Genomic DNA, 56,916 nt, shown 5'->3' on the forward strand with positions numbered 1-56,916 from the left:
GATGCCCTGATGGAAGAAGTGGGCGAGCTGCAGGACCGCTTGGAGAGCCGAGATTTCTATACCCTAGATGCCAAGATTGACGAGGTCGCACGGGCTCTAGGTGTCATGGACTACGGGATGGAAAGCGATGTAACGGAGCTATCTGGTGGGCAACGGACTAAGGTTCTCTTAGCCAAGCTGCTTCTGGAAAAACCGGATATCTTGCTCTTGGACGAGCCAACCAACTATCTGGATGCGGAGCACATTGACTGGCTCAAGCGTTATCTACAGAACTATGAAAATGCCTTTGTTCTGATCTCGCATGATATTCCTTTCCTGAATGACGTCATTAATATCGTCTATCATGTGGAAAATCAGCACTTGACTCGTTATTCTGGTGATTATTACCAGTTCTTAGAGGTCTATGAGATGAAAAAATCTCAGCTAGAAGCAGCCTACGAGCGGCAGCAGAAAGAAATTGCGGACCTCAAAGACTTTGTAGCTCGTAATAAAGCCCGCGTAGCGACCCGTAATATGGCCATGTCCCGCCAAAAAAAGCTGGATAAGATGGACATTATTGAGCTGCAGAGTGAGAAGCCAAAGCCTACCTTTGACTTCAAGCCTGCCCGCACACCTGGCCGTTTTATCTTCCAAGCCAAAGATTTGCAGATTGGTTACGACCGACCGCTGACCCAGCCCCTTAACCTGACCTTTGAACGCAATCAGAAGGTGGCTATCATCGGGGCAAACGGAATTGGGAAAACAACCCTGCTCAAGAGCTTGCTAGGGATTATCCCGCCTATCGCAGGTCAAGTCGAGCGCGGGGACTATCTGGAGCTGGGTTATTTCGAGCAGGAAGTCGAAGGCGGCAATCGTCAGACACCGCTGGAAGCAGTCTGGAACGCCTTTCCGGTTCTTAACCAAGCAGAAGTCCGAGCAGCTCTGGCCAGATGTGGCCTGACTTCCAAACATATCGAGAGCCAGATTCAAGTCCTTTCAGGTGGAGAGCAGGCCAAGGTCCGCCTTTGCCTCCTCATGAACCGAGAAAATAATGTTCTGGTGCTGGACGAGCCGACCAACCACCTGGATGTCGATGCCAAGGAGGAACTCAAACGGGCGCTGAAAGAATACAAGGGCAGTATCCTCATGGTCTGTCACGAGCCTGATTTCTATGAAGGCTGGATGGACCAGATCTGGGATTTTAACCAGTTGACTTAAGAGCATTGTTTTTAATCAAATTGTAAGTTAATATTCAAGAAAAATTTCAAGTCTAAAAGGTGCTCAATTTCATTTAGACACCTTGACAAATATGTAAAGAACTGCTAGTATATCCATAAGCAGTTTTTTTTGAAGACTAAACGGAAATTATTATGAAATACCTTATGAAAAAATATGTTAAGTCATTTCTATTTGGGTTGACTTTTATTTTTGTGCTCTCTTCTTCAGCAGTATATGCTGTTACGGAGCTTACTGAAAACACGAATCTATCAACGCTTGATATTTATCAGTTTACCTTGACTCAGGATAATATGGAGGTCCTAAGTCAAGGCGCCTCGGTCGAAAGGGATTTTATCCCAGCTAATGGAAACTGGAAAGAAAGTACGGTCTTCTCGTTAAGAGTAGATAAAAACCAAACTCAGCAAACCTTTAATAGCCCCATTCAATTGCGGTTTAACAATGCAGGTATTGTTAATGGCAAGGCTGTTGATGTTTATGTGACCTTCCATAGTATAGATACTCATCTGGTTCAGAGAAATGCAGACTACCAGGATCCAAATAAGACGCTTGTCCCCTTTCTGACAGTGGATGAAAACTGGGGAAGCAAATCCATCCAGATTATGGACTATATTTGGCCACCGCATCCAACTCTTACTCATGATATGCATGGAGGCTTTGCTCTGGATACGGATGTCACTGCAGAATTGAGATATCAGGACGGAACGCCCACAGATCTAAAGATGGTCATGTTGCCGTCTGATATTGATGTGGTCTATAATGCACTCGGTCGAGAAGAAAATTTTTCAATATATGATAAAGATATAGCATTAAATAAAATCGTAAAAAACACTTCCTATGCCCTTAATGAAACTCTAGTAGACAATAAAACGACATGGCACCCTACAAGGAGTACGCAGGGAGATAGTGATGAACACAATGTTTCAGGATTTGCGGTTCGTTCTGAAACTAACGCCGTTCGATTTGAATTTACAACGACGGCAGGTAGTGGCGGTTTGTTTGGCTTTTATACAGAGGCTCCAAAGGCACCAGTGAAGCAGGCTTCAAAGGATAAGCTTCCTGCCCTTGCTGGAGAATCTCTCAATTATACAGCCAAATTTCCTATGCCAACCCCTGGTAAGGACGTCATTGGTTCTCTATCTTCAATGCAGATGGTTGAAACTTTGGACAATCGTTTGGATTTTCAGAGCTTGACCCTTCAATTGGACGGTCGGACGTTGACCCAAGGTGCTGACTATACACTGGCCAGAGATGGACAAAAGGTAACGGTGGCAATCAATGCCAAGCACCTGACCAGTAGCAATGCTGGGAAAGAATTTACTATTATATACAAGACAAAAACAAACGATAACATTTTACAAAATAGAGCGCCTATTGAAAATAGGGTCACACAAGAAATTGATAATATCCCTGTTTCATCAGAAATCGTTACAACTAATGTGCACTACAAGAAAAGTTACCAATTTGAAAGTGGAACTCAGGATAAATCTCTTCCTCAAAAAGTTTTGAATCTGCTACCGCAAGATCAACATGACCTAGAAAATGGTTCGACGGTTACACCGGATTCCCCCAAAGGGAATAAAAGACTAGTCAGTATTTCAGAAGGAAATTGGGTTTTCCAAAACTATGATAAAGAATCTGACACGATTCAAAATCAAGATGTACTTTTCACTGGAATATGGAATTTTCAAGAATACGAAAAGCCAAGAAAAGAAGTCTTCAATAAAAATAATGAAAATATTGATAACCAAGAAGTCAAGGCCAATGACGTTCTAACCTATAAAATTATCTACAAGAATACCAGCGATAGGGAGTTGGATGTCACCATTACAGATGAACTACCTGAACATACGGACTATGTCAATGGTTCAACTGTATATGATGACTTTGCTAATAGGAGATTAACTTGGAGAAGAAGGCTGGCACCAGAGGAGACAGTAGAAGTGTCCTTTAAAGTCCGAGTGGATCAGGATGTAGATGGGCACATTCTTCAAAGCCCAGCTAGGGTATCAACTGACCTCTTCTCTTTAGAAACAAATAGGACGAGCAATCCGACACCTATAAAAAAATATGTCCTTCCAGAAACAGGTGGGAATGGAACCCTCTTATACCTCTGGGGTGGCTCTGTCATCACATTGGGATCAGCAATTTGGCTGATTGTCCGAAATAAACGATATAGGAAATTTCAATAAAGAAAAAGATAGGAAATCACGAAAGCTTTGAAGAGGAATGGGATACCTCGAAGATCAAGTTTGAGTGAAGAAATAATTAGGAGGTTATTATGAAAAAGATAAAACAGCTGGTTATGGCAGTCTTGGTCTTTGTCTTGACCTTTGCCGACCTACCGGTCGTATCCGCAGACACGACCTATACCATTCAGCTGACTGGGACATCAACAGGACATACTTACGAAGCTCATCCAATTTTTCTTGGAGACCTCGATCCTGCCACGAATACTCTTACCAATATCAGATGGGCTCCGGGGATTTGGGATTCAGGTAAAAAAAGATTTGGAGACGCGGCCGACAAAGCAGCCTCTTTAAGTACCAAAGGGGATGATTCGCAAGAAGCAAAAGAGTTTGCTCAGGAAATTTCCAAGTACCTATCTGGTGGTGGACGAAAAACAGTATCGGGACAAAATGGAACAACGACCATTTCTGGCTTGGCTCCAGGCTACTATTTGATTAAGGAAGTAAATAATACCTTATACAAAAAAAATGAGACATACACTCGTTTTATGCTACAGGTGGCAAGAGATACGACAGTAGCAATCAAGTCTGATGTTCCTAGTCTTACTAAGGTCACCAAGTCAAGTACGACGGGAGAGGAAACGACTATAACGGATTATTCCATCGGTGACATGGTTCCATTCCAACTGACGGCAACACTTCCAAGGAACTTGGATGATTATTCTGAGTATGAGCTATCTTTTAATGATAGTTTAATGCCTGGTTTGACTTATAATAATGATGTGCAAGTTTATCTAAAACGCGGTGATGAAGAAAGCTTGATAACTGACCATTTTAATATTTCTGTAGAATCGTCTCGTAATCTAACCATAGCAACTAGTAATTTGAGACAGGTGCCAAATGTAGATGCTTCTAGTAAGATTGTGGTTCGCTACACTGCTCAACTGAATCAATATGCAACAACACATGCCAGTGCCAATACTAATATGAATGTGGCTAGTCTAAGCTTTTCTAATAACCCTAATACGGCTTTGGCAAAATCAATCGGGACAACACCCCAAAGCAAAGTTCAGATCCATACCTACCAACTTAATGTCTATAAGGTGGATGAAAGAGGAGGAGCTCTTCCAGGAGCAGAGTTTACTCTTTATAAAAAAGTAAACGATCAGTATGTAAAGGTTGGATCTACACAAGAATACAAAAGAAGTAATTTCTCGGGATTTAAAGGACTGGGATCTGGGGATTATAAACTAGTAGAAACAATCACTCCAAAAGGCTACAACGCCATGAAGGATATTGAGTTTAGGCTACGAGCAACCTACGATCCGACATTGCCAATTACCCGAACCGCTATTCAAGCAACTTCAGATAGAGCAACTTTTACTTATGAATTGACAAATGGAATTTTTACTACGAAAATTGTCAATAAAAAAGGAGCTCTTCTGCCAAACACTGGTGGAATCGGAATGACTATCCTTTACCTGAGCGGTACAGGGCTTGTGCTAGGTGCAGGAATCTTATGGATGTTAAAGAAAAGAGTGAATAAAAAATAGGATAAAATCAGAAGAACTGAACGGGAAATCAGTCTCTTCCTCAATTAGGAGATTATGATGAAAAAAATAAAACAACTAGTCATGGCGGTCTTAGCCTTTGTCTTGACTTTTTCCGGCCTACCGGTCGTATCGGCTGATACAACGACCTACACCATCCAACTGACTGGAACGACAGCTGGTCACACTTACGATATTTATCAGATTTTTTCAGGGACTTTAGATGCTAGCAACACCTTAACCAATATCGAGTGGGGCTCGGCAGTTAATCAGGCGAATATTGAATTCTACATGGGGACAGCAAGTGCGAAAGCTGCCAGCCTCAGTGGTAAAGCTAATGACTCTGAAGAAGCAAAGACTTTTTCAAAAGACATCATCCAATACTTAACGTACGGACCTACTAAGGTAGTTTCTAGTGAAGACGGAACAACAACTATTTCTGGCTTAGAGCCGGGTTACTACTTGATTAGAGATAGATATAATTCATTGGCAGGTAAAGAAGGAGAAAGCTATACTCGTTTTATGTTACTAGTTTCAAAGGATACTAATGTAGTCATAAAATCAAGTTCTCCAACCATTACTAAAAAGGTGAAGGCAAGTGACTCCAATACATACTCTTCAGCGACTGACTATGCCATTGGCGACAAGGTTTACTTTGAGCTAACAGCAACTCTGCCGAGCAACTATGCTGACTATTCTTCCTATCAATTGGTCGTCGATGATATCATGGCGCCAGGGTTGACTTATAATTACGATGCTCAGATTATTCTAAAAAACGGCAATGAAGAGACAGATGTTACAAGTAAGTTTCAATCTGGTCTCAATTATGAAGGTGATGGCACTAAACTGACTATTGCTCATTACTATCTAGATCGATTAAGCGATGTGACAATAACAGCTTCTAGTAAGTTTATCATTCGTTACAGTGTGACGCTGGGAGATAAGGCTATCACTGGGGTAGCTGGTAATGAAAACAAAGTGAATTTGACTTATTTAAACGAGCCAAACGAAAAAAATTCTAATTCTACAGCAAAAACACCTGATAGTAAAGCCAAGGTTTACACCTACCAGCTGAAAGTGAATAAGGTAAAGGAAAATCAACAAGCTTTAGCTGGCGCAGGATTTACTCTTTATAAGAAGGTCAATAAACAATACACTGAAATCAAGAAGTTTGAAGCTAGCTCTGAGACCACTTTTGATTTTAAGGGGCTTGATTCTGGTGACTACAAGCTGGTTGAAAGTACAGTTCCTGCAGGATACAATGCTATGAAAGATATCGAGTTTACTATTTCAGGAACAATCGACTCCACAGGAGCCTTGACAAACCTGACAGCAACTTCAGCAAACGCGACATTTGAGACCGATGTCAATACGGGTATTATTACCCTGAAAGTGGTCAATAAGCAAGGAGCCCTTCTGCCAAACACAGGTGGAATCGGAACAACCATTCTCTACCTAGTCGGCACAAGTCTTGTGTTTGGAGCAGGCGTGCTCTTTGTAGTCAAAAAACGTGTTTCAACAAAATAAAAGGAGAACTAGAGGAAGTGATGAACGTTTAATTCATCTCCCTCCTCAAAGGAGATTATAATGAAAAAATTAAAACAACTATTGATGACCGTCTTGGTCTTTATCCTGACTTTTGCGGGGCTACCGGTCGTATCAGCTGATACAACGACCTACACCATCCAACTGACCGGAACGACAACTGGTCACACTTATGAAGTCTATCATATTTTTTCAGGGACTTTAGATGCTAGCAACACCTTGACCAATATCGAGTGGGGACCTGGGGTTACTGGAGCAGGTAGAACTCATTTTGGAGATGCATCTGAAAAAGCAGCTTCTTTAAACGGTAAGCAAAACGACTCTGCGGAGGCTAAAGCCTTTGCCCAAGAATTGAATCAATATTTATCAGGTTCAGGTGTAACAACCGTTAAATCCCAGCAAGGTACGACAACCATTTCAGGACTAAAACCTGGTTACTATCTTATTAAGGATAGTCGGGGATCATTGGATAATAGAAGTGGTCAAGCCTATACTAGATTTATGCTGCAAGTGGCCAAGGATACAACTGTAGCCGTGAAAGCAGATGTTCCAACTCTTACAAAACAAGTTCAAGCTAATGGCTCTCAAAATTATACTGCAGCGACGGAATATAGAATTGGACAAAATATTCCTTTCCAAATTACCGCAACTCTTCCAAGCAACTATGCTGAATTTCCGCAATATGTATTTACAATCAAGGATACGATTCCTGCTGGAATGACCTATAATAATGATGCTCGAGTTTATCTAAAAGAAGGTGGAACTGAAAAAGACATTTCAACATTTTTCCCAATTTCCTATACAGGCAATGTCATTACGATAACTGCTGGTGATCTTAAAGGCAATCAAGAAGTTACAGCATCTAGTAAGATTGTCGTTCGCTACACTGCAAGTTTAAACAATTATCCTATAATGGGTGGGGTAGGAAATCCTAATATAGCTAGCCTGACCTATTCAAATGATCCAAATGGAAATAATTCTTCAACTACTGAAACTCCTGAAACCAAGGCAAATGTCTATACCTACCAGCTGACAGTGAATAAGGTCAAAGAAAACCAAGCAGCTCTTGCTGGTGCAGGATTTACTCTTTATAAGAAGGTTAATAACCAATACACTGAGATTAAAAAGTTTGAAGCTGGATCAAACAGCAGATTTGATTTTATGGGGCTGGATTCGGGTGACTACAAGCTTGTGGAAAGTACAGTTCCAGTGGGCTACAATGCTATGAAAGATGTCGAGTTTACCATTTCAGGTACAATCGACTCCACAGGAGCTTTGACAAATCTGACAGCAACTTCAGCGACCGCGACATTTGATTCTAATGTAAATACTGGTGTAATCACCCTGAAAGTGGTCAATAAGCGAGGTGCTCTTCTGCCAAACACAGGTGGAATTGGAACAACCATTCTTTACCTAATCGGAACAAGCCTAGTTCTTGGTGCTGGAGTTCTATTTATTATCAAGAAACGCGCTGACTCTAGGTAATCTTAGGGAGAAAGGAAGAGGTAGATGAAGTATACTATCTCTTTTCCTTTCTTGTGCGACTGAATAAATGTTATGAAAAAACACCTTATTAATTTTTTACTAATTTTATTTTTAGTCAGTGGGATAGGATTGTTGCTCTACCCTACTGTAAGTGAACTTTGGAACTCTTATCATCAGTCGCAAGCTATTTCAAACTATGAGAATAAAGTAGAAAAGCTTGACACGAGTAAAGCAGATGAGATGAGAGCGGCTGCAGAATTCTATAACCAAACCCTTGAAAAAGGAGTTGTCCCTAACTATCGTCTTTCAGAGGAAGAAAAAAATACTTACAATAGCCTATTAGATGTTACAGGGACTGGCATTATGGCTTATGTGGAAATTCCCACGCTAGGAACCAACCTTCCCATTTACCATGGGACGGATGATGCTATTTTGCAAGTAGCAATTGGACATATTCCAGGAAGTTCACTGCCGGTTGGTGGCCAAGGGACCCACTCAGTCATATCAGGCCACCGAGGTTTGCCTTCAGCTAAGCTGTTTACTGACATTGACAAATTAAAAAACGGCGATCGATTTATGATCCATGTCTTGGGAAAGACTATCACCTATCAAGTGGATCAGACCTTGACAGTTGAGCCTGATGATATTTCTTCCTTGAGCGTTGACCCAGAACAGGATTATTGCACACTAGTTACCTGTACCCCTTACGGAATAAATAGTCACCGCTTGTTGGTTAGAGGTCACCGAGTTCCGAATGAGGAGAAGATTTCCAAATCAAGCAAGAAGAGGACGAACGTGATTCCTTGGCTTTATATAGCTATCATCCTTCTTTTGCTGATCTTTATTTTGATTGTTCTTTACAGCAGGAGTAAGAAAAAAAGAGCTGAGCTACGACGTAAAACAGGTTTGCGCTCAGCTGTTTATCGCAAACGGAACAAAAAGGGACGCCATGCTAAATGAGTAATCGTGATTGGTGAAGGAATTTGAAAGATGATTAGGAAAGAGAAATTTTTTTATCAAAGAAAGGGAAGCTCATTCTTGAAGATAGCTTAAGGATGAGACACCTATTCTTGATATTTTACTCCTACAAAAAATCGACTGAGAGCAGATGTATCTCAGTCGATTTTTAATACTAATAATTCAAAAACTGCTCGATTTCCTGCTTCTCAATCTGTTTACCATGCTGACAGACAGGGCAGGTGAGGTAATGTTTTCTACCGTAAGGAAAGGTTGGAATCCAATAGAGTGTAAACTTTCGGCCGGTTTCAATAATGTCCCAAGGTGCGACGTTGTGGCAGTTGGCACACTCGATATTGCTTTGGGTCTGACCTGAGTTTTTCTGATAACCTTTATATCCCCAGATAATCATATTGATTTCCCTCCTTTATTGGTTGGGCAGCAAGCTTATTTGCTGAAGTCATAGTCCTTGATAATCTCGATTTTTTCAATCTTGATATCTTTTTTAGGCTTGTCATTATCGTCTGTTTCTGCGGCAGCGATTTTGTCCACCACATCCATCCCTTCCAGCACTTGGCCAAAGACGGTATAAGCTCCGCCATCTAAAGTAGGATTTCCACCGTTTTTATAGGCTTCTATGATTTTAGCTGGGAAAGAATCCGTAGACATTTGGCTGGACAGGTCTTTCTTGCTTTGGTTAATGAAGAACTGACTGCCATTGGTATCAGGGCCTGCATTGGCCATGGATAGAGCGCCACGAATATTATAAAGATATGGAGAATACTCATTTTTAAAGCCGTTTCCAGAGTCTTTAGACTTGTCTTTTCCCTTCCAGATAGACTCGCCTCCAGTGCCGTTGCCTTTAGGATCTCCGGTCTGAATCATAAATTCATTGATAACGCGGTGGAATAAAACGCCGTCATAGTAGCCTTCCTTAGCATGGGTCAGGAAGTTTTCAACGGCTAGTGGGGCTTGTTTTGGAAAGAGCTTGATGCGGATATCGCCTTCAGTCGTTACCAACTTGACTTCCGCTTCATCCTCTGCAACTTCTGTAGATAGCTGCGGGAAGTTGGCATTTTCGTTGGTCATGGCATCCTTGAATTGCTCACGGAGTTTGCTGGTTTCCTCTGGATCAGAGCTAGAGCTCACTAGAGAGGAACTGCTGGATGAGTTGGAGGAGCTAGTAGTCTCCTCTTCTTTGCCTTTACCAGAGCAGCCAGCCAAGACAAGTCCTGATAAGAGGCTGATAAGAAGAATTTTTTTCATATAAAACCTTTCTCGCATTAGATTGTAAACTACTGATATTTTACTACAATTAGGCTAGTTTTTCAAACCCTCCTGTGTCAGACAATCCAGAAGCAGATTTTTAAGTCCTGATGGCCGTATGTTTAGGCCGCAAATTGCTTCTATGTCTAACCATTCAGGTTGATAGAGATTCTGGGCATGACTGCGAAGGGCTTCCTCGCCCTGAATCATTGGGGCCGATGTATGGCTGATAGTGGCACGAAAATAGATTTCTAAGCGTTGGCCATTTCTGAAAGTAAAGGTTGGCTGCAGTTGCTTTTCAGACAAGCTCCAACCTAGCTCTTCCTGAATTTCTCGCTGAGCTGCTTGGACTGCAGTCTCACCTGACTCGGCTCCGCCGCCCGGTATCACAAAATACTCTTCTCCATTTTTCCAGCGGTGCATGAGCAGTATTTGCTTGGTTTGGGGATTGAAAAGAATGACTCCGGCTCGCATTATCTTCCTCCTGATATGTTTTTACTGTTAATTAATTAGAATTTCCTTATATTCTAACACAAGAACAAGAGTTTTGCTGGGACTTGTTAAAAGTATGGTAGAGTGAACAAATTCATCTTGATGTAATTAAATTTTATCTGAAGAGAGAGTTTAATAGCAGGCGAACTTGTGCATTGAGAGATGTTATGGTAAAATAAACAGTGTAAAAATAATAAGGAGTGTTTTCCATGGAGAAAAGACTGACAAGAGATGTCAACAACAAAAAAATCGCTGGTGTATGTGCTGGTATCGCAAACTACTTTGATTTAGATCCAACCTTGGTTCGTATTCTTTGTATTGTTTTTTGCTGTGCAGCAGGTACAGGTGTCTTGGCTTACTTGATTGCCTGGGCGGTTATGCCAGAGGCTTAATAAGAATTATGTGATAGTGAAATGAGAACTGGCTAGCCCAGTTCTTTTTGCGTGGATAAATAAGTTTTTTTGTTTCTGATCTAGATAAAAGATTTCTCATCTAAGGCTCAAATATGGTATAATAAGGGTTATGGCAACTAAGAAAAACACGAAAAAAGGCCGGACAACTCGCCGGCCGACAAAAGCAGAATTAGAAAGACAAAAAGCAATAAAGAGAATGATTGCCACCTTTGTGTTGGCTCTTATTCTTTTGTTTGCAGCGATAAAGCTGGGCGCCTTTGGGGTCACCATTTATAATATGATTCGCCTCTTGGTGGGAAGCTTAGCCTATCTGGCTATTCTGGCCAGCTTTGGCTATCTCTTTTTTTTCAAGTGGCTGCACAAGCACGAAGGGACGGTTTCAGGATTTATCAGCCTCTTTTTGGGATTGGAGTTAATTTTCCAAGCTTATTTTGTCAGTGTGTTGAAGCTAGAAGGGGCATCTGTCTTATCCACAACTCTAGGCAGGGTCTTGACTGATCTGACAGCCTTTAAGGTTAGCTCCTTCGCGGGAGGCGGCCTGCTGGGCTCTCTCTTATACGCGCCTATCTCTTTCCTTTTTTCAAATATCGGCTCCTATTTCTTCGGCCTGCTGCTCATTCTTTTGGGCGGTCTGCTTATGAGCCCTTGGTCTATCTATGATATTTCAGAAAAGGCTATGGCTGCTTTTCAAAATTGGAGAGAGAAGCAGGAAGAAAAGCGTCAGCTCCGTTTCCTGGAGCAGGAAGAGAAAGCTGCACAGGCAGCTATGCAAGCCATTGAAGTAGAGCAAGAGGAAGCTGAAGTCGATCCTGAAACAGGAGAGGTTTTAGATGACGAGGACTTGTCAAATACAGCTGTGGACTTTGACGAGGCAGACTATGAGGAAGTGGGAGAGTATGATCCTCATGAGCCTCTGGACTTTGGTCGCGAAGAAGAGATGGACGAGACAGATGTAGACGTTGAAGTGGACTTTACTGCCAAGGAAAGTCTGGACTACAAGCTGCCGACCATCAACCTCTTTGCGCCCGACAAGCCTAAGAATCAGTCCAAAGAAAAACGCATTGTCCGAGACAATATTAAAATTTTGGAAGAGACCTTTGCTAGTTTTGGGATAAAGGCTGCTGTTGAGAGGGCTGAAATCGGACCTTCCGTCACTAAGTACGAGGTCAAGCCAGCTGTTGGTGTTCGGGTCAATCGGATTTCCAATCTGGCTGATGACTTGGCTCTTGCCCTAGCTGCCAAGGATGTACGGATTGAGGCACCAATTCCTGGGAAATCCCTAGTCGGGATTGAAGTACCCAATTCTGAAGTTGCGACCGTGACTTTCCGAGAACTTTGGGAACAGTCGAAGACGGATGCCAGCAAGCTCCTAGAAATCCCACTTGGGAAGGCTGTCAACGGCTCTGTCCGCTCCTTTGACTTGGCTAAGATGCCCCATCTCTTGGTAGCAGGCTCTACTGGCTCTGGTAAATCTGTGGCTGTCAACGGCATTATCGCCAGCATTCTCATGAAGGCCAGACCGGATGAAGTCAAGTTTATGATGGTGGATCCTAAAATGGTGGAGCTGTCTGTTTATAATGACATTCCCCACTTGCTTATCCCAGTCGTAACCAATCCTCGCAAGGCCAGCCGTGCCCTCCAGAAGGTTGTAGACGAGATGGAAAACCGCTATGAACTCTTCTCCAAGGTCGGTGCCCGTAACATTGCTGGCTACAATGCTAAAGTAGCCGAGTACAATGCCCAATCAGAGTACAAGCAAGTTCCCCTGCCTTTAATCGTTGTCATCGTGGACGAGCTGGCTGACCTTATGATGGTGGCCAGCAAGGAAGTGGAAGACGCCATTATTCGGTTGGGACAAAAAGCGCGTGCGGCTGGGATTCACATGATTCTGGCTACCCAGCGACCATCTGTAGATGTTATCTCCGGTCTGATTAAGGCCAATGTACCCTCTCGGATTGCCTTTGCTGTGTCCAGCGGGACAGACAGTCGGACCATTCTGGATGAAAATGGGGCAGAAAAGCTCTTGGGTCGAGGAGACATGCTCTTTAAGCCTATTGATGAAAACCATCCGGTTCGTTTGCAGGGCTCCTTTATCTCAGATGAAGATGTGGAGCGAATTGTTGCCTTTGTCAAGAACCAAGCTGAAGCTGATTATGACGATAGCTTTGATCCTGGTGAAGTATCTGAAAGTGATTTGGATACTGGCGGGGGCGACGATGAAGGTGATCCTCTCTTTGAAGAAGCCAAGGCCTTGGTTATCGAGACTCAGAAAGCCAGCGCATCTATGATTCAACGGCGACTCTCGGTCGGCTTTAATCGGGCCACTCGTCTTATGGAAGAACTCGAAGCGGCTGGCGTTATCGGACCAGCCGAAGGAACAAAGCCAAGAAAAGTTTTGCAGACTAATTGATTCTAATTTCACTAGTCTGCCAGTAAGATAATTATTTGATAAAAACAAATCTGCCAGCAGTCAGCCAGCAGATTTTCTCTACTTATTCCAAGGAAAGGAAAAGAAGGTATGAAACTAGACACCATTCACCATATAGCTATCATCGGTCATGATTATGCCAAGTTCAGGGAGTTTTATGTGGACAAGCTAGGCTTTGAGCAGCTGGATGAGCACCACCGGCCGGACAAGCATGATATTCTCTTTAATGTCCGCAAGGGAAATCTGACTCTGGAAATTTTTATCAAGGAAGAAGCACCCAAGCGGCCAGCCTTGCCTGCTCCAGAACATACTGGTTTGCGGCATCTGGCCTTCCGAGTGACGAATGTCGAAGAAATGCTGGAGGAATTTGATCGTTTGGAGATTCCTCATACCGAGCTACGCTATGACGACTTCGACAGTCGTAAGATGGCTTTCTTCTTTGATCCGGATGGCCTGCCTTTAGAGATTCACGAATAAGACTAGGAGCATCGGAAGGCCCTTTTTTCTCGGTAAAAGAATGACTTGTAAGTCCCGCATATGAAAAACCCATCGGCTATCTAATAACCGATGGGTTTTATTGCTTTACATTGTTACAAAAAGAGTCCTATGACCATGGCTAGGTACATGAAGAAGGTCAAAAGAAATCCAGCCCGCCAGAAGAACTTGAAGAACTTTGGGTAGTAGAAGCTTCGTTTTTTCTTGAGAAAATAGATGGTAATGGCGATAGCGAGAACTGAGAGAGCTAGGGTCAGCTGGGGCAGCAAGCTATGATAGTAGGCCTTGTCTGAAATGATATAAAATTCCACAACAAAAAGCGGAAAAGCCAAGTCCGCAAAGTTTAAACCGTATTTTCTTAATTGAAAAACTCGCACAGTAATAGTGGTTAAAATCAAAGTTAAAAAGATAAATAAAATCGAAGCAATCTTTAATAGTGTCATAAGATTATTTTACCACAAAAAATTCAAAAAAGAAGATAAAATTCCTTGCATTTAACAAAGATTAGTGTATAATGGAAAGGTATGCGAAAAGCATACTTGTGGGAGGTAAAAATCTTTATTTACCGCCAAAACCACAAAGGAGGATTTAAAAATGGCTAAAAAAGTCGAAAAACTTGTAAAATTGCAAATCCCTGCTGGTAAAGCTACTCCAGCTCCACCAGTTGGTCCTGCGCTTGGTCAAGCCGGTATCAACATCATGGGATTCACTAAGGAGTTCAACGCTCGTACAGCTGATCAAGCTGGTATGATTATTCCAGTTGTTATCTCAGTATACGAAGACAAATCTTTCACTTTCGTGACTAAGACTCCGCCAGCTGCTGTTCTTTTGAAGAAAGCTGCAGGTGTTGAAAAAGGTTCAGGTGAACCAAACAAAACGAAAGTTGCAACAGTTACTCGTGCGCAAGTACAAGAAATTGCTGAAACTAAGATGCCAGATTTGAACGCTGCAAACATCGAGTCTGCAATGCGTATGATTGAAGGTACTGCTCGTTCTATGGGATTCACTGTTGTTGACTAATCAATAACGCTCGTCCCATTTGCCCGCACTACACTTGATCAGATTGACGAGTGACGTGGGAGATGAAAATCGATTGAACCACTTACAAGGAGAAAGATAAAATGGCTAAAAAAAGCAAACAACTTCGTGCTGCTCTTGAAAAAATCGACAGCACAAAAGCATACAGCGTAGAAGAAGCTGTAGCACTTGCAAAAGAAACTAACTTTGCAAAATTCGATGCAACTGTAGAAGTTGCTTACAACTTGAACATCGACGTTAAAAAAGCTGACCAACAAATCCGTGGCGCAATGGTATTGCCAAACGGAACTGGTAAAACTTCACGCGTTCTTGTTTTCGCACGTGGAGCAAAAGCTGAAGAAGCGAAAGCTGCTGGTGCAGACTTCGTTGGTGAAGATGACCTCGTTGCAAAAATCAACGACGGTTGGTTGGACTTTGACGTAGTAATCGCTACACCTGACATGATGGCACTTGTAGGTCGCCTTGGACGTGTCCTTGGACCTCGTAACTTGATGCCAAACCCTAAGACTGGTACTGTAACAATGGACGTTGCAAAAGCAGTTGAAGAGTCTAAAGGTGGTAAGATTACTTACCGTGCAGACCGTGCAGGTAACGTACAAGCTATCATTGGTAAAGTTTCATTTGAAGCTGACAAGTTGGTTGAAAACTTCAAAGCTTTCAACGACACAATCCAAAAAGCGAAACCAGCTACTGCTAAAGGTACTTACGTAACGAACTTGACTATCACTACTACACAGGGTGTTGGTATCAAGGTTGACGTAAACTCACTTTAAGAATTAAATTGAACTGCCTCCGGGTAGTTCTTTTTTTGAAATAAAAATGATGATAGCGGTTACAATTGCAAAGAAACATGTTATAATATTATGGAATCAATTTATTTTATAACAAAAGGAGACGGTGTCATGAAAAAAGATCAGAACCAGCTAACCTGGCTGATGGTATCTCTGATTGCTTTTAATATGGTCTGGGGTCTGGGCAATGTGGTTAATAACTACTCCCAGCAGGGTATTTCGGTAATTGTTTCTTGGATTCTTATCCTAGCTATTTACTTTATTCCTTATGCCCTCATCGTGGGGCAGCTAGGATCGACTTTCAAGGAGAGTGGAGGCGGTGTCAGTGACTGGGTGGAGAAAACCTCTACCAAGCGGCTGGCTTATTTTGCGGCCTGGACTTACTGGGTGGTGCATATTCCCTATCTGGCTCAGAAGCCGCAGGGAGTTTTGATTCCGCTGGGCTGGGCTCTTCAGGGGAATGGCGACTTTTTGAGCAGTCTTGATATTCACTGGATTGTTATTCTTAGCTTACTGATTTTCGGTGCCTTTCTCTACTTGTCAACCAAGGGACTGTCCACGCTCAAGGTGATTGGGGGCTTGGCAGGAAGTGCCATGCTCATTATGTCTTTCCTCTTCGTTCTATTAGCGGTCGGGGCGCCTTTTATCAAACCTGATATGCAGTTTGCGACGGCCAATATGGATAAGCTCAGCACATATATTCCTAACTTTGATTTTTCTTATTTCACGACTATCTCCCTCTTGGTCTTTGCAGTCGGCGGGGCTGAGAAAATCTCGCCTTACGTTAATCAAACACGCAATCCAGCCAAGGAATTTCCAAAGGGAATGATTGTCATGGCTGTCATGGTTGGTGCATCTGCTATCCTAGGCTCTCTAGCTATGGGCATGCTTTTTGATGGCAGCAATATTCCTGAGGATCTGATGCGAAACGGCGCTTACCAAGCCTTCCAAAAGCTGGGCAATTACTGGGGTGTGGGAAATGTACTAGTAGTCATCTATGCTTTGACTAATATGGTCGGACAGATTGCTGCACTGGCTTTCTCTATTGACGCACCTCTGCAAATCATGCTCAATAATGCCGATGAAGAGTTTGTCCCAAGCTGGCTGCGCAAGCGGACATCAAAAGGAGTCCTCATTAACGGTTACATCCTGACAGGGATTTTGGTTAGCTTCTTGATTATTCTGCCAATCTTTGGAATCAAAGAAATTGACGGCCTGGTCAAGTGGATGACCAATCTCAACTCCATCGTTATGCCCATGCGGTATCTCTGGGTATTCCTGGCCTACATGATGTTGAACAAGGCTTGGAAGAAGTATAAGGATGCCGAGTACAAGTTTACTAAAAATCCAAAAGTTGGCTTTGCCATCGGAGCTTGGTGCTTCCTCTTTACAGCCTTTGCCTGCATCTTAGGGATGGTTCCGAAAGTGGACTTTGCCAAAGATCCAGCTGGCTGGCAATTCTCTCTCTTGACCAATATCCTGACGCCAATCGTCTTGATCAGTCTGGGTGTTATCCTGCCAATCTTGGCTAAGCGAGAACAGAGACAGTCTCTCAAGTAGTGAGTGGATTATGTGAAAAATGATTGAAGTTATTACTTCCCAGTCCTATCTTATGATGGGGCTGGTTTTTCTGTGAAATGAGCTTGTCTGCTCTGCTATTTTACAAAAAGGAAAAAAGAAAAATTTCAGTGATTTAACTATATAAAAATCACAAAATGTGGTAAAATAGTACAGATAAAATAAGGAGTAAAAAAATGGTAGAACCTAAGTATAAGCGTATTTTGATTAAGTTGTCAGGTGAAGCTCTTGCCGGTGAAAAAGGCGTTGGTATTGATATTCAAACCGTTCAGAAGATGGCGGAAGAAATCAAAGAAGTTCATGATTTGGGAGTTCAGATCGCTCTGGTTATCGGAGGTGGAAACCTTTGGCGGGGTGAGCCGGCAGCAGAAGCGGGCATGGATCGTGTTCAGGCCGATTATACTGGTATGTTGGGCACTGTCATGAATGCGCTGGTAATGGCGGATTCGCTCCAGCAGGTAGGTGTTGATACTCGTGTGCAGACTGCGATTGCTATGCAGCAGGTAGCTGAACCTTACATCCGAGGTCGGGCCCTTCGTCATCTGGAAAAAGGCCGTATCGTCATTTTCGGTGCAGGTATTGGTTCTCCTTATTTTTCAACCGATACAACCGCTGCCTTGCGATCAGCTGAGATTGAAGCAGATGCGATTCTCATGGCTAAAAATGGCGTGGACGGTGTATATAATGCCGATCCTAAGAAAGACAAGACCGCCGTTAAGTTTGATGAGCTGACTCACCGAGATGTCATCAGCAAGGGACTGCGGATTATGGACTCAACGGCTTCGACCTTGTCTATGGACAATGACATTGACTTGGTTGTCTTTAACATGAATGAGCCGGGCAATATCAAACGCGTTGTTATCGGTGAGCAAATCGGAACAACAGTATCAAATAATTTATAAGAACGGAGATTAGAAACTCATGGCAAATGCAATTGTAGAAAAAGCAAAAGAAAGAATGACCCACTCGCACCAAAGTCTGGCTCGTGAATTTGGCAGCATTCGTGCAGGCCGCGCCAATGCCAGCCTTTTGGACCGCATCCATGTGGAGTACTATGGAGTAGAAACTCCGCTCAACCAAATCGCCTCTATTACGATTCCAGAAGCGCGTGTTCTTTTGGTGACCCCTTTTGACAAGTCTTCTATCAAGGACATTGAGCGTGCGCTTAATGCTTCTGACCTCGGAATTACGCCAGCTAGCGATGGCTCTGTGATTCGTCTGGTCATTCCAGCTCTGACAGAGGAAACCCGTCGTGACTTAGCTAAAGAAGTGAAAAAGGTTGGTGAAAATGCTAAAGTTGCCATCCGTAACATTCGCCGCGATGCTATGGACGAAGCTAAGAAGCAGGAAAAAGCCAAAGAAATCACTGAAGATGAATTGAAGACCTTGGAAAAGGATATTCAAAAAGTAACGGACGATGCTGTCAAACATATTGATGAAATGACAGCAAACAAAGAAAAAGAACTTTTAGAAGTTTAACATTTTTATCAGAATCAAAACTCAGTTGGCTTTGGCTGACTGAGTTGTTTTAACATCAAAAATCCTTGCCCGGTTTGAAGAAGCAAGGTAGAAAATAGGTCTATATGAATACAAATCTTGCTAGCTTCATCGTGGGTATCATCACGGATGAAAATGATCGCTTTTACTTTGTTCAAAAGGATGGTCAGGTTTACGCTCTTTCTAAGGAAGAGGGGGCGCATGAGCTGGGTCAGTCTGTCAAAGGCTTTGCCTACAGCGATATGAAGCAGAAGCTTCGTTTGACAACTCTCGAAGTTACAGCAACCCAAGAGCAGTTTGGTTGGGGAACAGTAACGGAGGTTCGCAAGGATCTAGGCGTCTTTGTCGATACCGGTCTGCCTGATAAGCAAATCGTCGTGTCACTTGACATCTTGCCAGAAATCAAGGAACTCTGGCCTAAGAAGGGTGATCGCCTTTATATCCGTCTAGATGTGGACAAGAAAGACCGCATCTGGGGCCAACTGGCTTATCAGGAGGATTTCCAGCGTCTGGCCCGTCCAGCCTACAATAACATGCAAAATCAAAACTGGCCAGCCATCGTTTATCGGCTCAAGCTTTCTGGTACCTTTGTCTACCTGCCGGAGAATAATATGCTGGGCTTTATTCATCCGAGTGAGCGCTATTCAGAGCCTCGTCTCGGTCAGGTCTTGGATGCACGGGTGATTGGCTTCCGTGAAGTAGACCGCACTCTTAACCTCTCTCTTAAGCCTCGTTCCTTTGAAATGCTGGAAAATGATGCCCAAATGATTCTGACCTACCTGGAGAGCAATGGCGGCTTTATGACTTTGAACGACAAGTCTTCACCAGACGACATCAAGGCTACCTTTGGTATTTCCAAAGGCCAGTTTAAAAAAGCTCTGGGTGGGCTGATGAAAGCTGGTAAAATCAAGCAGGACCCGACTGGAACGGAGTTGGTGTGAGGATAGAGAGTCTCGTATCTAGAGTATATGCCTGGAAGGATACGAACTTAAAGAAATGAAAGGAACCTATGAGAAAATCTTTTTACAGCTGGCTGATGACAGAGCGTAATCCTAAGAGCAAGGAGCCCAAGGCTATTTTGGCGGACTTGGCTTTTCAGGATACGGCCTTTCCCAAGCATACGGATGATTTTGATGAGGTCAGTCGTTTTCTGGAGGAGCACGCAAATTTTTCCTTTAACTTGGGCGAGTTCGATGCTATTTGGGAAGAGTATCAGGCCCATTAAGTGGATAGTGGCTAGGGATAGTCATTTTCTGCTCGCTTTGATATAATAAAGATAATTCATTCAAAAAATAAAATAGAGAGGTTCTTTGTTTGCAGGAACATTCAGTAGAATTGAAACTAGGCCATCCAGATGATGCCTTTCATCTCTTTGGCTCTAATGAACGCCATCTGCGCCTAATGGAGCAGGAATTGCAGGTAACTATCCATGCCCGAACCGAGATTGTGCAGATTTTGGGGACGGAGGCTGCCTGCGAGGAGACTCGACAGGTCATTCAGGCTCTCTTGGTCTTGGTCAATCGTGGCATGACAATTGGCACACCCGATGTTGTGACAGCCATTACCATGGTCAAAAATGATGAAATTGATAAGTTTGTAGCTCTTTACGAAGAAGAGATTATCAAGGACAGCTATGGCAAGCCGATTCGGGTCAAGACACTTGGTCAGAAAATCTATGTAGACAGCGTTAAAAATCATGATATCGTCTTTGGGATCGGGCCGGCTGGAACAGGGAAGACCTTTCTGGCGGTGACCTTGGCGGTGACAGCTCTCAAGCGTGGGCAGGTCAAGCGAATTATCCTGACACGTCCAGCAGTAGAAGCTGGTGAGAGTCTGGGCTTTCTGCCTGGTGACCTTAAGGAAAAGGTGGATCCATATCTGCGACCGGTCTATGATGCCCTGTATCAGATTTTGGGCAAGGATCAGACGACACGCCTTATGGAGCGAGAAATCATTGAGATTGCACCCCTAGCCTATATGCGGGGGCGGACGTTGGATGATGCCTTTGTGATTCTGGACGAGGCACAAAATACGACCATCATGCAGATGAAGATGTTTCTGACACGGCTGGGCTTCCAGTCCAAGATGATTGTCAATGGAGACATCAGCCAGATTGACCTGCCTCGCAATGTTAAATCAGGACTCATTGACGCTCAGGAGAAATTGAAGAATATCTCTCAGATTGACTTTGTGCATTTCTCAGCTAAGGATGTCGTTCGTCATCCAGTGGTGGCGGAGATTATCCGGGCTTATGAACCAACTTCTGTTAAAGCTAGTGAATTAGATGTAGAAGAAACAGAATAGCATACGAAAAGAGCAGATTTATTTCTGCTCTTTTTTTGTGAGATTGATTTGAAAAGTCGAAATTTTCAACTAAACGAGTTCATCAATAGATGTGTAGTCCTTATTGAGGCCTTCTGCAACTGGCAGGCTGGTGATATGACCTTGGTAAGTCGTTACACCTTGGCGCAGTCCTTGGTCATCTGTAATGGCTTGTTTGAAGCCTTTTCCTGCCAAGGCTTCAATATAAGGAAGGGTGACATTGGTCAAGGCGATAGTAGAAGTACGGGCTACGGCACCTGGGATATTAGCAACTGCATAGTGGAGGACACCGTGTTTTTCATAGACAGGCTCGGTGTGAGTCGTCACGCGGTCAGCTGTTTCAATGACACCGCCTTGGTCAACGGCTACGTCAACAATGACAGAGCCTGGACGCATTTGCCTAACCATATCGTCTGTCACCAGTTTCGGAGCTTTAGCACCTGGAATGAGGACAGCGCCAATCACGACATCTGCCTCTCGAACGCTAGCTTCGATATTGAAAGGATTCGACATGAGGGTCTGGATTTGATGACCGAAGACATCTTCTAAGACAGACAGACGCTTAGCGCTGATATCCAGAATAGTCACTTGAGCGCCCAGTCCTAGAGCGATACGAGCGGCATGGGTCCCTACGACTCCGCCACCGATGATGGTAACTTTTCCTTTTGGAACGCCCGGTACACCACCGAGAAGTACGCCAGATCCACCTTCACGCTTAGTTAGGAAGTGGGCTCCGATTTGAACCGCCATCCGGCCAGCTACCTCACTCATGGGTACCAGGAGTGGCAGTTGTCCATCTTGATCGCGAACAGTTTCGTAGGCCAGACCAGTTGTCTTGGCGCTTGTCATAGCATCTGCTAGCTCAGGAGCGGCAGCCATATGCAGGTAGGTAAAGAGCAAGAGGTCATCACGGAGGAAGCCATATTCAGCTGCCAGAGGTTCTTTGACCTTGACCACTAGCTCAGCTGCCCACGCTTCTGCAGCAGTAGGGACGATTTTTGCACCTTGCTTTTGGTAGTCTGCATCTGTAAAACCAGATCCCAGCCCAGCATTTGTCTCAATCAGAACTTCATGGCCTTTACCAACGAGGCTATGAACACCAGCTGGTGTCAGAGCGACACGATTTTCATTGTTTTTGATTTCTTTTGGAATACCGATTAACATAAAAAATATGCTCCTTTTTTAAGATGTTTTTATTGTATATGAAAACGCTTTAAAAATCAAGAAAAAATCAGAGAGATTTGCTTTCATTAGTGAATTGTGCTATTCTGTTAAGAAAAAATAGGAGGTTTTGATGGAAAATATCTATGTCAAGCTGGCACGTCATGCAAGACTGGAAACTGATCGGCTGATTCTGCGTCCAGTGACCTTGGACGATGCCTCTGCGATGTTTGAGTACGCTTCAGATGAGGAAAATACTCGCTATACCTTTGAGACAAACAAAAGCTTGGAAGAAACACGCAATAATATCGCTCTCTTTTATCTGGCCAATCCTCTGGGGCGCTGGGGAATAGAAGTGAAGGAGAGCGGCAAATTCATTGGGACCATTGACCTGCATAAGATTAAGCTGGACTTGAAAACGGCGGCTATCGGCTATGTAATCAATAAAAAATACTGGAATCAGGGTTATACGACAGAGGCCAATCGCGCAGTCATCAAGCTGGCTTTTGAGGAAGTCGGAATGAATAAACTTGTAGCGCTGCATGATGTGGACAATTCAGCTTCTGGCAGGGTTATGGTCAAGTCTGGTATGAAATATTCCCACGAAGAGCCTTACGCATCACTAGACAAGCATGAGAAAGGCCGCATTGTCACGCGGGTTTATTACTATCTGACTAAGGAAGATTATTTTGCAAAAAATGAGAAAGGATATTGACAAGCACCTATCTACATGATATATTAGTTAGGTACGCTGATTTAGCTCAGTTGGCAGAGCGCATCCATGGTAAGGATGAGGTCGCCGGTTCGATCCCGGCAATTAGCATCTTGTAGGACAAGGTTGGGTTTTCCCAGCCTTTTCTTTTTGTCAATGATGGCAAATAGTGAAAAGCAACGTTTCGGGAAGGAACATAATAAAAATAGCTGCTTTTGTCTTTGCGGTGAGAGGTTGACAAATCTGCTCTGCTATTTTCCAAAACCCTGCCCTCGGCTCCCTAAAGTGAGTCAAAATATGATATAATAAGGTAATACTAGCAAAGCGGGTAAGATATGTATATCGAAATGGTAGATGAGACGGGTCAGGTTTCGGAAGAGATTCTTAAACAGACTCAGGAAATTTTGGAGTTTGCTGCTCAGAAAACGGGCAAGGAAAATAAGGAAATGGCTGTGACTTTTGTCAGCAATGAGCGCAGTCATGAACTCAATTTGGAATATAGAGATACGGATCGGCCGACGGATGTGATTAGCTTGGAGTATAAGCCTGAGTTGGACATCGCTGTTGACGAAGAGGATTTGCTGGATCACCCTGAGCTAGCTGAGATGCTGGAAGATTTTGATGCCTATATCGGCGAGCTGTTCATTTCAGTGGACAAGGCGCGTGAGCAGGCTGAAGAATACGGCCACAGCTTTGAGCGGGAGATGGGCTTTTTGGCAGTGCATGGTTTTCTGCATATCAACGGCTATGATCACTATACGCCGGAAGAAGAAGCAGAAATGTTTGGTTTACAGGAAGAAATTTTAACTGCTTATGGACTCACAAGGAAATAACAAACGCAAATGGAAAAACCGAGATGTGGTCTCGAGTTTGGAATTTGCTTTAACCGGTATTTTTACAGCCTTTAAAGAGGAGCGCAACCTGCGTAAGCATGTTCTTTCGGCTCTGGCGGTGATAGTTGCGGGACTGTTTTTTGACTTGTCTGCGATAGAGTGGCTCTTTCTCTTTTTGAGCATTTTTCTGGTCATTGCCTTTGAGATTGTCAATTCTGCCATTGAGAATGTCGTGGATCTGGCCAGCGATTACCACTTTTCTATGCGGGCCAAGAATGCCAAGGATATGGCAGCGGGAGCTGTTTTGGTCGTGTCTGGCTTTGCTGTTGTGACAGGGCTGATTATTTTTGTTCCCAAAATTTGGGATTGGATTTTTTAAAGACTTGAAAATCGGGGGTGACTGCCGATTTTCTGCTGTTTTTATGGAAATAATAGAGGTAAAATAATGACTTTTAAATCAGGTTTTGTAGCTATTTTGGGACGTCCTAATGTTGGGAAATCAACCTTTTTGAATCATGTTATGGGGCAAAAAATTGCCATCATGAGCGATAAGGCTCAGACCACTCGCAATAAAATTATGGGGATTTACACGACGGATAAGGAGCAGATTGTCTTTATCGATACGCCGGGAATCCATAAGCCTAAGACGGCTCTAGGTGATTTTATGGTGGAAGCAGCTTACAGCACCCTGCGTGAGGTGGATACCGTCCTCTTCATGGTGCCGGCTGATGAGCCGCGTGGCAAGGGCGATGACATGATTATCGAACGCCTGAAAGCGGCTAAGGTGCCAGTTATTTTAGTGGTTAATAAGATTGATAAAGTCCATCCGGATCAGCTTTTAGCGCAAATTGATGATTTCCGTCAGCAGATGGACTTCAAAGAAATCGTGCCGATTTCAGCCCTGCAGGGCAATAATGTGTCCCATCTTATTGATATTCTCAGTGAGAATCTGGAGGAAGGCTTCCAGTATTTCCCAGAAGATCAGATTACCGACCATCCGGAGCGTTTTTTGGTGTCTGAAATGATTCGGGAGAAAGTCTTGATGTTGACACGGGAGGAAATTCCCCACTCAGTGGCGGTGGTTGTTGACAGTATGAAGCGAGACGAGGAAACGGACAAGGTCCATATCCGAGCAACTATCATGGTGGAGCGCGACAGCCAAAAAGGCATTATCATCGGTAAAGGTGGCTCCATGCTGAAGAAAATTGGCTCCATGGCTCGGCGCGATATTGAGCTCATGCTGGGGGACAAGGTCTTCCTAGAAACCTGGGTCAAGGTCAAGAAAAACTGGCGGGACAAGAAGCTGGACTTGGCGGACTTTGGCTATAATAAGAAGGAGTATTGAGGGTTTCTAAGCTAGTAAGTGAGGTGATGGAGATGCCGTCATTATTCATTGATGAAAGAGGGGAGCAAAATCCAAAAAGTATTATCTTTTTGCATGCTTCAGGCTCTAGCAGTCAGATGTGGCGACACCATGTTGCTGTGCTTGAGCAAGATTTTCATTGCATTCTTGTGGATTTACCTGGTCACGGAGCGAGTCGTGATATTGAGTGGACAAACTTTGATGATGTCGTGGAAATGATTGTGGCTATCATTAACAGCAAAGCACACGACAAGCCGCACTTGGTTGGTCTTTTATTAGGCGGTTCCCTCATTCTTAAGTTGTTGGAAAAACATTCCAGCCTTATAGGTAGAGTCATTGTGGATGGGGCAAGCCCTCAGCCAATTAAGGGCTATCTCAAGATCATTGCCATTGTATATCTGATGTCTTTCTTGAAAAATACTAAATTTGTAGCCAATCTCCTGACAAAGATGATGCAAGAGGACGGAGCACCTGTCCAAGACGTTCAGCGCTTTGTTGCAGATTTCCAAAGAGCTGAACGGCGCTCATTTCGACGTGAGATGTCACAGGCAAATCTGTTGAGACTTGACTTGCAGTTTGATAATCCTGCTTTCTTTATCTCAGGTGGGAAAGAAGCCGAAACCATTCATGACTGGCACCGCAGGTTGGCACAGAAAAATGTTAGGTCTGAATGCGCCTATTATTCTGGCAAAGGGCATGCTTGGCTTTTTAGTGATGTGGATACGCATATTCAGCTGCTGCGCTATTTCTTTCAAAATGCTGCCTTTCCAGAGAAATTGAAAGGATTTTGATATGGACTATATTTCCTATATTCGCTCCAAGGTGGGGCATGATAAGGTTATCTTGAATTTTGCTGGTGGGATTCTGGCAGACGAGGAGGGTCGTGTGCTTCTGCAGTTGCGAGGCGATAAGAAAACATGGGCGATTCCTGGAGGAGCTATGGAGCTTGGGGAGACTTCTCTGCAAGCAGCCCTGCGTGAGTTTTACGAAGAGACAGGCATTGCTGTTGAAGCCAAGCGCTTGCTGAATGTCTACACTAATTTTGATGAATCTTATCCTAATGGAGACAAAGTGCAGACGGTTGTCTTTCTGTACGAATTGCAAGCACTGGAGAATGTTGATATTTCCAATTTTCACAATGAGGAAACACTACGGTTAGGCTTTTTTTCTAAAGAAGAAATAGCAGAGCTGGAAAATGTATCGGATAAACACCGCCTGATGCTGGATGAGTATTTTTCGGACAGCTTTGCTATAGGGCTTTGATAGCTTACTGTGAACATGTCATTTATTTAGAACAATATCATACTGCATAGTTTGATTGAATTATCGTTTTACAATATTTCTTAACCTGGTTAAATTATTGTTTTATAATAATTGTAAGGATAAATTATCGTAAAGCAATAAGGAGGTAAGCTATGAAAATGCGAATTTTGAAACAAGTAATAACCATAATTACTTGTTTGGTACAAATATTTTGTGCTTTCTGGTTTTTAGCTAGAGGTTTTGTAGCCATTGTCTTGATGATTTATAACTGGCAATCAACTGCTACCCCACTTGCAGAGTTATTAAGGTTATCTTATGAAATGATCTGGCTGGGTTTGCTTCCGATTTTGCTCTTTGGTTTGCTTCGTTCTTTTCTACACCGCACGCTAGTTCACCAGTTTTTTACGAACGAAAGTTATCGGATTAGTAAATATCTGTTGATTTTAGTTACTTGTTTACCTATTGGTAGTATTATATGGGATATTTTTATCGGTCAAAAATCTATACAGTCGTGGATAGAGTTTGTAGATAATATATTTCTGCCCTATATTGATAGTCTGGCTTTGGTAGTTGTCTTAGGGGTCTTGCATCTTGTCATAAAAAGCGGGAAGACAATTCAAGAAGATATAGATGGTTTTGTGTAATGGGAAAAATCAAGATTAATTTAGATAAAGTATTGGAAAAAAAGGGCTTGACCTCTAAAGAATTGGCGGAAATTATTGGTATTACACAAGCAAATTTGTCTATTCTAAAAACAGGTAAGGCTAAAGGTATTCGCTTTGCAACCTTGCTGGCTATCTGCGAAACGCTGGATTGTCAGCCTGCTGATATTTTAGAGTATATTTCTGACTAATAATATAGAAGATAGAAAGGAGCTTTATGCCTGAATTACCTGAAGTGGAAACGGTTCGGCGCGGTTTGGAGCGTCTGGTTGTTGGCAAGACGATTGGGCAGGTGCAGGTCCGCTATGCCAAGATGATTGGAACGGGAGTGGATAGCTTTGTCCATGACTTGCCAGGTCAGACCATTGAAAGGATTGGCCGTCGGGGCAAGTATTTGCTCTTTTATCTGACAGGCGGAGTGCTGGTTTCCCATCTGCGAATGGAAGGTAAGTATCTTTTTTATGCTGATGCGGTGCCTGAGCGCAAACATGCCCATGTCTTTTTCGAGATGACAGATGGTGGGACGCTTGTTTATGAGGATGTCCGCAAGTTTGGGACCATGGAGCTCTTGAGAAAGAATCAGCTGGAGGCTTATTTTGCTGCCAGAAAGCTTGGTCCTGAGCCGACAGAGGCGGACTTTCTTTTGTCGCCTTTTGCAGCAGCTTTGAGTCGTTCCAAGAAGCCTATCAAACCCTATTTGCTGGAGCAGACCTTGGTCGTTGGTCTGGGCAATATCTATGTAGATGAGGCCCTTTGGCGGGCGCGGATTCATCCGGCAAGGCCAGCAGCTAGTCTGAAACCAGTTGAAGTGAAGCGGCTGCGTGAGCAGATTATAGAAGTTTTGCAGCTCGGGATTGAAAAGAGAGGATCGACCATTCGGACCTATCGCAATGCTTTGGGTGAAGATGGCACGATGCAGGATTTTCTGCAGGTTTATGGAAAGACTGGTCACCCCTGTGCTAGATGCGGCAGCCCGATTGAGAAAATTAAGCTGGGTGGACGCGGTACTCATCTCTGTCCTCATTGTCAGAAAGCGAGGTAGCTGTCATGGCAAGAATTATTGGCATCACTGGCGGCATTGCCTCGGGTAAGTCAACTGTGACAGAGGTTTTGAGGCAGCAGGGATATCAGGTTATCGATGCGGATCAGGTGGTTCATAAGCTACAGGAGCCGGGCGGACGGCTTTATCAAGCTCTTTTATCCGCTTTTGGTCCAGCTATCTTACAGGAAGATGGGCGCTTGGATCGGCCCAAGCTAGGAGCTATGATTTTTGGGAATCCCGAACTCTTGGCGCGGTCCAGTCAAATACAAAACAGGCTTATTCGCGAGGAACTGGCTGGCAGGCGAGATTTGCTGGCAGAGATGGAAGACATCTTTTTTATGGATCTTCCCTTGCTGTTTGAGTTACAATATGAAGACTGGTTTGACCAAATCTGGCTGGTAGATGTGACAGAGGAAAATCAGCTCAGTCGACTTATGACTCGAAATGCTCTCAGTCAGGATGAAGCAGAGAAACGCATAGCAGCTCAGCTATCTTTACAAGAAAAACGAAAGAGGGCGGATGTGCTGATAGATAATAATGGCTCGCTAGAGGTTACTCGAAAGCAAGTCATCGATGCTTTGCAGAAATTAGAAAGAAGTTGATTTATCACGACACAAGTAAATTGGAAACATAACTTGAAAATCGCTTGGTTTGGGAACTTCCTAACAGGTGCCAGCATTTCTCTGGTGACGCCTTTTATGCCACTTTTCGTGGAGCAGTTGGGTGCTCGAGGTCATGAGGTGGAGTATTACGCTGGGCTAGGGATTTCTCTCTCTGCAATCTCAGCTGCCCTGCTCTCTCCTGTCTGGGGAAGTCTGGCTGATCGATATGGCCGCAAGCCTATGATGGTACGTGCGGCTATTGCCATGGTTTTCACTATGGGCGGTATTGCCTTTGTACCCAATATTTTCTGGCTCTTGCTCCTACGCTTTCTAAACGGTGTTTTCGCTGGTTATGTTCCCAACAGCACAGCTCTGATTGCCAGTCAGGCTCCCAAGGAAAAAACGGGTTATGCTCTGGGAACTCTCTCGACCGGTGTCGTTGCGGGTAATCTTATGGGGCCGTTTATTGGCGGTCTGATTGCGGAGATGTTCGGTATCCGCAATGTCTTTCTTCTGATTGGCGCCTTTTTTCTAGTGGCAGCCTTGATGACCTTTTATTTGATTCGGGAGGATTTTGTGCCAGTGACCCGACAAGAAGAGGTAGGCTTTAGGGAATTGCTGCGTCAACTCAGGTATCCTAAGATGCTGATTAATCTCTTTCTGACCAGCTTTGTTATCCAGTTTGCAGCTCAATCTATCAGCCCTATCCTTGCCCTCTATGTCAGAGAGCTGGGGCAAAAGGACAATCTGATCTTTGTTTCGGGTCTCATCGTTTCTAGCATGGGACTTTCCAGCATGATGAGCTCCAGTATTCTGGGGCGGTTAGGAGACCGTATCGGCAATCACCGGCTTCTGGTGCTGGCTCAGTTCTATTCAATCCTGATTTATCTGCTCTGTGCCAATGCTGGTTCCCCTATGCAGCTGGGCTTTTATCGCTTTTTATTTGGCCTAGGAACAGGGGCGCTGATACCGGGTGTTAATGCTCTGCTAAGTAAGATAACACCCAAGTTTGGAATCTCTAGGATTTTCAGTTATAATCAGATTTTCTTTTATCTGGGCGGGGTGGTCGGCCCTATGTCTGGATCGGTTATTGCGGCAGCCTATGGCTATCATTCAGTCTTTTATGCAACAGCAGGGCTAGTCGCAGTCAGTATGCTGGCCAATCTCTTTAGTTTTCGAAATTTATTTAAAAAGAAGGATATCTAGTGCGCGTTAAAATAAATTTAAAATGTTCCAGCTGCGGCAGTCAGAACTATCTGACCAGCAAAAATACTAAAACGCATCCGGAAAAAATTGAGGTCTTAAAGTATTGTCCCAAGGAAAGAAAAGTTACTTTACATCTTGAATCCAAGTAGATTTTATGATAAAATAGATAGGATTTTAAGGAGTTTTTATTTATGTACAACCTATTATTAACCATTTTAGTCATTTTATCAGCTATTATTGTCATTGCAATTTTCATGCAGCCAACTAAAAATCAGTCCAGCAATGTCTTTGATGCCAGCGCCAACGACTTGTTTGAACGTCCTAAGGCACGCGGTTTTGAAGCTGTGATGCAGCGTATGACAGGAATCATGATTTTCTTCTGGCTACTGATTGCATTGGTATTAGCAGTATTATCAAGTAAATAAAATGGGCTCTGACTTCGTCTTGGCCTATTTTTTAAGTTTTAAAGAGATTTAAAAGAGATGAAGAAAGAACTCATCAAGAGAAGAGGAATATGAAATCAGAAATCATTGAATATTTAAAAGACAGGCAGCAGGCTAGCGTAGATGAGCTGGCGGCTGCTTTGGGGAAAGAATCTTCCAAGGACTTTAGTAGCTTGGTCAAGACCATCTCCCAGATGGAAAGAAAGCATCAGATTCGTTTTGATGACAAGGGGCGGATTGAGCTTTATGAGAAGAAAAAGCAGGAGCGTCTGACGCTCAAGGGTGTTTTTCATGCCCACAAGAATGGCTTTGGCTTTGTCACCCTGAATGAGGAAGAGGATGACCTCTTTGTCGGCCGTAATGATGTCAATCATGCCATTGATGGCGATACGGTGGAAGTAGTCATTACCAAGGTGGCAGACCGGATCAAGGGAACGTCAGCTGAAGCTAAGATTATTGATATTTTGGAGCACAGCCTGACGTCAGCGGTTGGTCAGCTGGTTCTGGATGAGGAAAAGCCCAAGTATGCGGGTTATATCCGCTCGAAAAATCAGAAAATAAGCCAGCCTATTTATGTCAAAAAACCAGCTATGGTTCTGGATGGTACAGAGGTGCTCAAGGTCGCTATTGACAAATATCCGACCAAGAAACACGATTTCTTTGTGGCTAGTCTGGTCGATGTGGTCGGTCATGTCAACGATCCAGGCATTGATGTGCTGGAAGTGCTGGAGTCGATGGATATTGTCTCTGAATTTCCAGAAAAGGTCTTGGAAGAGGCCGATCGAGTTCCAGAGGCACCGACAGAGAGTGATTTGGAAGGACGTTTGGATCTGCGTGAAGAGATTACCTTTACCATCGATGGAGCGGATGCCAAAGACTTGGATGATGCTGTTCATATCAAGCGTCTAAAAAATGGCAACTTTGAGCTGGGCGTCCATATCGCAGATGTGTCCTACTATGTCAAAGAAGGCTCTGAGCTGGACAAGGAAGCCCTTAATCGGGCAACCTCTGTCTATGTGACAGACCGCGTGGTGCCTATGCTGCCAGAGCGCCTGTCCAACGGAATCTGCTCTCTCAATCCCAATGTGGACCGGCTGACCCAGTCGGCTATCATGGAGATAGATGCCAAGGGGCGCGTGGTCAAGAATACTATTACACAGACTGTTATCAAGACGACCTTTCGCATGACCTACAGTGATGTCAACGACATCATTGCTGGAAATCAGGAAAAAGCTGAGCAGTTCAAGGCCATTGTGCCCAGTATTGATAGCATGGTCCAGCTGCATGAGATTCTGGAAAGCATGCGCTTTAAACGCGGTGCGCTTAACTTTGACACCAATGAAGCCAAAATCATGGTCAACAAAGAAGGCCGGCCAGTGGATATTGTCCTGCGTCAGCGGGGAATTGCTGAGCGCATGATTGAGTCCTTTATGTTGGTGGCGAATGAGACGGTAGCTGAGCATTTTGCTAAGCTAAATCTGCCCTTCATCTATCGGATTCATGAGGAGCCTAAGGCGGAGAAAGTGCAGAAGTTTATCGACTACGCCTCTAGCTTTGGGATTCGGATATACGGGACGGCTAGCTCTATGAGTCAACAGGCCCTGCAGGATATTATGGAGGCGGTCAAAGACCAGCCTTATGAGGATGTCCTGTCTATGATGCTTCTGCGATCCATGCAGCAGGCTCGCTACTCTGAGCACAATCACGGCCACTATGGTTTGGCAGCGGAGTTTTATACGCATTTCACCAGTCCGATTCGTCGCTATCCAGACCTTCTGGTTCATAGGATGGTGAGGGATTATGGCAAGTCTAAAGAAATAGCAGAGCATTTTGAGCAAGTGATTCCAGAGATTGCCAGTCAGTCTTCCAGCCGAGAGCGTCGGGCTATTGAGGCCGAGCGCGAAGTCGAAGCCATGAAGAAGGCTGAGTACATGGAAGAATTTGTTGGGGAAGAATTTGACGGCGTGGTTTCAAGCGTGGTTAAGTTTGGACTCTTCGTTGAACTGCCTAATACGGTCGAAGGCTTGATCCATGTTACCAACCTGCCAGAGTTTTATAGCTACAATGAGCGGACGATGACCCTGCAAGGAGAAAAGTCTGGCGTGGTCTTCAAGGTCGGTCAGCAGATTCGCATCAAGCTGGTTCGAGCGGATAAGGCTACGGGCGAGATTGACTTTGAATACCTGCCTAGTGAATTTGACCTGGTAGAAAAGACTAGCAAGAGTGGCAGAGGCAAGTCAGGCAGAAAGAGACGCCGTGAGGATGACAAGCGCAGCCATTCTTCCAAAGAAAAAGGCTACAGAGATAAGAAAGATAAGAAGTCCAAGAAAGGCAAGAGCCAGAAGGCATTTTACAAGGAACTAGTCAAGAAAGGAGCCAAGCATGGCAAAGGGAGAAGGAAAGGTCGTCGCGCAAAATAAAAAGGCCAGACACGACTACACCATCGTGGATACCATCGAGGCCGGCATGGTGCTGACTGGGACGGAGATCAAGAGCATCCGCGCAGCCCGCATCAATCTCAAAGACGGCTTTGCCCAAATCAAGAACGGTGAGGCATGGCTCAGTAATGTCCATATCGCGCCTTATGAAGAGGGCAATATCTGGAACCAAGAGCCTGAACGTCGCAGAAAGCTGCTGCTGCATAAGAAGCAGATCCAAAAGCTGGAGCAGGAGACCAAGGGAACTGGTATGACGCTGGTGCCGCTCAAGGTCTATCTCAAGGACGGCTATGCCAAGCTGCTTCTGGGCTTAGCCAAAGGGAAGCACGACTACGACAAGCGCGAGTCCATCAAACGCCGCGAGCAAAACCGCGACATCGCTAGACAGATGAAGAACTTTAATACAAGATGAAAGACTGGGCGACCGGTCTTTTTTTATTTTAGGGAGCAAGTTTTCCAGTTATTCGATTGTCTTCGATAACTTTTCTAATTTTAAAAAAAGAAGTGAGCATAATAGTTGATAAGTAACCATCCAGATGATATACTTGTTCTTGTATCAGATACAAGTTTGTGAAAAAGGAGTTTCTATGGATACAAAATTCTCAGTGGCTTTGCATATCTTGACAATGATTAGTGAGAGTAGGGAGACTTTGAGTTCGCAAAACTTAGCGACGAGTGTAGGAACTAATTCTAGCTATATCCGAAAAGTCATTACCTTGTTGAAAAATGCAGGTTTGATTATTTCTCATCAAGGTAAATCGGGCTATCAACTCGGCAAAACTCCTAAGAAGATGAGTTTACTTGAGATTTATTATGCTACCCAAGAAGTTAAGCACATTAGTTTGTTTCAAATGCATCAGAACGCTAATCAAGAATGTCCTGTCGGACAAAATATTCAAGAAGCGGTCTCGCCAATTTTCGCTAGCACAGAAGCTCAGCTAGAAAAAGCATTGCGCCATCAAACATTAGATGATGTCATCAATAATTTATATAAAACAGCTAATCAAGTTCGAAACTGACTTGTAAAATCTTAGTTTTAAAAACAAAAATACAGTCTTGCACTTGATGCAAAGAAGATAAAGGATAGAAAAGAGATTATAATGAAAGCAGCACTACATACAAAATACGACAAAAAGAACATCAACCTTACGATAACAGAAATAGCAAAGCCTATTATTACAGATAATCAAGTTTTGATTAAGGTCACTGCAGCGGGAGTCAATCCTTTGGACAATATGATTTCCCGAGGAGAAGTTAAGATGATTGTCCCTTACAAATTGCCGCAAACAGCCGGAAATGAAGTTGTTGGAGTTGTTGAAGAACTTGGAAGCCGTGTCAGCAACTTCAAGCTTGGCGACCGTGTTTTTGCTCGCCTCCCACTTGATCATATCGGAGCTTTTGCAGAATATGTTGGCGTAGATAGTGAAGCCTTGGCAAAAGTCCCAGAATATTTGACAGATATAGAAGCTGCTGCGGTGCCTTTGACGGCTTTGACTATTATGCAAGCCCTTGAGCTTATGGGAGCTCAAGCTGGTAAAACAATCTTCATCTCTGGAGGTACAGGTGGTGTTGGTGGCATGGCGATTCCTATTGCTAAAGCAAAAGGCTTGAAGGTCATCACGAATGGTGCTGCCGTTAACGCTGAGCGTGTCTTGAACCTAGGGGCAGATCGCTTTATTGATTACAAGACGGAGGATTATACAAAAACTGTCAGCGATGTGGACTATGTTTTGGATACACTTGGTGGTGCTGAAACAGAGAAGCAAATGTCTATCATGAAAAAAGGCGGACACTTAGTTTCTCTTCGAGCGATGCCAAATGGTGCTTTTGCTAAACGCATGAACTTGCCAAAATGGAAACAAATCTTGCTAGGACTTGCTGGACGTAAGTTTGATAAGATGGCTGAGAAGTATGGTGTTCATTATCATTTTATCTTTGTTGAAAGTAATGGTGCTCAATTACAAGAAGTGGCAGATATTTTCAGTAAACTTGAAATCAAACCATCTATTGATACAGTTTACCCGTTTGATGAGGTGAATGCTGCTCTTGACAAGGTTGCGAATGGACGTTCACGTGGGAAAACAGTTCTCAGCTTTGAATAATTAGAAAGAAGTTTATGTCTTACATTACAACAAAAAATCAATACATCTCTGTTGCCGGAAATCAAATTGCCTATCGTGAACTTAGCAAGGGTAAGTCTGACTTTCCGCTTGTTATGTTAGTTCACTTGGCTGCGACCTTGGACAATTGGGATCCAAAACTTTTAGATTTGATTGCGAAAGAGCATCATGTCCTTGTCTTAGACCTACCAGGTGTTGGGGCAAGTCAGGGAAAAGTTGCAACGACTATCCCAGGCATGGCAGAGCAAACCATTGCCATTATAAGTGATTTAGGTTACAATCGTATCAACCTTTTAGGACTGTCTATGGGCGGTATGATTGCTCAAGAAATAGTTCGTATGGATTCTGATTTGGTTAATTCTCTTATTTTGGCAGGAACTGGTCCTCGAGGTGGATTTGAAATGGATAAGGTTACCGGGAAAACATTCAAATATATGTTTAAAGCTGCCCTTGAGCGTATTGACCCAAAACGCTATATTTTTTACAACCATGATGAGCAAGGTAAAGTAGAAGCTTTGAAGGTTTTAGAGCGTATGGGCGCGCGGACTGAGCAATTTAAGGACAAAGACATGAAAATTTCTGGTTTCTTAACGCAGCTCAAGGCAATCAAGGCTTGGGGCCAAGCTCCACAAGACGATCTGAAATATATCACTCAACCAACCTTAATTGTGAATGGTGATAAGGATATGCAAGTCCCAACAGAAAATTCTTATGCTATGCATGAAAAGGTAGAAGGAAGCAAACTTCTTATCTATCCAAATGCTGGACATGGTTCTATTTTCCAATATGCGGATGAATTCTCAAAGGAATTGTTGAGGTTTTTAGCAGCATAAAATAGTCAAAATGGTAGGGTTAAAAAAAGGACATAGCAACTTTCATACAAGATGAAAGACTGGGTGACCGGTCTTTTTTTGTATCCAACTCTGACTTTTGATTTATGCTATAATGGAAAGGATGAGGTTTGAGGATGACCACTTTTGGTGAATGATTGATGAAAAAAAGTGGAATGACTCCGAGGACTATCAAAATAAATGGCTAGATGAATTAAAAACTGGTGGTAAGCAAATGAAACTCAATAAAAAATTTTTCATATTTATATTCTGTTTGATTCTGACTTCCGTGGCTTCACTGACTTTTTTTCTAGGTGGGAAGAAGAAAGAATATGCTAAGAGTGAATATTGTGTTGAAGGAATGCAGCTATTTAATAAAGATAAATATGTTTTGGTTGGCAGTAAAGAAAATGATTCTTTTCGCTATGGTCAAAATTATATAACGGATTTTAAATACAACAGTTTGGATGAATATGACAGTGCAAGTTCATCAAAAGTAAATAAAGAGGAATATTTCAAAATCAAGATATATAATTTGCACGATTCTACCAAAATAACTAGCAAAGAAGTCGATATCTATAGTTTGTTAGGACGAGAGAATACATATAGGCTAAAGCAGATTCAGGAGCAGTTCTCAAGGGATGGCAAAGAGTATTTATCCTTTAGCATGTATTCGAACGAAGGTAGTAAGAAAGAAAAAACTATATACGTAATTCTGTCATTGGATACGGGAAAAATCGAAAAGAAGATGTCAGAAAAAGAATTCAATGAATTTTTAAGTAAAGAGGATATCACAATTTTTCCTGTGGAGGCTTCTTCGCCTATGGCTACCAATTGGAAAAAAGGAGGTATAGAGAGTCAGATTAGTTCTTCAACATCAAATTATCACTTAGGATATGGACCAGGTTACTTAGTAGCTTCTTATGATAAAGGTAATTTAGATCTTTCAGGTACTAATTTTGCTAAGATTTATCCTGAAATTGCGAAAAAAATGAGAGACATGAATAAAATCTATTTCCGTCCAGACCAATACAATGAGGAGGAGTGGTTTAATGATTTAATTCATTGGTTTGCGCCCGAAGGTCAGGATGTAATGGAACTTTATGCCACAGATGAAACAACTGGAGAGAAAACACAGATTCGATCTTTTAATGATTTCAAGCATTGGGTTGAAACCCATCCACAAAAAGAAAAATAGAAACAATAAGAGGAATGGTGAACAATGATAAGAAAACTATTGTTAAGTCTTCTTTCTTTAGCGGTCTTGGGACTTGCCATATTTGCTTGGCAGTGTCATTTAAAACAAGATCAGCTTCAAAAAGCTAAGGAAGAAAGAGAAACTTATGAATCCTTAATTTATTATACAGGGACTTTTACAATTGATGATTATTCTTTTCTTGAAAATGGTACAGGGGTAGTGGTTCATTGGAAATCAGAAAATCCAGAGGAAGATGCTTTAGTTCGCAAGTATGCCACTCTGAAAAACGCAGATAGACCAGTGCGAGTGACAATTGGTGCGCGTAATGCCAACTATATTGTTCGAGAAAATATCAAACTTCCTTCAACGCCGGATATTATTGATAAAAAAAATGAAGATAACTATTATACTTTATCCATTTACCATGTTAAGAATCAACAGCTAGAAGGTTATAAAGAAGATTTGTATAAATTAGTTTCAGACTATAATTCTAAATATTTACCTAGAGGAATAGAGGAAACATTAACTGTCATTGATGGAAAAAATTATTTGTCTATTCTTGCCTCTGAGTCTGGGGAACATGATAAGTTTCAAACTCTTTGGTACAATCTTGATACGCGAAAAATTGATTGGGAAGATAACAAGACAGCACAATTTCAAAGTCCCACCTTTAATTTTAAACTAAATACGCAACAATTTGATGAAAAGTTGGGGAATTTTAGATTTCCTATTATATATCCTTTAGGCGAAGCTGTGGATACAAGTTGGATTCGAAATATCTTGATGGCGCAAACAGACCCAAAGGCAGCGACATTATTGGAAAAAACGAACTCTCAACTTTATATACTTGATAAGAGCGTTAAGGACTATCTAGAGTTTTATAGTCTGTTAGTTCCTCCGAATACAGACTTATATGAAGGTGTAATTCCAGCAAGTATCAGTAAAGATGGATTGGAACATCCTTTTAGCTCTAAAGAGGAATTCAACCAGTTTTATGATGAGAGTAAGGATAAGGAATTAATGAAACAAAAACAGAATAAATCAATTTTACAAGAAAGGGCATACTGATGAGTCGTAAAGAGATAGATGCTGAAAAGTAAAAGAAAGTAAACTTCTTATGTGAGAAAGAACTGGCTGATTGGTTAGTTCTTTCTTTTTGCAGGGAAGGACCTTTCGATTTGCCACTTGTCAAGTCGGTTCTTTTCGAGTATGATAAAGACAGTTAAATTATTCGGAGCTTGGCTTTTAGAGAAAGGATTTTTTATGACAGAAGAATTGCTAGCTTATAAACGTATGCCGCTGTGGACGGCTGAGACCATGCCAGAAGCGGTAAAGAGAAAGCACAATACCAAAGAGGGAACTTGGGGTAAAATCACTGTTCTCAAGGGACGCCTTAAGTTTGTCGAGATGTCAGAGGAGGGTGAGGAGCTGGCTGAGCACATCTTTGAGGCTGGTCAGGACAATCCTTTTGCCCAACCCCAAGCTTGGCATCGGGTCGAAGCCTTGACAGATGATGTGGAGTGGTATTTGGAATTTTACTGCCGACCTGAGGATTATTTCCCTAAGAAATACGGCAGCAATCCAGTGCACTCAGAGGTTTTGGAAGCCATGCAGACAGTCCGACCAGGGCGGGCGCTTGATTTGGGCTGTGGTCAAGGCCGCAATGCTCTCTTTCTGGCCAAACAGGGCTTTGAAGTGACGGCTGTAGATCAGAATGCGCTGGCACTGGAGATTTTACGTAGCATTGTGGAGCAGGAGGATTTGGATCTGCCAGTGGGTAGCTACGACATCAACTCAGCTAGTCTGACTCAAACTTATGATTTGATCGTTTCCACCGTTGTCCTGATGTTTCTGCAGGCGGAGCGGATTCCGCATATTATCCGAAATATGCAAGAGCATACAGCGCTTGGTGGCTACAATCTCATCGTCTGTGCTATGGATACAGAAGACTTCCCATGCTCTGTTCCCTTTCCTTTTACTTTTAAGGAAGGCGAGCTTGCCGAGTATTATAAAGACTGGGAGCTGGTTAAGTACAATGAAAATCCTGGTCACCTCCATCGCCGGGATGAAAACGGCAATCGAATTCAGCTGCGCTTTGCGACGATGCTGGCTAAAAAGGTTCAGTAGGAGACAGTAGGAAAGAACTAAATTTTTGAAAATTTAGCTTTACCAACTTATTTTGAGGTTCTGGTTTAAAAGGTCTGGGAGACAATTTAAATTGTCTCAGCCTCAATATTTTTTGAACAGAATAAAACTAGACTGAGGCATTTTTGTCTCAGTCTTTTTTTATTTTAGTAAAAAACTTTAGAAATATTTTAGAATTTCTTTAGAAATATCTGAAGTTTGGAGGCTATACTAGAAAGTGCAAGGAGGAGAGAAAAGAGCTGGAAGCAACAGGACAGCTGATAGAAACTTTAGTTTTTCTTTAAGTGTGAGTCTAGACCAGATCACTTTTAAAAGCAGACTGAATGACCTTATTTTCTCCTCTTGCGGCAATTTTTTCCAGACCTTCAGTTTTCTGTTGACGAGGAAAAAAGAATATGTTAAAGTAAATGAGTAAAATAAAAAAGTCAATTATATTTTACTTAATATACAAGGAGGAACTCATGAAGAAAAGAACGAAAATCATTCTAACTTCTACGTTGACTGTGACCGGCCTAATCTTGGCTGCCGGTGGCTACTGGGCTTATAAGACCTTTGTCCCTCAGGAGACACCGATCGATAAGAATGCCACAGTGAGGACCAATTACTATCAAGCCATCAATAAAAAATGGCTGGAAAAGGCAGAAATCCCTAGCGACCAGCCGTCTAATGGTGTGTTTTATGAGCTGAACGAGAAGGTCAAGGATAAGATGAAGGCGGATGTCAAAAATCTAGTCTCTGGTAAAGAAGAGTCAACGATTGAAGGCATGCCTGAGTTTATCAAATACTACCAGCAAGCGACTGACTTCAAGCAGCGGGAAAAGGATGGCTTAGATCCTCTCAAGTCCTATCTCAAGGAAATTGAAGACTTGTCCGATCTGAAGGACCTAGCTAGTAAGGCTGTTGACTGGGAAAAACGCGGTTTGGCTCTGCCGTTTACCTTTGAAATTAGTTCTAACCTAGAAAATACTAATCAGAAACAAGTGAATCTGTCCAGTCCAAGTCTTATGCTACCGGATAAGAGCTACTATGAAGATGAAGGTGCTAAGAAAAGGATGATGGATCCGCTGGAAAAAGCATTCAAAGAAGCCTTGAAAAAGCTGGGCTACAGTGAAAAAAACAGCGAAAAGATTGTCAAAGAAGCCTTAGAATTTGATGGAGAATTGGCCAAGTATGCCCAAAGTAATGAAGAAGCTTCGGAAATTAAAAATCTTCACCATCCTAAGACGGCAGAAGACATCAATGCCTACTCTGATACCTTTAAGTTTCACGATATTATCAATGACTATCTAGGCCAGGAAGCTGGTGATGTCAATGTACCTAACCCTAAGTATTATGAAAATTTTGCCAAAGTAGTCAACGACAAGAACTTTGGCAAGCTCAAATCTTGGATGCTTGTGAAGCAGGCAGCATCAGCATCTAGTTTTCTAACCGATGACTATCGGCTGATTTTTGCAGAGTACCAAAAATCCTTGCAAGGTACTAAGGAAGCAACTTCAAAAGAAGATGCAGCATACAATCTGACAACAGGAACTTTTTCAGATGTCTTTAGTCTTTACTATGGTCGCAAATATTTTGGTGAGGAAGCCAAGCAAGAAGTGACCCAAATGGTCAAGGATATCAAGGAAGTCTATCGGGAACGTATGCTGAAAAACGAATGGCTATCAGAAGAAACCAAACAGAAGGCAGTCAAGAAGCTGGATACTATGAAACTCTATATCGGCTATCCTGAAAAAGTTCGCGAAGTGACTAAGGCCTTGAAAGTAGACGATAAAAAATCCTTCTTTGAGAATGCAATTGCTTTGAGTCAAGCAAAACATCAATATGATGTTGAGCACTTCTCTGAGCCAGTAGACAAGGACGAGTGGCTGATGCCTTCCTATGATATCAACGCTTACTACTCACAGGAAAATAACAGTATCAACTTCCCAGCCGCAATCCTGCAGAATCCATTCTTTGATGTTAAGCAAGAGATGGAAAAGAACTACGGCGGTATCGGTATGGTTATCGGTCACGAGATTACTCATGCCTTCGACTCAAACGGTGCAAACTTTGATGAAGAGGGAAATTTGAACAATTGGTGGACAGAAGCAGATAAGAAAGCTTTTGACAAGAAAATTGAAGCTGTTACCAAGCAGTGGGATGGTATTGAAATCTACGGCGGCAAGGTCAACGGCAAGCTTACGGTAACAGAAAATGTAGCCGATGCTGGAGGACTTTCAGCTACTCTCGAAGTTGTTAAAAAGAAATATCCAGATGCAGACTTGAAGAATTACTTTGAAAACTATGCCAATATCTGGAGAAGCAAGGCCAGCTTGCAATTTAACCAACTTCTTCTGAAGGTAGATGTCCATGCTCCGTCCGAACTGCGGGTCAACCAGCAACTCAAAAATGTAGAGGCCTTCTATGAAACCTATCCAGAAATCAAAGAAGGTGATGCCATGTATCTGGCTCCAGATAAGCGGGTCAGCGTTTGGTAGGATTGCTTGTCTAGAGAAGACGGTAAAATAATCTAAGCTATGAAGCACAACCAGTTTGGTAATAGGAGAGAAGTTTGTTCTTTTTCCTCTATCCATTCTTTCCTGCGATACTTGCGCGGCTGCGGGTTGTGCCTCCGCAGCCACGTGTCTTTAAAGTCAGATTTTATCTGGCTTTTTTCTATTTTGAAATAAATTATTTATCTAGTAAATCTTACACGTCAAAAATATTGTAATCGCTTGCAAATCCTGGTATAAAAGGCTATACTGAATTTAGTATTTAATTTTGTAATTTTTTACAAAAAACAAAGGAGATATTTTTATGAAAAAAATATTGTTTCGTTCCTTGTTAGCTCTTTCGGCCATTTTTCTCTTTCCTTTCCAAGTGGTCGAAGCCTGCACAGGATTTATCGTCGGGAAAGACCTGACAGCAGATGGCACGACGCTTTACGGTCGGACAGAGGACTTGGAGCCCAATCACAATAAGGTCTTTCTGGTTCATCCGAGAAAGACCAATGCGAGTGGTGCCAAGCTGGTTGATGAAGCCAACGGCTTTGAATGGACCCTGCCGGCAGAAAGCTACAAGTATACCTCGGTATCAGATGTGACCCCATCCCAAGGTATTTTTGACGAGGTTGGCTTCAATGAGTACGGAGTTTCCATTTCTGCGACAGTTTCTGCCAAGGCTAATGATGCCATCCAAAAAGTGGATCCTTATGTAGAAAATGGCTTGGCAGAGTCTATCCTGACAACCGTCGTTCTGCCCCATGTTCAGACAGCCCGTCAGGGTGTGGAGCTGATGGCACAAATTGTCAGAGAGCAAGGAGCAGCAGAGGGGAATATTATCACCATTGCTGATAAGACTGGTGTCTGGTATATGGAAATCCTATCTGGCCACCAATATGTTGCTATTAAATTCCCAGATGACAAGTATGCAGTCTTTCCTAATACTTTCTTCTTGGGTAGTGTTGATTTTGATGATACGGAAAATGTCATTGCTTCAAAAGGTGTTCAGGATGTAGCCAAGCAAGCTAATTCTTATAAAGAAATTGATGGTAAATTCCACATTTCTCAATCCTACAATCCACCGATGGCAGAGGCAGATCGTTCACGTGCCTGGGCTGGTATTACTAGTCTGGACCCAAATGCGGCCGTGTCTTATAACGACTCTTACTTTGATCTCATGCACTCCACAGACAGAAAGATCAGTGTAGCAGATGTCATGGCTATGCAGCGCAATCGCTTTGAGGGAACCCAGTTCAAACCGCTGGACCAAATGGAGCTAGATGGTAAGGGGCTGCCACAACGCGGTACGACAGACCCTGTTTACAAATATCCGTTGGGCAACCCAAATGTCATGGAAGCTCATATCTTCCAGCTCAAAGACGGCGTTCCAGCCAATATGGGCGGAGGCACTATGTGGCTGGCGGTAGGCAGTCCGCGCTTCTCACCTTACCTGCCATATAATGGTAATATCACAGATACTTACGATGCTTATAAGGTCAACACAACTAGCTACAGTCCAGACTCTTGGTACTGGGTAGCATCTCATATCTACGATATGGCAGCCAAGCATCAGGACCTCTTTGGAACTTCTGTCCAAGACAAGTGGAAGGCTTTGGAAGCCCGCTTTATTGAGGAACAAAATGCTCTGGATGCAGCCAATGCAGCTCTGCCAGACTCTTCAGCAAAAGTTACAGAAGAAACACAGGCTCGGGCAGCTCAAGTCTTTAAGGAAATGAAAGAGCTAGAAGCTGAAATGGAAGCTAAAATCAAGGAAGCAACAAAAACTAGTCCTTCCAGCTCCAGCAAAGATTCTAGCAGCTCTTCGTCATCTCAAAGCTCGTCAAGTTCTTCCTCTTCAGCAACGTCCAGCAGCTCTGATAGCCGGACGGAAGTCAATGTAGAAGATGACAGCTTGGTAGATGTTGCAACTGGCATTCGCTTGAAAAATGCTGACTTGGTCAAGGCCGGTTTTCAACTGTCTGTTCAAAAACTGGAAAGCAAGATTCAGCCGACAGATACCTATGACATTAGGTTGACCGATCCGAATGGTCAGCCAGTGCATCAAGTCAGTCCAACCCTTGTGACAATCCCAGTCCGCAAAGACCTGCCAGTGGATGCCGTCTATGCTTTGGATGAAAATGGCAAGCAAGTTGAGAAGTTTGATGTAACGGTTAATCAAAACCAGACTATCAGCTTCACGACCAATCATTTCTCTGTTTACCAAGTGCAGTATCGAAATGAGCAGTCCGTCAAGGCTAAGAAAAAAGACCTGCCATCAACAGGTGAGCAAGCCACCATCATGGGCCTTGCTGGCTTGATTATCCTAGCAGGAGTCTTCTTCCTTTTGAAGAAAACAAAGAAAAACTAATCTAAAATAAAAAGAAGGCCGAGCAATATGTCCGGCCTTTCTTAGTGGAAAAAATGACTTTTGTCTAGGTTATCCTTTAAGCTAGAACCTTTTATCTTAAATAATCATAGTTATAAGTAGTCAAAATTATGTCAGTGAGTTCTTCAGGTTCTTCTTGAGCTCCGCCGGCTATCCAAAGAGAAATAATCCCCTCAACACTGGATAGGAAGATTTCCAGTGCATATTTCGGAGGAATCTGAAAGTTCTCCTCTAAAAAACGCTGTGTAGCAGTCTCTTGCTTGTCACTCAGAATGATAGTGGTTATGTACTCCCGAATAGCTTCGCGAAAGTCAATATAATGGCTTCTGGTCAGGGCATTGATAAGACGTTCATTAGCGCGCAGTATATGAAATTTTGCTATCATTAACTTTTTGGGATATTCGTTCTCCACTTCAAACATGCTATAACTAGAAAGTTGGGAAATAATGTCGCTTTTGAGACTATCAACCATCTGATACTTATCTTGGTAGTGGAGGTAGAAGGTGCCGCGGTTAATCCCAGCCCGTTTGCAGAGCTTACTGATAGAGATATTATCAAATCTTTCCTCTGATAGTAGTTGAATCAAGGCTTCTTTGATGTCTTCCTTAGTGCTAGTTTTTCGTTTCTGGACCATTTTTCTTCCTTTTTGCTTAAATCAACACTTTGTTGATTTTTGGTTATTGCTTTTTATCTAAGCTCATTATATAATATCTGTGATTTGGAATCAACAGTTTGTTGATTTAAGGAAACGAGCTTTGAAAAGGAGAGGAACGATATGGCTTATATTGAAATGAAACATAGCTTTAAACGTTATCAGATGGGGGATACGGAAATAGTTGCCAATCACGATATTTCTTTTGAGATTGAAAAGGGGGAACTGGTCATTATCCTAGGTGCTTCTGGTGCCGGTAAGTCTACAGTGCTTAATATCCTTGGCGGTATGGATACCAATGATGAGGGAGATATCCTGATAGACGGCCAGAATATTGCTGACTACAATTCCCACCAGCTGACGGACTATCGCCGCAATGATGTGGGCTTTGTCTTTCAGTTTTACAATCTGGTGCCCAACCTGACGGCCAAGGAAAATGTCGAATTGGCCTCTGAAATCGTCAAGGATGCCCAAGATCCAGTGGCTGCTTTGAGCGCGGTTGGTCTGGAAAAGCGCCTCAATAACTTTCCGGCGCAGCTATCAGGAGGGGAGCAGCAGCGGGTGTCTATCGCTCGGGCTGTGGCTAAGAATCCCAAGATTTTGCTCTGCGATGAGCCGACAGGAGCTTTGGACTACAATACCGGCAAGCAAGTGCTGCAAATCTTACAGGACATGTCCCGCAATCAAGGAGCGACGGTGATTATCGTGACCCACAATGCTGCCTTGGCTCCCATTGCTGACAGGGTTATCCGCATGCATGACGCGAGAGTCAAGAGTGTTACAGTCAATGAACAACCACAGGATATAAGTACATTGGAGTATTGATATGAAGAGAAAGATTTATTGGAAAGATATTCTGCGCTCCTTCACTAGCTCTAAAGGACGTTTCCTATCTATTTTAATCCTTATGATGCTGGGTTCTCTAGCTCTCGTGGGGCTCAAGGTCGCTCCTCCCAATATGCGCAGAACAGCAACAGATTATTTGAAAGAGCAGCGAACCATGGACTTGGCTGTTATGGCGGACTATGGTTTGGATAAGGCGGATCAGAAAGAGCTGGAATCTATTAAGGGAGCTGATGTCGAGTTTGGCTATCTGACAGATGTCACCGTAGACGAGGAGGCCCTACGAGTATTCTCGGATACTAAGGATATTTCAAACTTTCAAGTGATCTCCGGTCATCTTCCCAAGAATGAGCAAGAAATTGCTTTAGCTAGCTTTTGGTCTAGAAAATATAAACTTGGTCAGGAGATTGATCTGACCGAGAAAGCAGGCAGTCGGTCAGTTCTGAAAAGCAAGACCTATAAGATCGTGGGATTTGTCAACTCGGCAGAGCTCTGGTCTGATAGAAATCTGGGCAATGCGACTAGTGGCAGCGGGGCTTTATCTGCCTATGCTGTAGTCAGCTCTAAGGCCTTTGATATAGATGTTTACAGTATTGCCCGTCTGCGCTACCATGATTTAGAAAAACTGGCTCCCTTCTCTGAAAGCTATCAGGAGCGTTTGGAGCAGCACCAGACTGCTTTGGACAAGAGCCTGGAAGATAACGGAGCGGCTCGCTTTAAGCGACTAGAGACGGATGCCAAAAGCACCATTCAGAAGGGCCAAGATAAGATTGCTCAGGCTGAGAGCGAACTGACCCAAGGTAAAAAACAATTAGAGCAAGCTCAGAGTCAGCTAGACCAGCAAAAAAACCAGCTAGCAGCAGCTCAATCCGCTTCTATCCTCCCTCCTGCACAGCTCAGCCAGAGCCAGCAGCAGATTCAGGAAGCTGAGTCCCAGCTCAATCAGAAAAAAGCAGAGCTGGCACAGGCAGAGAAAGACTTATCAGCTAGCAAGGACAAGCTAGCTGACGCTAAGGCAGACCTGAATCGTTTGAAAGAGCCGGCCTATCATAGCTATGACCGAAAGTCTCTACCAGGTGGGAATGGTTATCATATGTATAAAAACTCCATGAATAGTATTGCCTCGATTGGTAATATTTTCCCGGTGGTGCTCTATCTGGTGGCAGCTATGGTGACCTTTACCACCATGACTCGCTTTGTCGATGAGGAGCGAACGAATGCAGGCGTCTTCAAAGCTCTAGGCTATCATAGCCGCGATATCATTCGCAAGTTTGCTCTTTACGGTTTGGTGGCGGGGAGTCTAGGTACCCTCGTAGGGATTCTGCTGGGACATTATTTCTTGTCTGGAGTGATTTCTTCTATTATTACCAGAGGGATGGTGCTTTCTGCCCCTCATGCATATTTTTATATTTCCTATAGTTTACTGGCCTTGGGACTTTCCCTTCTATCCAGTGTTCTCCCTGCCTATTTGGTGGCAAGACGGGAGTTGACAGAAGAAGCAGCTCACTTGCTTTTGCCCAAGCCACCGGTCAAAGGCTCCAAGATCTTTTTGGAAAGACTGTCCTTTATCTGGCGGCGCCTTAGCTTTACTCAGAAAGTCACAGCTCGCAATATCTTTCGCTATAAGCAGCGAATGTTTATGACTATCTTTGGTGTGGCGGGTTCTGTTGCCCTACTCTTTGCCGGTCTAGGACTCCAATCTTCTATTGGTGGTATTCCAAAACGTCAGTTTGAGGAGATTCTGCGATACGACTTGATTGTCGCTGTCAATCCTGGGGAGAATCAAGCTGAGCAAGACAAGCTGAAAAAGATGTTGGCAGATGACTCGATTGCTGACTATCAGGAAATCCATAGTGAAACTCTAACAGAGAAGTACAAAGGGAAAAAAGAGACAGAATCAGTCACTTTAATGGTTACGGACAAGGAAAATTTTGAACCTTTTATTTCTCTGGAAAGTCCTGACAGCCAGCAAAAGCTGACTCTCAAGGACGGTGTAGTTGTTTCGGATAAATTGGCCCGCATAGCTGGAGTTAGCCCCGGTGGCAGTATAGAGCTGGGCGGCAAGTCTGTCATGCTCGCAGCAGTCAATGAGAATCATTTTGGACATTTTGCCTTTATGAAGGCGACGGACTACCAGAAGATTTACGGCAAAAAGCCCGAGAAAAACGCTTATCTAGTGCGACTCAAGGACTCCTCTAGCAAAAATATTGTGGACAAGGCCAATGAATTTATGAGCCTCAAGTTTGTCAAGAGTGTTTCCCAAAATGCTAGCATGGTGAAGCAGTTCAACGTTCTAGCAGATTCTCTTAATAATACAATGCTGGTTTTGGTCCTGATTTCCATTCTTTTAGCAGTCGTCATTCTCTACAACCTGACAAATATCAATGTGGCCGAGCGGATTCGCGAGCTGTCCACTATCAAGGTTTTGGGCTTTCATAATAAGGAAGTGACCCTCTATATCTATCGAGAGACCATTATTCTTTCAGTGATTGGGATGGCAGTTGGGTTTCTAGGCGGTTTCTTCCTGCATCGTTTTTTGATTGAGAAGGTTGCGCCTAGCATTATCAGCTTAACCCCTCAAGTAAGTTCCTCAGTCTATCTGTTTCCTCTAACAGCAGTGACTCTTATTCTGACCTTACTTGGCTTCTTTGTCAACTACCGCCTCAGACGGGTGGATATGCTGGAAGCACTCAAGTCTGTTGATTGATAAAAAGACTTCAAAACTTTCACTCACTTGATGGGTGGAAGTTTTTTTGAACTTTGATATAATATTCTTTGTAAAGAAAGAGAAAGACACACGATGAAACGAAAAATTGCCTTATTATCCGATGTGCATGGGAATAGCACAGCCTTGGAAGCAGTACTGGCGGATGCGGAAAGCCAGCAGGTGACAGACTATTGGTTTTTGGGGGACTTGCTCCTGCCAGGAACTGGCCGCAGAAATATCTTAGATAGGATGGAGAAGCTGCAGATCAGTCTCCAGGTCAGAGGGAATTGGGAAGACAGTCTCTGGCATGCCCTGCACCAAAAGTTAGACTTGACACGTCCCAGCCATCTCTACCTGACCCGGCTCTGCCATTTTGTCCTAGAGGAAGTCGGTCCTGAAGAGATTGACCGCATGCAGGAACTTCCTCTGCAGATCTTGACAGAAGTAGAGGGATTGAAGATTGCGGTTAGCCACCATCTGCCTGATAAGAATTGGGGGCGGGAGCTGATTCATATTGGTGAGCAGAGCGATTTCGACCGCCTTTTTGAGGGCAATGACTGCGCTATCGCTGTTTATGGTCATATTCACCAGCAGTTTCTTCGTTATGGGACTAAGGGTCAGCTGATTATCAATCCCGGCTCTATTGGTCAGCCATTCTTTCTTGATTCAGCTTTGCGTCAGGACTTGCGAGCCCAGTATGCCATTTTAGAGATAGATGAGACGGGTCTGGCTGATGTCGACCTGAGGCGCGTGGCCTACGATGTGGAGCAGGAGCTGAGATTGGCTCGGGAGCTCCACTTACCTTACTATGAGATTTATCAGGAAAGTTTGGTCAATGGTATCCACCATACCCATAACCACGACCTGCTGCGAGAAATCAGTGAGCGGGAAGGCTATGCAGATGAGATTGAAGCTTTCTTAAAGTCCAGTCGTAACTCTTGAAGTTACACCATTTTTGAGATATAATAGTGGGAGAAAATGATGAGGGAGGAGAAAAAATGCAGATTTCTAGCCGTTTTACCATTGCCACCCATATGCTGATTGTACTGGCTTTGGAGGGAAAAAAACAAAAACTGACAAGTGATATCCTTGCTGGCAGTGTCGGCGTCAATCCAGTTATTATCCGCAAGACCCTGTCCCAGCTCAAGAATGCCGGAATGATTACCGTTGCTCGTGGGACTGGAGGAGCAGAGATTGCCAAAGATTTGAAAGACATTAGCCTGTTGGACGTCTATAGCGCTGTTGAGTGTCTGGGCAAGAGCGGCCAGCTCTTTAGTTTTCATGACAAGCCCAATCCAGACTGTCCTATCGGTAAGAACATTCACAATGTCTTAGACGACCGCTTGGCGGCTATTCAGGCAGCCATGGAAGCTGAGTTGGCTCAGACCAGCCTTGACGAAGTCGTCGCAGCGACCGAAAAAAAAATTAAAGAACAATCTGTTTCCCAGTGAGCAGATTGTTTTTTTGTTAAGAATTTTCCAAGATGTAATTATTGACATTACATTAAAACCTGCTATACTAATAGATGTAACAAAAACAATTACAATTTTAATAGATTTTCGGAACAAATAGAGATGTGAAAAACCATATCAAGGAACCTATCTCTGTTTTGGAGAAATAAAAAAAGATGGAGCAGACGGACTGCTGACATTTAAATCTGAAGAGAGGAGAAAAAACATGACTTTTGAATATCAAAGCAAGATTTATCTAGGAGAGGTGGCGCTTTATGTAGCTGACCTAGCAAGACAAAAGGATTTTTATCAGCGTGTTTTAGGGCTGGAACTTTTGGAAGAGCAGGACGGACAAGTGGCTTTGGGTAGGGACGGACAAGTGTTGGTGCGGCTTTTAGCAACCAGTGACCGACAGTCAGTCAAGTCGGCTTACGGTCTTTATCATCTGGCACTCTTGCTTCCCAGCCGTCAAGCCTTAGCAGATATCCTGAAGCATTTATCCGAAAATAAAGTACCTATGGTTGGAGGAGCGGACCACGGCTATAGTGAAGCCATTTATCTGGAGGACCCAGAAGGCAACGGCATTGAGCTTTATCGGGACAAGCCTCAGGCTGATTGGGATATTCGGGAAGATGGTCGCATTATCGGAGTGACGGAAGCGCTCGCGGCTCAAGAAATCTATGAACTAGGTCAGGAAGTCCAACCGTTTAGTATTGCTGAAGGCACTCGTATGGGCCATGTCCATCTATCTGTGAAAAATAGCAGAGCGGCCAGTCATTTTTACCAAAAGCTTCTAGACTTGGAGGATAAATTTTCTGTACCTTCTGCTAGCTGGCTGGCATCCGGAAACTACCATCACCATTTAGCAGTCAATGAATGGGGAGGTTCTCACTTGAATCATCGCCAACCTAAACAACAGGGACTAGCCTATTTTGAGGCGCAAGTGGAAGGAAAAGAAGACCTAGTAGCTATTTATGAAAATGCTCTGGACTTGCAGGCACCAGTCCGATGGATTAGCTCCCAAGAGCTAGAAGTCACAGACCCAGATGGAATTGTGGCTAAGCTTCAAGTCACCTAGTTAAATACGATGTCATCCCCCATCTGCTAAAGATAGGGGGATTTTGTTTTTCTGATGAGAAAGCCAGATTGTTATATTTCCGCTTCCAAAATGATGGTATAATAACTAAAAGAAAGGTGGAGAAATGTTAGCTAAAAATATAATCTATTTAGAAACGTCATCTATCTTTGACTGGGGACAAATCATTTCCTACTTATCAAGAGAGGAAAAGGAAGTGATGTACCAAGTTGCAAATGACAGAATTAAGCGCTTGTTTAAAGTTGAAAATGAATTTTATCTTTGTACGATTTTTTACAATGAGCAAGTTCAAGAGATATGTATCCAGGCGGAAAATCAGACTATTTTTTCTGCTGAGGCTAGAAAAGTTATTAGCAATTTTGTCAGAGATTGGTTGGATTTAGATCAGTCGTTAGATAACTTTTATCAGTTTGCACAAGAAGATGATATTTTATCTCCTTTGGTTCAGAAATTTTACGGACTTCGTTTGATTGGTGTCCCAGATTTTTATGAGGCTATTACTTGGGGAATTTTAGGACAGCAGGTAAATCTTGCTTATGCTTATACCCTAAAAGAACGTTTTGTCAAGAAATATGGCGAAGCTTTTCACTATAACCATGAAACTTACTGGCTTTATCCAAAGCCAAAGATGGTCGCGAATAGTATGGCTGAGGAGTTATTGGAGTTGCAAATGACTCGTAAAAAAGCAGAATATTTGCAAACAATATCAAAGCTCTTGTATCAGGGCACCATTTCAAGAAGTTATTATCAAAAGTTAGATACAGCTGAGCAAATTGAAAAAGAGCTGCTTAAACTTTATGGTGTCGGTCCGTGGACGGCTCATTATGTGATGATGCGATGTTTTCGTATCCAATCGGCTTTTCCGATGGCTGACATTGGATTGCAGAATGGCATATCTTATATACTTGGTTTAGATGAGAAACCGTCTAAGGAATTGCTGTTAAAGTTAAAAAATGAGTGGGGAACATGGTGTTCATATGCAGTTTTTTATATTTGGCGTTTGCTTTATTAGTTGATTATCATCGAAAAGGAGAAGAAATGTACATAACTTATTACAAATCCCCAATCGGCCGTATTCTCATTATGACGGACGAAACTGCCCTGCTGGGGCTGTGGCTGGAAGGACAGAAATATTATGGTGCAGGCTATGATTTGGAGCAAGCACAGCAGGAGGAGACAGAAGTAAGCCAACGCGTTGTTGCATGGCTAGATGCTTATTTTAAGGGGGAAAATCCCCCAACAGATGAAATTCCATTGGCGCCTCAAGTGACTGAGTTCAGAAGCAAGGTTCTGGCAGTGTTGCAGAAGATTCCCTATGGTCAGACGGCTACCTATTCAGATATTCTACGAGAGTTACAAGCCGAGTATGGTAAGATTGGTTCGGCCAGAGCAGTCGGAGGTGCGATTGGGCATAATCCTATTTCTATTTTAATTCCCTGTCATCGGATCGTTGGAAGCGATGGCGAGCTGACGGGTTATGCCGGCGGACTTGATAAAAAAGCTTACCTGCTGAAGCTGGAGGCGAGGAAATGATGGCGTTAGGACATATGGCTGAAGATTGGGAGTGGGAGGCTATTAAAAGTAATAACAGTGATTATGATACGTTTTTTTGGTATGCTGTTAGAAGTACCGGAATTTTCTGTCGTCCCTCATGTGCCTCTCGTCTTCCCAAAAAAGAAAATGTGACGATTTTTCAAAAAGCAGAGCAGGCAGTTGAAGCAGGATATAGACCATGTAAACGATGCCGTCCACTAGGAAAGCCGGTTAGCAAAGAGGAGTGGGTAGAAGAAATTGATCATATTTTAAAAGAATATTTCCAGCAAAGTTTAACTTTGAAAGATTTAGCTTTTATGGCAAAAGGCTCTGAGTCTTATCTTCGGCATGTCTATAAGAGTGTGACTGGAAAAACACCACAAGAACGTTTACGCGAACTTCGATTAGAATACTCTAAAGAAATACTAATTACCACTAATCTCTCAATACAAGAAGTTGCAGAGCATTCAGGTGGCCTGCATGCAGCCTATTTCGCAAAATTATTTCGGAATACTTACGGAGTGAGTCCGATGGAGTATAGAAAACGACATTATAAATAAGAGTATAATGAATTCTCATGATGTTACAACGTAGATTTTAATAGCGAATACCTGTTGGTAATAAATACTTATTGAAAACCAATTGTCAAATAAGAAAGGAGATTTTTACTATGTCTAAACAAATTGTAGACCCGATTCAATTGCGTCACGGTGCCAAATTAACCAACCGTTTGGTGCTGTCCCCTATGTATACTTTCAGTGGCTTAGAAGGAGGATTTGTGTCTGATGATACTTTACGATACTATGGAGCACGCTCTCAGGCAGCCAGTCTTTTGATTACTGAATTTCATTATGTCAGTCCATCAGGAGGGCCTTGTTACCAGACTGGCTATCCAGTTCAATTAGGTATTTACTCTGATGACCACATTGAAGGGGAGAGAAAATTAGCTGCTGCCCTTCAAAAAGATGGCAATAAAGCGATTTTGCAGCTTCATCATGGTGGGATAGCAGCTTCAGGCCGTGCTTTGAAGGGTGAGGAAGTATTGGCTCCCAGTGCCTTAGATTTTTCTTTTCTGCCTTATCCTGTGAGAGAATTGACGGATGAAGAAATCCTTGAAATTATCAAGGATTTTGGTCGAGCAGTCAAACGTGCAGTTCAAGCTGGTTTTTCAGGAGTGGAAATCCATGGTGCCAATCACTATCTGCTGCAGCAATTCTTTTCTAGCACTTCCAATGTTCGTCAGGACAGATGGGGCGGAACTTTGGAAAAACGTATGGCTTTTCCTTTGGCAGTAGTCGAGGAAGTGAAGCGTGCTGCGGACAAGTATGCGCCGGAAGATTTTATTATTGGCTATCGGATTAGCCCAGATGAAATCCATGAAGATCAAGTAGGCTATACTTATGAAGAAGCCAAACTTTTGGTCAAGGAGCTAGTCAAGCACGAACTAGACTACATCCATTTGTCGCTTTTGGCTGGCTATGCTTCAAAACCTACAGGATCTGACAAAACCTATGCAGATCATTTTAAGGAAGTGATGGATGAGCAAACTAAACTGATTACAATCGGTGGTGTCTTTAGTCAGGAAGATGCAGAAGCTGCTATTGAGGATACAGCTGCGGATTTAGTTGCAATCGGCCGTGGCACTTTGATTGACCCGCTGTTTGGCTATAAGGTACAGACGGGACGAGGAGCAGAAATTGTCCATGAGATTAGCCCTGAGCAGTTGAAAAACTCTCAATTGACACCAGGCTTGCTTGAAGTGTTCAGTCGTAAGGATTCTGGCGGTCTGCCCGTTCTACCTGGTCATGACAGTATTATCCACCTTCATACTGGTAAATTTGGGGATGAGGGGCAGTAAGAATTTTGGTGTAATTTTTTCCAAGACTTTTACCATTTTACTGGTAAGAGTCTTTTTTACGTACAGTAATAAACTAAAAATCCCCTTTGTCAGCTGCTGTATGTGACAAAGGGGTTTTTCATTAGTCAATATGCCATTGTGTGGCCAGCCAGTCGGCAAAGGCAACATAGCGTTCTTTGAGAACTTCATGATGACCGTAAGAGTCAAAGACGGAGCAGGTGGTAAGGATTTCTTTCTGAATCAAGCGATGAATTTCTGCAGCATAAAAAGGAGCCTTGGAAAGTCGGTTCGAGTGATTCGCGCCTTCAGCCTTTCCATTCTGCAAATAGACTAGACAGTCCTTGTTTTTCAAGTCCTGTGTCCGGCAATAGTCGGTAAAACCCGGATACCAAAAGGAGCCGCAGATAGAAAAGACACAGGGGACCTCGCAGCCGCTATAGAGACTGTAAACAGCTGCTAATCCACCGAGAGAATAGCCACCATAGGCAATTCTATTTTCATCCAGTAGGCAGTGCTGTCTGATTTCTGCTAATATACCGTTGAATAGTTTCTGGTGGTAGCTATCTGCTCTGCCGCCAAAATCAGGATTGCCAGGCTTTAGAGCATTGGCTTTCCAGGGTGTATAATCGTCCAGCCTGTTGTTTGATATCAGCCCGATCAAGATTACCGATGGAGAAAGCTTGCTTAGGTAGTTTATCTGTCCATCGTTTAGCAAGATTGCTGGATAAGGTCGTGATCCGTCATAATCTTGGGGCAGGGCAATATTGACAGTGATACCCTCCCAGACAAAGGTCTTATTTATTGACAAAGTCATTGATTTTCTCGAGTGAGTCGATTACAGAAGGACCATAATCCATGAACTCATCATAGGAGATAGTCATGATTTTCTGATTTTTGACCGCTGGGACATCTTCCAGAACTGGATTGGCTTTCATTAGATCAACGGCTTGCTCATCCATGGCCTTGTTGCGGTCGCTGGTTACGTAGATGATGACTTCTGGATCCATAGAGACCAGATTTTCCAAGGTTAGGTCAGAGGTTCCGGTCGCTACATTGGTATAGCCGAGCTGGTTAAGCAGGCTCTCCTGCAGGGCAGATTTATAAGCACCGAAAGTCTCGTCGTTATAGGCACACATGATGAGCGCTTTTTTCTTTTCGCCTTGGCTAGCCTTATTGGTCTTCTTGACACTGTCAATTCTTGCCTGCAGCTGATCAGCATACTGATTGGCCTTGTCTTGAACATTAAAGATGGTTCCTATGTTCTTGACATCTTCAACGATATTGCCTAGGTCTTGCTTGGTATTGGACAGGGAAGCCTTTTGTGTATAGACAGGGATTTTATTTTCATTCCAGGCACTGACTGTTCCCAGAGACTTCTCGGAAAACATCATGTTTCGGCCAAGAAGAGCGTCTGGCTCATAGGATAGCACAGTTTCCTGTGATACGGTTTTCTTATCACCGACTTGCGGAATGGTGGCAATATCAGCCTTGTATTTATCTGTGACATCGTTGTCTGGATTGAGCATACCGGCGATTTTGTCTTTCAATCCTAGTTCAATCAAGATTTCGGTCGTCGAAAGGTTGTTGGTGATGACCTTTTCCGGTGCCTTTTCAAAGACCTGATCAATCTCCTTACCTTCGGCATCGTAAGTTTTGATTGTCACGGGATATTTTGTCTCTGCTGTGCTCTTTTTCGCGCTCTCTGTTTTGGAAGAAGATTGCGAAGTTGAGCTTTCTTTCGTACTTTCCTTAGATGAAGAATTGCAGGCTGCCATTGTCAATGCAGCAGTTGCGACGAGTAAGATACTGAGTGTTTTTTTCATATTGCCTTCCTTTCTTGGGCTTGAAGCTTGTATAGATAAAGCTGAAAACAGGCTCTTATAGATATTGAATCATAGCCTGTCGATCCTTGGTCCAGATCACTTTGCTCTGAATGCCATAAACGCCTTGCAGTGAATCATGGGTGATGGCCTCCTTTGGAGCGCCTTGGTATGCAATCTCACCTCCCTTCATGAGGTACAAATAGTCTGAATACCGACAAGCCAGTTGGATATCGTGTAAAACAGCCAAAACATTGATCTTCAGGTCTTTGACGATACGCAGCATATCCAGCTGGTATTTGATGTCCAGATGATTGGTTGGCTCGTCTAGGAGCAGTAGGCTTGGCTGTTGAGCCAAAGCGCGTGCCAGCAGGACTCTTTGCTTCTCACCACCAGACAGGGATAGATAGGTTCGGTCCCCCTTATCTAGCATGTCCACCTGCCTCAAGGCATGACGGACAAGGGCATAGTCTTTTTCGCTCTCTTTTTGAAAAAGGGACAGATGGGGCGTCCTGCCCAGCATGACGATGTCTTGGACAGTGCAGTCAAACTGAAGATGGTTAAACTGAGTTACAACGGCTATTTTCTGGGCTGCTTTTTTTATGCTGACCTGTTCAAGTGGCCTACCGTTTAGATAAATGTTCCCGCTGTCAGGTTTGATTTGGCGGTAGATGGTTTTGAGCAGACTAGTTTTGCCGCTTCCATTGGGTCCTAAAATGGTGTGAAACTGATTTCCCTCGACCTTGAGTGAAATCCCTTTTAAAATCTTTTTTGGACCAATAGAATAGTGGATATTTTGGCAAGTTAGATC

The 56,916-nt window shown here is 43.2% G+C and carries 58 protein-coding genes and 1 tRNA gene (1 of these 59 only partly in view); 50 read left to right on the forward strand and 9 right to left on the reverse strand.

What is annotated here, in order from left to right; all coding sequences use genetic code 11:
• The 6 genes from RP262_RS06835 to RP262_RS06860 all read left to right on the forward strand — a co-directional run.
• Window positions 1–1,197, forward strand: a 1,197-nt coding sequence (locus tag RP262_RS06835) for an ABC-F family ATP-binding cassette domain-containing protein (RefSeq protein WP_311154673.1), incomplete at its 5' end; no start/stop codon positions are given.
• A 164-nt stretch (window positions 1,198–1,361) separates the two neighbouring features.
• Window positions 1,362–3,407 (forward strand): Sgo0707 family adhesin, encoded by a 2,046-nt coding sequence (locus tag RP262_RS06840; RefSeq protein WP_311154674.1) that lies wholly within the window; start codon window positions 1,362–1,364, stop codon window positions 3,405–3,407.
• An 89-nt stretch (window positions 3,408–3,496) separates the two neighbouring features.
• Window positions 3,497–4,957, forward strand: coding sequence for a SpaA isopeptide-forming pilin-related protein (locus RP262_RS06845; RefSeq protein ID WP_311154675.1), 1,461 nt, complete (start codon window positions 3,497–3,499; stop codon window positions 4,955–4,957).
• Between the two features lie 57 nt (window positions 4,958–5,014).
• On the forward strand, window positions 5,015–6,481 hold the full coding sequence (locus tag RP262_RS06850; protein ID WP_311154676.1) for an isopeptide-forming domain-containing fimbrial protein: 1,467 nt from the start codon (window positions 5,015–5,017) through the stop codon (window positions 6,479–6,481).
• 60 nt (window positions 6,482–6,541) lie between these two features.
• Window positions 6,542–7,984 (forward strand): isopeptide-forming domain-containing fimbrial protein, encoded by a 1,443-nt coding sequence (locus RP262_RS06855; RefSeq protein ID WP_311154677.1) that lies wholly within the window; start codon window positions 6,542–6,544, stop codon window positions 7,982–7,984.
• 72 nt (window positions 7,985–8,056) lie between these two features.
• Window positions 8,057–8,944 (forward strand): class C sortase, encoded by an 888-nt coding sequence (locus tag RP262_RS06860; RefSeq protein ID WP_311154678.1) that lies wholly within the window; start codon window positions 8,057–8,059, stop codon window positions 8,942–8,944.
• Window positions 8,945–9,116: 172 nt separating this feature from the next.
• Here RP262_RS06860 and RP262_RS06865 read toward each other — a convergent pair whose 3' ends face one another.
• The 3 genes from RP262_RS06865 to RP262_RS06875 are packed head-to-tail and all read right to left on the reverse strand — an operon-like array spanning window position 9,117 to window position 10,681.
• Window positions 9,117–9,353 carry a zinc-ribbon domain-containing protein gene (locus RP262_RS06865; RefSeq protein WP_311154679.1) on the reverse strand — a complete coding sequence of 79 codons (237 nt, stop codon included), beginning with the start codon at window positions 9,351–9,353 and terminating at the stop codon, window positions 9,117–9,119.
• Window positions 9,354–9,388: 35 nt separating this feature from the next.
• Window positions 9,389–10,207, reverse strand: a complete 819-nt coding sequence (locus RP262_RS06870; protein WP_311154680.1) for a peptidylprolyl isomerase — start codon at window positions 10,205–10,207, stop codon at window positions 9,389–9,391.
• Between the two features lie 54 nt (window positions 10,208–10,261).
• On the reverse strand, window positions 10,262–10,681 hold the full coding sequence (locus RP262_RS06875) for an NUDIX domain-containing protein (protein WP_311154681.1): 420 nt from the start codon (window positions 10,679–10,681) through the stop codon (window positions 10,262–10,264).
• A 227-nt stretch (window positions 10,682–10,908) separates the two neighbouring features.
• On the opposite strand from RP262_RS06875, the gene RP262_RS06880 reads away from it, so the two are divergent.
• The 3 genes from RP262_RS06880 (at window position 10,909) to RP262_RS06890 (ending at window position 14,017) form a co-directional block, all read left to right on the forward strand.
• Window positions 10,909–11,091 (forward strand): PspC domain-containing protein, encoded by a 183-nt coding sequence (locus RP262_RS06880; RefSeq protein WP_002897145.1) that lies wholly within the window; start codon window positions 10,909–10,911, stop codon window positions 11,089–11,091.
• A 130-nt stretch (window positions 11,092–11,221) separates the two neighbouring features.
• Entirely contained in the window at window positions 11,222–13,522 is a 2,301-nt protein-coding gene (locus tag RP262_RS06885) for a DNA translocase FtsK (RefSeq protein ID WP_311154682.1), read from the forward strand.
• A gap of 108 nt (window positions 13,523–13,630) precedes the next feature.
• Entirely contained in the window at window positions 13,631–14,017 is a 387-nt protein-coding gene (locus RP262_RS06890; protein WP_311154683.1) for a VOC family protein, read from the forward strand.
• A gap of 113 nt (window positions 14,018–14,130) precedes the next feature.
• Here the strand turns inward: RP262_RS06890 and RP262_RS06895 are convergent, their stop codons facing one another.
• Complete coding sequence (locus RP262_RS06895) at window positions 14,131–14,478, reverse strand: DUF3397 domain-containing protein (RefSeq protein ID WP_002897148.1); 348 nt, start codon at window positions 14,476–14,478, stop codon at window positions 14,131–14,133.
• Window positions 14,479–14,629: 151 nt separating this feature from the next.
• On the opposite strand from RP262_RS06895, the gene rplK reads away from it, so the two are divergent.
• From rplK to RP262_RS06935, 8 genes are all read left to right on the forward strand, one after another.
• On the forward strand, window positions 14,630–15,055 hold the full coding sequence (gene rplK, locus RP262_RS06900) for a 50S ribosomal protein L11 (RefSeq protein ID WP_002894851.1): 426 nt from the start codon (window positions 14,630–14,632) through the stop codon (window positions 15,053–15,055).
• A 101-nt stretch (window positions 15,056–15,156) separates the two neighbouring features.
• Complete coding sequence (gene rplA, locus RP262_RS06905) at window positions 15,157–15,846, forward strand: 50S ribosomal protein L1 (RefSeq protein ID WP_002894855.1); 690 nt, start codon at window positions 15,157–15,159, stop codon at window positions 15,844–15,846.
• Between the two features lie 129 nt (window positions 15,847–15,975).
• Window positions 15,976–17,424 (forward strand): amino acid permease, encoded by a 1,449-nt coding sequence (locus RP262_RS06910; RefSeq protein WP_311154684.1) that lies wholly within the window; start codon window positions 15,976–15,978, stop codon window positions 17,422–17,424.
• A gap of 194 nt (window positions 17,425–17,618) precedes the next feature.
• On the forward strand, window positions 17,619–18,344 hold the full coding sequence (pyrH, locus tag RP262_RS06915) for a UMP kinase (protein ID WP_002894857.1): 726 nt from the start codon (window positions 17,619–17,621) through the stop codon (window positions 18,342–18,344).
• Between the two features lie 19 nt (window positions 18,345–18,363).
• Complete coding sequence (gene frr, locus RP262_RS06920; protein WP_002894858.1) at window positions 18,364–18,921, forward strand: ribosome recycling factor; 558 nt, start codon at window positions 18,364–18,366, stop codon at window positions 18,919–18,921.
• A gap of 104 nt (window positions 18,922–19,025) precedes the next feature.
• Window positions 19,026–19,880: an RNA-binding virulence regulatory protein CvfB gene (gene cvfB / locus RP262_RS06925; protein ID WP_311154685.1), complete on the forward strand. Its 855-nt coding sequence runs from the start codon at window positions 19,026–19,028 to the stop codon at window positions 19,878–19,880.
• Between the two features lie 68 nt (window positions 19,881–19,948).
• Entirely contained in the window at window positions 19,949–20,164 is a 216-nt protein-coding gene (locus tag RP262_RS06930; RefSeq protein WP_002894860.1) for a YozE family protein, read from the forward strand.
• Window positions 20,165–20,253: 89 nt separating this feature from the next.
• The gene (locus RP262_RS06935) at window positions 20,254–21,243 is read left to right on the forward strand and encodes a PhoH family protein (protein WP_311154686.1); all 990 of its coding nucleotides are present in this window, start codon (window positions 20,254–20,256) and stop codon (window positions 21,241–21,243) included.
• 69 nt (window positions 21,244–21,312) lie between these two features.
• Here the strand turns inward: RP262_RS06935 and ald are convergent, their stop codons facing one another.
• Entirely contained in the window at window positions 21,313–22,425 is a 1,113-nt protein-coding gene (gene ald / locus RP262_RS06940; protein ID WP_311154687.1) for an alanine dehydrogenase, read from the reverse strand.
• Window positions 22,426–22,555: 130 nt separating this feature from the next.
• Here ald and RP262_RS06945 point away from each other — a divergent pair, with 130 nt between their 5' ends.
• The 24 genes from RP262_RS06945 (at window position 22,556) to RP262_RS07060 (ending at window position 44,127) form a co-directional block, all read left to right on the forward strand.
• The gene (locus RP262_RS06945; protein ID WP_311154688.1) at window positions 22,556–23,137 is read left to right on the forward strand and encodes a GNAT family N-acetyltransferase; all 582 of its coding nucleotides are present in this window, start codon (window positions 22,556–22,558) and stop codon (window positions 23,135–23,137) included.
• A gap of 35 nt (window positions 23,138–23,172) precedes the next feature.
• Window positions 23,173–23,245: transfer RNA gene (locus tag RP262_RS06950), tRNA-Thr, on the forward strand.
• Window positions 23,246–23,469: 224 nt separating this feature from the next.
• Window positions 23,470–23,967: an rRNA maturation RNase YbeY gene (gene ybeY / locus RP262_RS06955; protein WP_011837247.1), complete on the forward strand. Its 498-nt coding sequence runs from the start codon at window positions 23,470–23,472 to the stop codon at window positions 23,965–23,967.
• A complete protein-coding gene (locus RP262_RS06960) occupies window positions 23,948–24,346 on the forward strand; it encodes a diacylglycerol kinase (protein ID WP_311154689.1) in 399 nt (132 codons plus the stop codon). Before ybeY ends, RP262_RS06960 begins: the two co-directional genes overlap by 20 nt.
• Before the next feature lie 66 nt (window positions 24,347–24,412).
• Window positions 24,413–25,312, forward strand: a complete 900-nt coding sequence (gene era / locus RP262_RS06965; protein ID WP_002894867.1) for a GTPase Era — start codon at window positions 24,413–24,415, stop codon at window positions 25,310–25,312.
• A gap of 26 nt (window positions 25,313–25,338) precedes the next feature.
• Window positions 25,339–26,121, forward strand: coding sequence for an alpha/beta hydrolase (locus tag RP262_RS06970; RefSeq protein WP_311154690.1), 783 nt, complete (start codon window positions 25,339–25,341; stop codon window positions 26,119–26,121).
• Between the two features lies 1 nt (window position 26,122).
• The gene (locus tag RP262_RS06975) at window positions 26,123–26,593 is read left to right on the forward strand and encodes an NUDIX domain-containing protein (protein ID WP_311154691.1); all 471 of its coding nucleotides are present in this window, start codon (window positions 26,123–26,125) and stop codon (window positions 26,591–26,593) included.
• A gap of 152 nt (window positions 26,594–26,745) precedes the next feature.
• Window positions 26,746–27,237, forward strand: coding sequence for a hypothetical protein (locus RP262_RS06980; protein ID WP_311154692.1), 492 nt, complete (start codon window positions 26,746–26,748; stop codon window positions 27,235–27,237).
• Complete coding sequence (locus RP262_RS06985) at window positions 27,237–27,446, forward strand: helix-turn-helix transcriptional regulator (protein WP_268690665.1); 210 nt, start codon at window positions 27,237–27,239, stop codon at window positions 27,444–27,446. The genes RP262_RS06980 and RP262_RS06985 overlap by 1 nt, the downstream gene beginning before the upstream one ends.
• 26 nt (window positions 27,447–27,472) lie before the next feature.
• The gene (gene mutM, locus RP262_RS06990) at window positions 27,473–28,297 is read left to right on the forward strand and encodes a DNA-formamidopyrimidine glycosylase (RefSeq protein WP_311154693.1); all 825 of its coding nucleotides are present in this window, start codon (window positions 27,473–27,475) and stop codon (window positions 28,295–28,297) included.
• 5 nt (window positions 28,298–28,302) lie between these two features.
• Complete coding sequence (coaE, locus tag RP262_RS06995) at window positions 28,303–28,899, forward strand: dephospho-CoA kinase (protein WP_311154694.1); 597 nt, start codon at window positions 28,303–28,305, stop codon at window positions 28,897–28,899.
• Window positions 28,900–28,902: 3 nt separating this feature from the next.
• Window positions 28,903–30,105, forward strand: coding sequence for a multidrug efflux MFS transporter (locus RP262_RS07000; protein WP_311154721.1), 1,203 nt, complete (start codon window positions 28,903–28,905; stop codon window positions 30,103–30,105).
• The gene (gene rpmG / locus RP262_RS07005) at window positions 30,105–30,254 is read left to right on the forward strand and encodes a 50S ribosomal protein L33 (RefSeq protein WP_072074309.1); all 150 of its coding nucleotides are present in this window, start codon (window positions 30,105–30,107) and stop codon (window positions 30,252–30,254) included. The genes RP262_RS07000 and rpmG overlap by 1 nt, the downstream gene beginning before the upstream one ends.
• A gap of 42 nt (window positions 30,255–30,296) precedes the next feature.
• Window positions 30,297–30,530, forward strand: a complete 234-nt coding sequence (gene secG / locus RP262_RS07010) for a preprotein translocase subunit SecG (protein ID WP_002894878.1) — start codon at window positions 30,297–30,299, stop codon at window positions 30,528–30,530.
• 89 nt (window positions 30,531–30,619) lie between these two features.
• The gene (rnr, locus tag RP262_RS07015) at window positions 30,620–32,968 is read left to right on the forward strand and encodes a ribonuclease R (protein WP_311154695.1); all 2,349 of its coding nucleotides are present in this window, start codon (window positions 30,620–30,622) and stop codon (window positions 32,966–32,968) included.
• Entirely contained in the window at window positions 32,931–33,398 is a 468-nt protein-coding gene (smpB, locus tag RP262_RS07020; RefSeq protein ID WP_125336742.1) for an SsrA-binding protein SmpB, read from the forward strand. The genes rnr and smpB overlap by 38 nt, the downstream gene beginning before the upstream one ends.
• 175 nt (window positions 33,399–33,573) lie before the next feature.
• A complete protein-coding gene (locus RP262_RS07025) occupies window positions 33,574–34,005 on the forward strand; it encodes an Rrf2 family transcriptional regulator (protein WP_311154696.1) in 432 nt (143 codons plus the stop codon).
• An 81-nt stretch (window positions 34,006–34,086) separates the two neighbouring features.
• Window positions 34,087–35,088 carry an NADP-dependent oxidoreductase gene (locus RP262_RS07030; protein ID WP_311154697.1) on the forward strand — a complete coding sequence of 334 codons (1,002 nt, stop codon included), beginning with the start codon at window positions 34,087–34,089 and terminating at the stop codon, window positions 35,086–35,088.
• Between the two features lie 14 nt (window positions 35,089–35,102).
• Window positions 35,103–35,939, forward strand: coding sequence for an alpha/beta hydrolase (locus RP262_RS07035; protein ID WP_311154698.1), 837 nt, complete (start codon window positions 35,103–35,105; stop codon window positions 35,937–35,939).
• 232 nt (window positions 35,940–36,171) lie between these two features.
• On the forward strand, window positions 36,172–37,134 hold the full coding sequence (locus RP262_RS07040) for a hypothetical protein (protein ID WP_311154722.1): 963 nt from the start codon (window positions 36,172–36,174) through the stop codon (window positions 37,132–37,134).
• Between the two features lie 24 nt (window positions 37,135–37,158).
• A complete protein-coding gene (locus tag RP262_RS07045) occupies window positions 37,159–38,202 on the forward strand; it encodes a hypothetical protein (protein ID WP_311154699.1) in 1,044 nt (347 codons plus the stop codon).
• 195 nt (window positions 38,203–38,397) lie between these two features.
• A complete protein-coding gene (gene tehB, locus RP262_RS07050) occupies window positions 38,398–39,261 on the forward strand; it encodes an SAM-dependent methyltransferase TehB (protein ID WP_311154700.1) in 864 nt (287 codons plus the stop codon).
• Window positions 39,262–39,686: 425 nt separating this feature from the next.
• Entirely contained in the window at window positions 39,687–41,756 is a 2,070-nt protein-coding gene (locus tag RP262_RS07055; RefSeq protein WP_311154701.1) for a M13 family metallopeptidase, read from the forward strand.
• A gap of 319 nt (window positions 41,757–42,075) precedes the next feature.
• Entirely contained in the window at window positions 42,076–44,127 is a 2,052-nt protein-coding gene (locus tag RP262_RS07060; RefSeq protein WP_311154702.1) for a C69 family dipeptidase, read from the forward strand.
• Window positions 44,128–44,218: 91 nt separating this feature from the next.
• On the opposite strand, the gene RP262_RS07065 is transcribed toward RP262_RS07060, so the two are convergent.
• Window positions 44,219–44,779, reverse strand: coding sequence for a TetR/AcrR family transcriptional regulator (locus tag RP262_RS07065; protein WP_311154703.1), 561 nt, complete (start codon window positions 44,777–44,779; stop codon window positions 44,219–44,221).
• A gap of 141 nt (window positions 44,780–44,920) precedes the next feature.
• Here RP262_RS07065 and RP262_RS07070 point away from each other — a divergent pair, with 141 nt between their 5' ends.
• The 9 genes from RP262_RS07070 (at window position 44,921) to RP262_RS07110 (ending at window position 54,285) form a co-directional block, all read left to right on the forward strand.
• Window positions 44,921–45,622: an ABC transporter ATP-binding protein gene (locus tag RP262_RS07070; RefSeq protein ID WP_311154704.1), complete on the forward strand. Its 702-nt coding sequence runs from the start codon at window positions 44,921–44,923 to the stop codon at window positions 45,620–45,622.
• Between the two features lies 1 nt (window position 45,623).
• A complete protein-coding gene (locus RP262_RS07075) occupies window positions 45,624–48,347 on the forward strand; it encodes an FtsX-like permease family protein (RefSeq protein WP_311154705.1) in 2,724 nt (907 codons plus the stop codon).
• A 93-nt stretch (window positions 48,348–48,440) separates the two neighbouring features.
• Complete coding sequence (locus RP262_RS07080; protein WP_311154706.1) at window positions 48,441–49,289, forward strand: metallophosphoesterase family protein; 849 nt, start codon at window positions 48,441–48,443, stop codon at window positions 49,287–49,289.
• 56 nt (window positions 49,290–49,345) lie between these two features.
• Window positions 49,346–49,798 (forward strand): Rrf2 family transcriptional regulator, encoded by a 453-nt coding sequence (locus RP262_RS07085; RefSeq protein WP_311154707.1) that lies wholly within the window; start codon window positions 49,346–49,348, stop codon window positions 49,796–49,798.
• Between the two features lie 226 nt (window positions 49,799–50,024).
• The gene (locus RP262_RS07090; RefSeq protein ID WP_311154708.1) at window positions 50,025–50,876 is read left to right on the forward strand and encodes a VOC family protein; all 852 of its coding nucleotides are present in this window, start codon (window positions 50,025–50,027) and stop codon (window positions 50,874–50,876) included.
• Between the two features lie 124 nt (window positions 50,877–51,000).
• Complete coding sequence (locus tag RP262_RS07095; RefSeq protein ID WP_049540661.1) at window positions 51,001–51,906, forward strand: DNA-3-methyladenine glycosylase; 906 nt, start codon at window positions 51,001–51,003, stop codon at window positions 51,904–51,906.
• Between the two features lie 26 nt (window positions 51,907–51,932).
• Window positions 51,933–52,427, forward strand: a complete 495-nt coding sequence (locus RP262_RS07100) for a methylated-DNA--[protein]-cysteine S-methyltransferase (protein ID WP_311154709.1) — start codon at window positions 51,933–51,935, stop codon at window positions 52,425–52,427.
• Window positions 52,424–52,987 carry an Ada metal-binding domain-containing protein gene (locus RP262_RS07105; RefSeq protein WP_311154710.1) on the forward strand — a complete coding sequence of 188 codons (564 nt, stop codon included), beginning with the start codon at window positions 52,424–52,426 and terminating at the stop codon, window positions 52,985–52,987. The genes RP262_RS07100 and RP262_RS07105 overlap by 4 nt, the downstream gene beginning before the upstream one ends.
• A 110-nt stretch (window positions 52,988–53,097) precedes the next feature.
• Window positions 53,098–54,285: an NADH-dependent flavin oxidoreductase gene (locus tag RP262_RS07110; RefSeq protein WP_311154711.1), complete on the forward strand. Its 1,188-nt coding sequence runs from the start codon at window positions 53,098–53,100 to the stop codon at window positions 54,283–54,285.
• A gap of 121 nt (window positions 54,286–54,406) precedes the next feature.
• Here the strand turns inward: RP262_RS07110 and RP262_RS07115 are convergent, their stop codons facing one another.
• The 3 genes in view from RP262_RS07115 to RP262_RS07125 are tightly spaced (at most 55 nt apart) and all read right to left on the reverse strand, a layout consistent with a single transcriptional unit that may run on beyond the window.
• Entirely contained in the window at window positions 54,407–55,099 is a 693-nt protein-coding gene (locus RP262_RS07115; RefSeq protein ID WP_311154712.1) for an alpha/beta hydrolase-fold protein, read from the reverse strand.
• Window positions 55,080–56,108: an ABC transporter substrate-binding protein gene (locus tag RP262_RS07120; protein ID WP_311154713.1), complete on the reverse strand. Its 1,029-nt coding sequence runs from the start codon at window positions 56,106–56,108 to the stop codon at window positions 55,080–55,082. The genes RP262_RS07115 and RP262_RS07120 overlap by 20 nt, the downstream gene beginning before the upstream one ends.
• A gap of 55 nt (window positions 56,109–56,163) precedes the next feature.
• Window positions 56,164–56,916 carry the 3' portion of an ABC transporter ATP-binding protein gene (locus tag RP262_RS07125; protein ID WP_311154714.1) on the reverse strand. The gene runs 3 nt beyond the window's last position, so 753 of the gene's 756 nt are visible here — the last part of the coding sequence; the start codon falls outside the window, past its right edge; its stop codon occupies window positions 56,164–56,166.

Source organism: uncultured Streptococcus sp., assembly GCF_963456385.1.
GTDB lineage: Bacteria > Bacillota > Bacilli > Lactobacillales > Streptococcaceae > Streptococcus.

What these genes read in the sequence shown, in the direction of transcription:
- era (WP_002894867.1), top strand. Translation starts at nt 24,413, where the DNA reads ATGACTTTTAAATCAGGTTTTGTAGCTATTTTGGGACGTCCTAATGTT.
- secG (WP_002894878.1), top strand. Translation starts at nt 30,297, where the DNA reads ATGTACAACCTATTATTAACCATTTTAGTCATTTTATCAGCTATTATT.
- rplK (WP_002894851.1), top strand. Translation starts at nt 14,630, where the DNA reads ATGGCTAAAAAAGTCGAAAAACTTGTAAAATTGCAAATCCCTGCTGGT.
- RP262_RS07085 (WP_311154707.1), top strand. Translation starts at nt 49,346, where the DNA reads ATGCAGATTTCTAGCCGTTTTACCATTGCCACCCATATGCTGATTGTA.
- RP262_RS07030 (WP_311154697.1), top strand. Translation starts at nt 34,087, where the DNA reads ATGAAAGCAGCACTACATACAAAATACGACAAAAAGAACATCAACCTT.
- ald (WP_311154687.1), bottom strand. Translation starts at nt 22,425, where the DNA reads ATGTTAATCGGTATTCCAAAAGAAATCAAAAACAATGAAAATCGTGTC.
- RP262_RS06980 (WP_311154692.1), top strand. Translation starts at nt 26,746, where the DNA reads ATGAAAATGCGAATTTTGAAACAAGTAATAACCATAATTACTTGTTTG.
- RP262_RS07090 (WP_311154708.1), top strand. Translation starts at nt 50,025, where the DNA reads ATGACTTTTGAATATCAAAGCAAGATTTATCTAGGAGAGGTGGCGCTT.
- RP262_RS06850 (WP_311154676.1), top strand. Translation starts at nt 5,015, where the DNA reads ATGAAAAAAATAAAACAACTAGTCATGGCGGTCTTAGCCTTTGTCTTG.
- RP262_RS07025 (WP_311154696.1), top strand. Translation starts at nt 33,574, where the DNA reads ATGGATACAAAATTCTCAGTGGCTTTGCATATCTTGACAATGATTAGT.
- RP262_RS07040 (WP_311154722.1), top strand. Translation starts at nt 36,172, where the DNA reads ATGAAACTCAATAAAAAATTTTTCATATTTATATTCTGTTTGATTCTG.
- RP262_RS06840 (WP_311154674.1), top strand. Translation starts at nt 1,362, where the DNA reads ATGAAAAAATATGTTAAGTCATTTCTATTTGGGTTGACTTTTATTTTT.
- rplA (WP_002894855.1), top strand. Translation starts at nt 15,157, where the DNA reads ATGGCTAAAAAAAGCAAACAACTTCGTGCTGCTCTTGAAAAAATCGAC.
- RP262_RS07110 (WP_311154711.1), top strand. Translation starts at nt 53,098, where the DNA reads ATGTCTAAACAAATTGTAGACCCGATTCAATTGCGTCACGGTGCCAAA.
- RP262_RS07070 (WP_311154704.1), top strand. Translation starts at nt 44,921, where the DNA reads ATGGCTTATATTGAAATGAAACATAGCTTTAAACGTTATCAGATGGGG.
- RP262_RS07115 (WP_311154712.1), bottom strand. Translation starts at nt 55,099, where the DNA reads ATGACTTTGTCAATAAATAAGACCTTTGTCTGGGAGGGTATCACTGTC.
- RP262_RS06930 (WP_002894860.1), top strand. Translation starts at nt 19,949, where the DNA reads ATGAGAAAATCTTTTTACAGCTGGCTGATGACAGAGCGTAATCCTAAG.
- RP262_RS06970 (WP_311154690.1), top strand. Translation starts at nt 25,339, where the DNA reads ATGGAGATGCCGTCATTATTCATTGATGAAAGAGGGGAGCAAAATCCA.
- RP262_RS06910 (WP_311154684.1), top strand. Translation starts at nt 15,976, where the DNA reads ATGAAAAAAGATCAGAACCAGCTAACCTGGCTGATGGTATCTCTGATT.
- ybeY (WP_011837247.1), top strand. Translation starts at nt 23,470, where the DNA reads ATGTATATCGAAATGGTAGATGAGACGGGTCAGGTTTCGGAAGAGATT.
- RP262_RS07065 (WP_311154703.1), bottom strand. Translation starts at nt 44,779, where the DNA reads ATGGTCCAGAAACGAAAAACTAGCACTAAGGAAGACATCAAAGAAGCC.
- RP262_RS06870 (WP_311154680.1), bottom strand. Translation starts at nt 10,207, where the DNA reads ATGAAAAAAATTCTTCTTATCAGCCTCTTATCAGGACTTGTCTTGGCT.
- tehB (WP_311154700.1), top strand. Translation starts at nt 38,398, where the DNA reads ATGACAGAAGAATTGCTAGCTTATAAACGTATGCCGCTGTGGACGGCT.
- RP262_RS07080 (WP_311154706.1), top strand. Translation starts at nt 48,441, where the DNA reads ATGAAACGAAAAATTGCCTTATTATCCGATGTGCATGGGAATAGCACA.
- frr (WP_002894858.1), top strand. Translation starts at nt 18,364, where the DNA reads ATGGCAAATGCAATTGTAGAAAAAGCAAAAGAAAGAATGACCCACTCG.
- RP262_RS06860 (WP_311154678.1), top strand. Translation starts at nt 8,057, where the DNA reads ATGAAAAAACACCTTATTAATTTTTTACTAATTTTATTTTTAGTCAGT.
- RP262_RS06875 (WP_311154681.1), bottom strand. Translation starts at nt 10,681, where the DNA reads ATGCGAGCCGGAGTCATTCTTTTCAATCCCCAAACCAAGCAAATACTG.
- RP262_RS07075 (WP_311154705.1), top strand. Translation starts at nt 45,624, where the DNA reads ATGAAGAGAAAGATTTATTGGAAAGATATTCTGCGCTCCTTCACTAGC.
- rnr (WP_311154695.1), top strand. Translation starts at nt 30,620, where the DNA reads ATGAAATCAGAAATCATTGAATATTTAAAAGACAGGCAGCAGGCTAGC.
- RP262_RS07100 (WP_311154709.1), top strand. Translation starts at nt 51,933, where the DNA reads ATGTACATAACTTATTACAAATCCCCAATCGGCCGTATTCTCATTATG.
- RP262_RS07060 (WP_311154702.1), top strand. Translation starts at nt 42,076, where the DNA reads ATGAAAAAAATATTGTTTCGTTCCTTGTTAGCTCTTTCGGCCATTTTT.
- RP262_RS06855 (WP_311154677.1), top strand. Translation starts at nt 6,542, where the DNA reads ATGAAAAAATTAAAACAACTATTGATGACCGTCTTGGTCTTTATCCTG.
- RP262_RS06865 (WP_311154679.1), bottom strand. Translation starts at nt 9,353, where the DNA reads ATGATTATCTGGGGATATAAAGGTTATCAGAAAAACTCAGGTCAGACC.
- RP262_RS07045 (WP_311154699.1), top strand. Translation starts at nt 37,159, where the DNA reads ATGATAAGAAAACTATTGTTAAGTCTTCTTTCTTTAGCGGTCTTGGGA.
- RP262_RS07095 (WP_049540661.1), top strand. Translation starts at nt 51,001, where the DNA reads ATGTTAGCTAAAAATATAATCTATTTAGAAACGTCATCTATCTTTGAC.
- RP262_RS06890 (WP_311154683.1), top strand. Translation starts at nt 13,631, where the DNA reads ATGAAACTAGACACCATTCACCATATAGCTATCATCGGTCATGATTAT.
- coaE (WP_311154694.1), top strand. Translation starts at nt 28,303, where the DNA reads ATGGCAAGAATTATTGGCATCACTGGCGGCATTGCCTCGGGTAAGTCA.
- cvfB (WP_311154685.1), top strand. Translation starts at nt 19,026, where the DNA reads ATGAATACAAATCTTGCTAGCTTCATCGTGGGTATCATCACGGATGAA.
- RP262_RS07055 (WP_311154701.1), top strand. Translation starts at nt 39,687, where the DNA reads ATGAGTAAAATAAAAAAGTCAATTATATTTTACTTAATATACAAGGAG.
- RP262_RS06880 (WP_002897145.1), top strand. Translation starts at nt 10,909, where the DNA reads ATGGAGAAAAGACTGACAAGAGATGTCAACAACAAAAAAATCGCTGGT.
- RP262_RS07105 (WP_311154710.1), top strand. Translation starts at nt 52,424, where the DNA reads ATGATGGCGTTAGGACATATGGCTGAAGATTGGGAGTGGGAGGCTATT.
- RP262_RS06945 (WP_311154688.1), top strand. Translation starts at nt 22,556, where the DNA reads ATGGAAAATATCTATGTCAAGCTGGCACGTCATGCAAGACTGGAAACT.
- RP262_RS06845 (WP_311154675.1), top strand. Translation starts at nt 3,497, where the DNA reads ATGAAAAAGATAAAACAGCTGGTTATGGCAGTCTTGGTCTTTGTCTTG.
- mutM (WP_311154693.1), top strand. Translation starts at nt 27,473, where the DNA reads ATGCCTGAATTACCTGAAGTGGAAACGGTTCGGCGCGGTTTGGAGCGT.
- RP262_RS06895 (WP_002897148.1), bottom strand. Translation starts at nt 14,478, where the DNA reads ATGACACTATTAAAGATTGCTTCGATTTTATTTATCTTTTTAACTTTG.
- RP262_RS06985 (WP_268690665.1), top strand. Translation starts at nt 27,237, where the DNA reads ATGGGAAAAATCAAGATTAATTTAGATAAAGTATTGGAAAAAAAGGGC.
- RP262_RS06960 (WP_311154689.1), top strand. Translation starts at nt 23,948, where the DNA reads ATGGACTCACAAGGAAATAACAAACGCAAATGGAAAAACCGAGATGTG.
- RP262_RS06885 (WP_311154682.1), top strand. Translation starts at nt 11,222, where the DNA reads ATGGCAACTAAGAAAAACACGAAAAAAGGCCGGACAACTCGCCGGCCG.
- RP262_RS07120 (WP_311154713.1), bottom strand. Translation starts at nt 56,108, where the DNA reads ATGAAAAAAACACTCAGTATCTTACTCGTCGCAACTGCTGCATTGACA.
- RP262_RS06975 (WP_311154691.1), top strand. Translation starts at nt 26,123, where the DNA reads ATGGACTATATTTCCTATATTCGCTCCAAGGTGGGGCATGATAAGGTT.
- smpB (WP_125336742.1), top strand. Translation starts at nt 32,931, where the DNA reads ATGGCAAAGGGAGAAGGAAAGGTCGTCGCGCAAAATAAAAAGGCCAGA.
- RP262_RS07035 (WP_311154698.1), top strand. Translation starts at nt 35,103, where the DNA reads ATGTCTTACATTACAACAAAAAATCAATACATCTCTGTTGCCGGAAAT.
- pyrH (WP_002894857.1), top strand. Translation starts at nt 17,619, where the DNA reads ATGGTAGAACCTAAGTATAAGCGTATTTTGATTAAGTTGTCAGGTGAA.